This is a genomic window from Streptomyces mashuensis, from assembly GCF_014654785.1.
Lineage (GTDB): Bacteria > Actinomycetota > Actinomycetes > Streptomycetales > Streptomycetaceae > Streptomyces > Streptomyces mashuensis.
Window position 1 is genome coordinate 57345 of sequence record NZ_BNBD01000018.1, and the last position, 47302, is coordinate 104646.

The window sequence follows — 47302 nt, forward strand, 5'->3', positions numbered from 1 at the left end:
TAGAGGCGGCCGGGGCCGAAGGGGTTGGGCAGGAACCGCGTGGCCGTCAGGCCGGGCCGGCCCAGGTAGCCGCGGGTGACGCCGTCGCCGCCGATGAACACCTCGCCGGGCACGCCCGCCGGGGCGGGGCGCAGCCACCGGTCCAGCACGTACTCGGTGGAGTTCTCGATGGGCCGCCCCAGCGGGATCCACTCCGCCGGGCCGTCCGCGACCGTCTGGTGGGCGTTCCACACCGTGGTCTCGGTGGGCCCGTAGACCTGGACCAGGCGGGCGGGGGCGGACTTGGCGCGGACGAGCGCCACGGCGTCGGCGTTGGCCTGCTGGCCGCCGAAGAGCAGCACGCGCAGCCCGGCGGCGAAGTCGGGCACCTCCAGGGACAGCTGCTCCAGGAGGGCCGCGGTGACGTACATGAGGGTCACGCCGGCCCGGCGCAGGGTCCGGGCGAGTTCGCCGGCCGACAGCACGACGTCCTTGGGGATCACGGTGAGCCGGGCGCCGTGGGCGAAGGCGACCCAGCACTCGAAGGTGAGGGCGTCGAACGCGGGGCTGGAGGCGAGGGCCACCACGTCGTCGGGGCCGGGCGCGAGGTACGCGGTGTTGGCCACGAACCACGTGAGGGCGCGGTGCGGGACGACCACGCCCTTGGGGGCGCCGGTGGAGCCGGAGGTGTAGACGACGTACGCGGTGCTGTCGGGCAGCACGCGGGGGGCCGGGGCCTGCGGAACGTCGTCGCCCGCGGAGTCGTCGAGGGTGCCGTCGGGGCCGAGGACGAGCAGCTCCTGGTGCGGTTCCACGGGCACGCTGCCGGCGGTGCGGGCGTCGGCCAGCACGACGCGCGTGCCGGTGTCGGCCGTCATCAGCCGCAGCCGGGTGCCGGGGTAGCCGGGGTCCAGCGGCAGGTAGCCCGCCCCGGCGCGCAGCACCGCGAGCATGGCCACGACCAGGGCGGCCGACCGTTCGAAGCAGACGCCGACGGTGTGCTCGGTGGTGACGCCGCGCGCGGCCAGCTGCGCGGCGAGCCGTGCGGAGGCGCGGTCGAGCTCGGCGTACGTGAGGGTCAGCGGGCCGTCCTCGACGGCCACGGCGTCCGGCCGGTCCGCCACCCAGGTGGCGAAGCGGTCGAGGACGGTGGCGTCCGCGTCGTAGCCGGCCGCGGTGTCGTTGAACCGGTCGACGAGGCGTGCGCGGTCGGCGGGCGGGAGGACGTCGAGCGCGGCGAGCGGCCGCGCGTGCTGCTCCTCGTCGCCCAGGACGCCCAGGACGTGCAGGAACTGCCGGGCCAGCTGCCCGGCCGCCTCGTCGCTGACGCGTGCGGTGTCGTAGCGCAGTTCGCCGTGCAGGGCGGGGCCGTTGCGCAGGGCGAGGCCGAGGGTGTGGGTGCCGGGTGCGGAGGCGCGCAGCGGTGTCACGGTGACGGTGCCGTGCGTGCCGAGCGGCGGGTGCGGGTCGGCCCATTCGGTGACGGAGTCGAACAGGGGCTGCGGGGCGCCGGCGTGGTCCTCGATGAACGCGAGGGGGGCGGCCTGTTCGGTGGCGGCCTGCTCCACGAAGCCGCGCAGCCACCGGCCGAGGGGGACGGCCGGGTCGAGCTGCGCGCGGACGGGGACCGGGCCGGTGGGGCGGACGGCGCCGACGACGATGTCGGTGGTCTCCGCGTAGGCGCTCAGCACCAGCACCCACGCCGCCTCGACGAGGGCGGGCAGCGCCGGCGTGCCGTCGATCGTCACCCGTGCCAGACGCGCCGTCTGCTCCTCGGGGACGGTGAGGGGCACGGCGGCGGTGCCGCGGGCGTCCGGCCGGCCGCCGGCGATGCGGGGTTCGACGGGTGTACGGAAACCGGCGAGCCGCTGGGCCCAGTAGCGGCCGGCGGCCTCCGGGTCCTGTGGCTGCCCGTGGTCGCGTGCAGTGCGGGGGGCCGGTTCCGGGAGGGGCGTGCCGGCCAGCAGGTCCAGGGTGGCGTTCAGGAGCTCGTGGAGGGTCCACGGGTCGAGCCGCTGCCCGTCGTAGGTGCAGCAGAGCTCGTGGGTGTCGGGGCCGGTGCGGACGAGCTCCGCCGACGGCGGGGTGCCGGTGCCGTCGGCGTGGTGGGTGACGGCCTGCTGCCAGGCGGCGGTGAACGCCTCGGCGTCCAGGGGGCCGTGCAGCAGGTAGTGGTCCTGCCGTACGGACCGGGCGGGGTCGGTGGCGGGGGTCATGGGGGTGGTGTGTCCTTGCGGTCCGGTCATGCCTGCAGTGCCTTCTCGACCTGGGCCTGGAGCTCGTCGGCGGCCGTGGCCCAGCGCCGGCGGCGTTCGTCGACGGCCGTGCCGAGCCGGTCGAGGCCGGCGTCGAGGGCCTCGAGGGCGTGCCGGGTGGAGGCGGGGCCGGGGCCGCCGCCGAAGTCGGTGGCCGCCACGACGGCCGCGGGGGCGAGGGTGCCGGGCTCCAGGCGGCCGCCCGCCACCTGGTCCAGCGGCGTGCCGGCGGCCAGCCCGTCGAGGACCATCCGGCCGACCTCGTGGTGGGCGGAGCGGAACGGCACACCGTCGGCCACCAGGCGTTCGGCGAGGTGGGTGGCGGCGGTGTAGCCCTGCTCGGCGCGTTCGGTCATGCGGGCGGGCACCGGGCGGGTGCCGTCGGCGAACAGCCGCATGAGCACGACCGCCTCGGTGATGTTGCGCAGCGCCGGCCACAGGTGGGCGACGGCCTCGGTGCCGACGGCGATGGCGTTGGTGTAGCCGGCGGTCAGCATGGCGGAGGCGGCGCCGACGTAGCCGCCGAGGGGGGCCGCGGCCTTGCCGTGGATGTGCTCCAGCGGGAAGGGGTTGCGCTTCTGCGGCATCATCGAGCTGGAGCCGACCAGGTCGTCGGGGACGTGCAGCAGCCCGGCCTCCTCGGTGGTCCACACGGAGAAGTCCTGCGCGGCGCGCGCCACACCGACGCCGAGCACGCCGGTGGCGGACAGCAGGCGCAGCACGAAGTCGCGGGAGGCCACGGCGTGCAGCGAGTTGGGCGCCGGGGCGCGGAAGCCCAGCAGCCGGGTGGTGTGCTCGGGGTCGACGGCGACGGAGGTGCCGCCGACCGCTCCGGCGCCGAGCGGGTTGACGTCCATCTCCTCGCCGGCGTGCAGCAGCCCGTCCAGGCCCCACAGCACGGCGTTGGCCAGGCCGAGGAGGTAGTGCCCGTAGGTGATGGGCACGGCCGGCTGGCGGTGGGTGTAGGCGGGCATGACCACGTCGCGGTGTTCCTCGGCGCGGGCCCGCAGCACGGCCAGGAGCTGCCGGGTCTCCTCCAGCAGCGCGGCGTAGGGCTGCCGCAGCCGCAGCCGGACGGTGGTGGCGTTGAGGTCGTTGCGGGAGCGGCCGGTGTGCAGGACGCCGCCGGTGTCGGCGCCGAGCCGTTCGATGAGGTACGACTCGTAGCTGAGGTAGCGGCCGCGGGGCGCGGGCCGGTCGCGGACGCCGGCGAAGCCGGTGGCGCGCAGCGCCTCGATCTCGGCGAGGAGGGCGCGGACCTTGGCAGGGTCGGCGATGCCGCGCCGTTCCAGCATGAGCAGGTGGGCGCGGTCGACCTCGCTGATGGTGTGCAGTTCGGCGGCGGCCCCGGCGTCGTACGCGTAGGGGCTCTCGCCGAAGAGGATCTGCCGGGCGGTCTCCGCGAGGGGCGTCCTCAGCCGGCCGGTGTCGACTTCGGAGGCGCTCGCCGCGTGGGCATCCGTGGTGGGGGTGCTCGCCGCGTTCATTCCGTCTCTCCGGGGTTCTCGTGGTGCTGCAGGGCGGTGCGGAGCCGGGCGAGGCCGTCCTCGGCGGCCTGCCGGGCCCGGCCGGGGCCGTCGGCGGCGGCGATGACGTGGCCGAGCCGGTCGCGGAAGTCCGTGGCGCGGCGGGCCGGTTCGCCGGGGGTGCGGTAGAGGGCGGCGTCGGCGACGCCGGTCACGGCGCGGGCGCCGGCCAGTGCCTCGTCCGTGGCGCCGACGGTGCCCGGCCCGTCGGCGGTGAGGAAGCGGATGGCGGCGTGCCCGTGCCGTGCGGCGGCGGGCGGGGCCGGCTCGCCGAGGGCGGCGGCGACCTGGGCGCGGACGAGGTCGGTGCCGAGGGCGAGCCGGACCAGGTCGGGGATGCGGCCCCCGGCCAGGCGGGGGTTGACCTCCACCACATGGGCGCGGCCGTCCTCCAGCCGGATCTCGGTGTGCGCGGCGCCCCAGCCGAGGCCGAGGGCCCGTACGGCCCGCACGGCGACGTCGGCGAGCTCGTCGTGCAGGCCGTCGGGGACGGCGGCGGGCACGTCGTGGCCGGTCTCGACGAAGTCGGGCAGCGGGCCGACGTGTTTGGCCACGACGGTGACGACGTCGGTGCCGAAGGTCTCCACGGAGAACTCGCGGCCGGTGAGGTAGGACTCGACGAGCACCTCGCGGGGCAGGCTCATGCCGCGTTCGTTGGCGGTGCGGGAGAGCAGGTCCGCGGCGTGCTTGGCGGCGGTCCGCCCGTCGGGGCACAGCCGTACGCCGAGGCTGCCGGAGCCGAGGACGGGCTTGACGACCACGGGCGGGCCCAGCCGCAGCGCGGCCTCCTCCGCCTCCGCCTCGGTGGTGACGACGGCGAAGCCGGGCACGGGCACGCCGGCGGCGTGCAGCGTCCGGCGCTGCTCGCCCTTGTGCCGGCAGCTCGTGACGCGCTGCGGGTCGGGGCCGGGCAGGCCGAGTGCGCGGGCCACGGTGGCGGCGACGGGCACGTAGTACTCGGAGCTGGACGTCACGCCGCGGACCTCGCCCTCGTGCCGCAGCTCGGCCGCGACGTCCAGGACGGCCCGGGGGTCGGTGGTGTCCGCGACGGCGTGCCGCAGGCCGTCCTCGCGGACGTACGGGTAGCGGCCGGGGTCGGCGGCGACGAGCACCGGCACGGCGCCCAGGTCCGCGGCCTGCCGGGCGAACTCGCGCCCGGTTCCGGTGGTGTTGCTCTCGACCAGCAGGAGGAAGGCGGTCATACGGCGGCCCCCGAGCCGGCGAGGCCGTGGGCCGGGGCGGCGGCCAGGACCTCGTCGAGGGTGCGCCGGCCCCACGGCATCCACGACCAGTCGGGTCCGGCGGAGCGGGGGTGGTCCTCGCGGTGGGGCGCGTCGGGCACGCGGTCGGCGAGGACGCCGTTGGCGTGCAGCCACTCCTCGGAGTAGACGGTCTCCTGGTAGCGGTTGCCCTCGTCCGGCAGCATCACCACCACCTTCGCGCCGGGGTTCCGCGCCGCCCACCACTGGGCGACGAGGTGGGCGGCGCCGCTGGTCGCTCCCATGAACAGGGCCTTCCTCTCGTGCAGGTCCCGGGTGGCGCGGAAGGTCTCCGCGGCGTTGACCCAGTGGACCTCGTCGTACGCGTCGTGCCGGACGTTGGCCGGCAGCAGGCTGTTGCCGAGGCCGCGCACCAGGCGCGGCCGGTCCTCCATGCCGAAGATCACGCTGCCGTGGGTGTCCACGCCGACCAGGTGCAGGCCGGGGTTGGCGAGGCGCAGGAACGAGGCGAGGCCGCCGGTGGAGCCGCCGGAGCCGACCGGGCCGACGAGGCAGTCGACGTGGCCGAGGGCGTCGCCGACGAGCTCGGCGACGCGGCCGTATGCGGTGGGGTTGTCCTTGTTGTCGTACTGGCCGGGCACGAAGTGGTCCGGGATCTGCTCGCACAGCTCGGCCACGCGGTCCAGGCGGGCCTGCTGGTAGCCGCCCTGCGCCCCGGCGCGTTCGACGATCTCGACGTCGGCGCCCAGGCCGCGCAGCCGCATCCGCAGGTTCCGGTCGATCGCGGGGTCGCCGACGATCTTCAGCTGGTAGCCGCGCAGCCGGGCCACCATCGCGAGGCCCAGGGCGAAGGTGCCGGAGGAGGTCTCGATGATGGTGGTGCCGGTGCCCAGCGCGCCGCGGTCCTCGGCCCGGTCGATCATGAAGCGGGCGGGCAGCAGCTTCATCAGGCTGAACACCGCGCCGTAGAGGTTCGGCCCCAGCCGCACCAGGCGCGGCAGTTCGGTGGCATCGACGATGGATTGGTATGGCACAGCAGTCCCCCAGGACGCCCTGTCGCTCGTAGGTCAGGATCGCTTGTCGGTCCGGATCACTTGTCGGTCCGGAAGCGCCACTGGTCGGTGATCCCGTGGCGTTTCAGCAAGGCGCTGCCGGTCTCCAGCCGCCCCTGCGCATCGGGGGCGTCCGGGTGGAAGAGCAGCCCGGCCACGTCGCCGCTGTGGGCGACCTGGAGGCCGACCGCGCCCGCCTGCCGGGCCAGCGCCTCCAGCCGGTCGAAGTCGCGGACCGGCAGGTGCCGCTGGTTCAGGCGGGCGCTGGTGGTGGAGACCCGGCCCAGCAGCTCGGGGTCCTGGTCGCGCACGGCGCGGCGCAGCATGACCCGCAGCGTGCGGAACGCCTCGATCTCCCAGGCGGAGTAGCGCGCCGGGCGCAGCGCCAGCGTGTCCACGCCCCGCCCGTCGCCGCTGGTGCCGAACCCGATGACCTCCAGCGGCGGCGCCGGCACCCCGAAGTCCTCGATGACCTCGCCCTCCCGGTGGGCGAAGAGCACCACCTGGCTGCCGAACATCAGCGAGTCGGAGGCCGTCTCGGCGTGCACGGCGAGCCGGGAGACCACCGAGGTGGGCAGGGTGCCGCCGACGGCGTCCTGCACGGCCCCGATGGCGGCCAGCACGTCGCTGGTGGACGAGCCGAAGCCGCGGCTGGGCGGGATGTTCTCGCGGATCAGCAGCCGGCCGCCCTGGGCCGGCCGGCCCAGTTCGCCGAGCGCGAGCACCGAGGCCCGGTGCGCCTTGGCCTTCCAGGCCGGTTCCACGGTGACGACCGGCTCGTCGGAGGCGGTGAACGTGGCCTCCGAGCAGTACAGGCTGCACGGCACGGACACCAGTCCGCGTCTCAGCGACCGTCCGTCGGGGAACACCCCTTGCAGGAATTCGCCGTGGTGGCCCGCGACCCATGCACGGCCCACCGTCCTCCTCCCGTCCCCGCGGTCAGCGGCGACCAGAGCTTCCATGGCACCCCCAGTTGTCCCCGTCGTCCCCCGTCGTCCCCTTTGTCGCCGTGCGCCGGTCAGTCGCGCCCGTCCAGCCACTCCGCCACCGTCCGCCCGATCGCGCCGGCCGGTCCGGGACGCATCATGTCCTTGTGGGCACAGGGCACCTCGTGGTGGTGGACGGGGCCGGCGGTGAAGGGCCGCCACTCGTCCACGACGCCGAGGTCGTCGTCCGTCGCCGTGAAGAACACCATCTCGCCGTCGAAGCGGCGCGGGGCGTGTGCGTGGAGAAGGTTCACGTTGTTCGTCTGCACCTCGGCGATCGCGGTCACGTGGCGGGCGGTGAGGCCGGGGAACCCGGTGCCCTCCGCCTCCAGGACCTTGTTGACGTCTTCATGGGTCAGCGGGCCGTCGAACGCGGTGGCGTCGTGGCCGAAGAAGTCCACGATCGTGGCGAGGACCTCCTGTTCGCCGATCTCGACGGGCTCCGGCTCGCCGGCGGGATCGGCGGGGTAGGCGTCGAGCACGGCGAGCGTGCTCGTGTGCTCGCCCTCCTCCTGGAGCAGGACGGCCATCTCGTGGGCGACGACGCCGCCGAAGGACCAGCCGAGCAGGTGGTAGGGGCCGTGCGGCTGGACCTCGCGGATCTGCCGGACGTAGTCGCGTGCCATCTCGCCGACGGTGGCGGGGAGTTCTCCGGTGCCGTCGAGCCGCCGCGCCTGGAGGGCGTGGACGGGCCGGTCCGGGTCGAGGTGGCGCAGCAGCGCCGAGTAGGCCCAGCCGATGCCCGCGCCCGGGTGGACGCAGAACAGCGGGGCGCGTGTGCCCGTGGTGCGCAGCGGCAGCAGCGGCCGGAACGGGGCGGCGGTCCCGCCGTCGGCGAGCCGGGCGGCGAGCAGCTCCGGGGTCGGGGCCTCGAAGACGGTCTGGATGGAGACCTCGGTGCCGAACACACCGCGGATGCGGCTGATCATGCGCATGGCAAGCAGGGAGTGGCCGCCGAGGTCGAAGAAGTTCTCGTCGGGCTCGATGTCGTCGACGCCGAGGACCTCGGAGAAGATCTCGCAGAGCGCCGCGGTGTGCTGTGCGGCCCCTCCGGTCCCGGGGGTCTCCTCGCCGTCGGGGCCGGGCAGGGCGGCGTGGTCGACGTCGCCGCCGGCCGTGCGCGGCAGGGCGTCCAGCACCACGACGCCGGTGGGTACGAGGTACGGCGGCAGGGCGGCGGCGAGGTGGTCGCGCAGGGCGCCGGGGTCGGCGGTGCCGCCCGGCGCGGGCTCCGCCCAGGCCAGCAGGTGCTGCTGCCCGGCCCGGTCCTCGCGTACGGCCACGGCGGCGGCGCCGACGGCGGGGTGGCCGGCCAGCTCGGTCTCGATCTCGCCGGGGGCGATGCGCATCGCCCCGAGGGCGACGTCGCCGGCGGCGCGGCCGAGCGGCACCAGGCGGCCGTCGGCCGCCCACCGGGCCAGGTCGCCGGTGGGCACCATGGCTGCCGTCCCGTCGCCGAACGGGCAGGGCACGGCGTCCGGCGCGGCGGCGGCGCCCGGGTGGGTGACGTACACCGTGCCGGGGGCGCCGGGCGGTACGGGGCGCAGCTCCTCGTCCAGGACGTACAGGCGCTCCTGGCCGGTGCGTTCGGTGAGCGGCGTGCGGGCGTGCCGCTGCCAGGTGTCGAGAGCGGCGGGGTCGGCGGCCCACTCGCCGGTGATCCGCTGCCGCTCCTCCGGAGTGAGGAGGTCCGCCGCGCCGATGCGTACGCGGGGGTCGGCGGCGACGGCCCGGAGCAGGAGCACGAACCGGAGCGCCAGATCCTCGGCGGTGGCGGGGTCGAACAGGTCGAGGGCATACTCCAGGCCGCCGTCGAGGCCGGCCGGGGTGCCGTCGGCGGCGAAGCGCTCGTCGACGGTGAGGCACAGGTCGAACTTGGCCGTCGTGGACGGCACCTTCTCGGTGCCGACGTCGAGGCCGGGCAAGGACAGCGGGGCGTCCGTGCCGCTCTGGTGGGAGACCATGACCTGGAACAGCGGCTGGTGGGCCGCGGAGCGGACCGGGTTGAGGACCTCCACCAGGCGCTCGAACGGCAGGTCCTGGTGCTCGTAGGCGGACAGGTTCGTGTCGCGCACCCGGGTGAGCACGTCGGTGAACTCCGGGTCGCCGGAGGTGTCCGTGCGCAGCACGAGGGTGTTGACGAAGAAGCCCACGAGGTCGTCGAGCGCCTCGTCGGTGCGGCCGGCCACCGGCACGCCGACGGGGATGTCGTGGCCCGCGCCCATCCGGGTGAGCAGCGCGGCGAACGCCGCCTGGACCACCATGAAGACGCTGGCCCCGGACTGCCGCGCGACGGCGGCGAGCCGCTGGTGCAGGTCCGTGTCGACGCGGAAGGAGGCGGTGCCGCCGCGGTGCGTGGCCACGGCCGGGCGCGGGCGGTCGGCGGGCAGCGGCAGCCGGTCGGGCGCGCCGGACAGGTGCTCGCGCCAGTACGCGAGCTGGCGGGCGGCGACGCTGTCGGGGTCGTCCTCGTCGCCGAGCAGCTCGCGCTGCCACAGCGCGTAGTCGGCGTACTGGACGGGCAGTTCCTCCCAGTCGGGCGCGCGGCCCGCGTGCCGGGCCGTGTAGGCCAGCGAGAGGTCCCGGACCAGGGGGTCCACGGACCAGCCGTCGCAGGCGATGTGGTGGACCACCATGAGGAGCACGTGGTCGTGCTCGGAGAGGGCGAACAGCCGGACCCGGAGCGGCAGCCCGGCCGTGAGGTCGAAGACGTGGGCGGCCTCGGCGGCCACGGCGGCGGCCAGCCGGTCCTCGTCGGCGACCGGCACGACCTCGATGCCGGGCTCGGCCTCGGCCGGGCCGAGGATGCGCTGCCAGGGCTCCCCGTCGGTCTCGGCGACGAGCGTGCGCAGGCTCTCGTGCCGGGCGACGACGTCGCGCACGGCGGCCCGCAGCGCTTCTCTGTCGAGCGTGCCGCGCAGACGTAACGGCATCGCCATGTTGTACGTCGCGCTCCCTCCCTCGAGGCGCGACAGGAACCATAACCGCCGCTGTGCGTAGGACAACGGAACCATGACTTCCCCCTCGGTCATGCACGCGGAACCATGCCTCCGCCGGGTGCGGGGCGACGCGGGCACACTCCTGCCCCGGACGGGAGAAGGAGGGCGCCGCAGCAAAGATCACCCGGAGGCGGCGATCGGAACAGTACACGGACCGGGCCGCGGGGTGGCGTAGCAAATCTCACGCGGCGCCGCCGCCGTTCCCGTCAACTCCCGTACAACTTGGTGAAGTAAGGGGCGACGGGGAGCATCGTGCCGCAGGACGACCGTCGTTCAGTTGAACCAGCAGGTCGCAGCCGCTTTATTAGGTGTTCCCAAGGGCTGCTTGACCGGGATTTTCCCCGGCTTTGCGCATGGTTCCGGCGCGGGGCCGGCCGCCCTACGATGCAGGGGTGCTCGCCTATGTGCCCGCCGCGTTCTTCCTGGTCCTGTTGGTCGTCGGCGTCCTGCGGGACCGCAGGCGCTTCGGCAACGCCGTGTTGTTCGGGCTCTTCTGCGTGGGCCTGGCGTTCGGACTGTTGCACGCGGCCGTCGTGGGCGTGGGCGGCGGCCACCACGCGCTGGAGTGGGCCGTGGCCGGAATCCTGCTGCTGCCGCTCCTCGGTGCCCTGGTGCTGCCGGTGTTCCTGCTGTCCAACGGCGTGAAGATGATCCGCAAGGAGGGGCGGCGGCCGGCGAACCTGCTGTCCTTCCTCGCCGGTCTGGCCCTGGTGGGCCTGCTGGCCCTGGCCCTGGCGGCCGTCGCCACCCGCTCCCCCGAGCTGGTGATCGTCGCCGGCACCGCGCTGCTGCTCGCCGGGTACGTGTCGTTCCTCTTCTTCTGCTTCCTCGCCTACGCCCTCCTCTACGGCTGGCTGCGGCCGCGCCGCGACGTGGACTTCGTGGTGGTCCTGGGCTGCGGGCTCGTCGGGGGCTCCCGGGTGCCGCCGCTGCTGGCCGGGCGGCTGGAGCGCGCACGCCGGCTCTACGCGGCGCAGGCGGCGCGCGGCCGGCCGCCCGTGCTGGTCGTGTCGGGCGGCCAGGGTCCGGACGAGAAGGTTCCGGAGGCGCACGCGATGGCGGTGTGGCTCGTCGAGCACGGCGTGCCGGCGGAGCACGTGCTGCGCGAGGCCCGGTCGCGGACGACGACGGAGAACCTCCTGTTCAGCAGGGCCGTGATGGAGGCGGCCCGGCCCGGCTACCGCTGTCTGGTCGTCACCAGCAACTACCACGCCTTCCGGGCGGCGCTCACCGCGCGCAGGACCGGTGTGAACGGGCAGGTGGTGGGTGCCCGGACGGCCGCGTATTTCTGGCCGAGCGCGACGATCCGCGAGTTCGTGGCGGTCTTCTTCGAGCACAAGCTGGTCAACCTCACGGTGTGCGTCACCATCGTGTTCCTGGGCGCGGGGGCGTGGTGGCGGCGCTGAGCCCGGTCGTCCGTCAGCGGCGGTGCTGCTCCAGGTGCAGGTGGCGGGGGCCGCGCAGGACGGGGCTGCGGCGGTATTCGGGCGAGTCCTCGACGAGGCGGAGGTCGCCGAGGCGGCGCAGCAGCGTGGTGAGGGCGAGGTGGGTCTCGACGCGGGCGAGCGGGGCGCCGAAGCAGGCGTGGACGCCGCTGCCGAAGCCGAGGTGCTGGTTGTCGGGGCGGCGCGGGTCGAAGCGGTCGGGGTCGGGGAAGCGCAGGGGGTCGCGGTTGCCGGCGGCCAGGACGAGGATCAGTGGCGCGCCCCTGGGGACGGTGACGCCGGCGACCTCGATGTCGGCCAGCGGGCTGCGCTGGGGGAGGAGCTGGACGGGGGGTTCGTAGCGCAGGAGTTCCTCGACGGCGGCGGGCATCTCCTCGGGGTGGTCACGGAGGCGGTCGTATTCGTGGGGGTGGCGCAGCAGGGTGAGCATGCCGTTGGTGATGAGGTTGACGGTGGTCTCGTGGCCGGCGATGAGCAGCAGGACGGCGCTGACCATGAGTTCCTGCCGGGTCAGCGCCCCGTCGGGGCCGGGTTCGTGGACGAGGGCGGAGAGCATGTCGCCGGTGGGGGCGCGGCGGCGTTGCTCGGCGAGTTCGCCGAGGTAGAGGCCCATGGCCTGGCGGGCCTCGCGGGCGGCGCGCTGCCGTGGGGAGGGGTCCTCGCCGGGCGCGAAGTCGAGTCCGGCGACGACGGCGTCGGCCCAGGTGTGCATCTGCGGGACGTCGCCCTCCGGGACGCCGAGCAGCCGGCAGATGACGGTGACGGGCAGGGGGAAGGCGAAGTCGTCGACGAGGTCGAAGCGGTCCTTGGCCACGAGGGCGTCGGCGAGTTCGCCGGCGACGCGCTGGATCTCGCCGCGCAGCTCGTCGATGCGGTGCGGCGAGTGGGGCGGCCCGAAGGGCCGCATCACCATGCGGCGGAGCCGGTCGTGGCCGGGGTCGTCGAGGCCGATGAAGGACGGCGGCAGGCCGGTGGCGGCGGGGTCCTCGTGGGGTTCGGCGCGGCTGCGGGGGTCGGAGCTGACGCGCGGGTCGTGGAGCAGTGCGCTGATCTCGTGGTAGGTGCCGACGAGGTAGGAGCCGTCGGCCTGGCGTGCGACGCCGCTGTCGCGGAGCTCGGCGTACAGCGGGTAGGGGTCGGCGCGGGCGGCGAAGTCGGTGATCCTCTCGAAGAGGGTTTCCGGGGGCATGCGGGGCTCCTCGGTGGGCCGGGGCTCAGCCGCCGGGCCGCAGCAGGGTCAGGCGCCGGTCCGGCAGGTGGCCGGTGAGGGCGACGGTCGGGCCGTGCGAGAGGACGCGCGGGTCGGGGACGTCGGAGGGTACGGGTTCGTGGCCGGCGTGGAAGTCGGCGGCGCCGGGGGCGGGCGGGAAGGGTGCGCCGGTCTCGATGAGGTGCCGGTAGTGGTCGAGCCACTTGGCCCGGTCGACGGTCACGGCGGCGGTGATGCGGCCCCGGTAGCCGTAGACGGCGACGAGCCGCCGGTCCTCGGGCCGGCCCTGGGCGAGGATCACCTGGTCGGAGAAGGTGGGGACGCCCACGGACTTGATGTTGAGGCCGAACTGGCTGGACCAGAAGGCCGGCACCGTCAGGTGGGGGCGGCGCAGCGGGCCGGGGCTGACCATGTTGTGCGCGGCCACCTCGGCCTGGGCGACGGCGTTGCCCCAGTGTTCGAGGGCGATCATCTGGTACTCGAACAGCGGGTGCGGGAAGCGGGCGACGTCGCCGGCGACGAAGACGTCGTCGGTGACGATGCCGTACATGGTGAAGACGCGGCACCCGGCGTCGCAGGCCACGCCGCGGGGGCCGGCGGCGAGGCCGGAGCCGTCGAGCCATTCGGTGTTGCGGACGGCGCCGAGGGCGACGACGGCGATGTCCGCGTCGATGCTGCTGCCGTCGGAGAAGGCGGCGCCGGTGAGCCGGCCGCCGCTGCCGCGCAGCGAGGTGACCGTCACGCCGCAGCGCAGGTCCACGCCGTGGGCGCGCTGGAGCCGGGTGGCGAACGCGGCGGCGGTGCCGCCGAGCGCGCCGATGAGGGGTGCCCGGCCGCGTTCGGCGACGGTGACGGGCAGGCCGCGTTCCCGGCAGGCGGAGGCGATCTCGGAGCCGGTGAAGCCGGCGCCGATGACGAGCACGCGCCGTGGGCCGGCGTCGAGGCGGGCGGCGAGCCGGGCGGCGTCCTCGTCGGTGCGGAGGGTGAACACGCCGTCGAGGGCGGCCTCCTCGGGGTGGGGCCAGGGCCGGGCGCGGGTGCCGGTGGCGATCAGCACCCGGTCGTAGGGGAGTTCCTCGCCGTCGGCCAGGAGGACCCGCTTCCGGGTGGCGTCGAGGCCGGTGGCGCGGACGCCGAGTTTCCAGCGCGCGTCGACGGGCCGACGGGCCGGCAGCCCGCAGTCGCCGGCCGCCACCCGGCCCAGCAGCACCTGTTTGGACAGCGGCGGCCGGTCGTACGGCGGGACGGGCTCGTCGCCGACCAGGGTGAGCTCTCCGGTGAAGCCCTTCTCGCGGAGCGTCTCGGCCGCGCGCAGCCCGGCCAGCGACGCGCCGACGACGACGATCCGCCCGTCGCGCGCCGGGGTGGTCACGGCCCGGCCCGTTCGCCGGCGAGGATGGCCTGCACCGGGCAGGCCACCACCGCTTCCCGTACCCGTTCCTCCTGGTCGCGGGGGACGGCGGGGGTGTACGTGAGGGCCTCCTCGCCGTGCAGCGCGAACACCCGGGGGGCGAGGAAGACGCACTGGGCGTAGCCCTGGCACCGGTTGAGATCGACCACGACGTGCATCCCGTTCGCACCTCCGGCGGGCCGCTGGTCCCCCTCCGTCCTACCAGCCGCCGCCCGGTGCCGCCGGTGGCGTTGCTCCGGGCGGGCGGTCACGCACCGTCACGGCAGGCGTTCCAGGAGGGTGCGGGCCGCGTCCAGCATCAGCCGGCACACGTGGTCGGGATCGGCGCCGGCCAGGGGTTCCTGGCGGACGACGACGCGGGTCAGGCCGATGCCGAGCAGCCAGGCGAGGACGAGGGCGGCGCGCAGCTCGCCGTCCTCGGCATCGGTGAGCCGGGCCAGCACGGCCGTGTACTCCTCGGTGAGGTGCCGGTTGCTGTCGCCCGTGCCGTCCTCGCTGCCCACCGAGCGCAGGAACACCTCCAGCGAGCGGTCCCCGGACGGGGCGCCGGAGGGGGCGAGCAGGTCGCGCAGGGCGGTCTCCAGCAGCTGTTCGGCGGGGGTCGCGCGCAGCTTGCGGCGGCCGTCGGCGGCCACGACCTCGGCGAAGAGCGCGGTCTTCGAGCCGAAGTAGCGGAAGAGGAGGGCCTGGTTGACGCCGGCCCGGTCGGCGATGGCGCGCACCGTCGTGCGGTCGTAGCCGCGTTCGGCGAAGAGGTCCGCCGCGGCCTCGACCAGGCACTTGCGGGTGGCCTCCGCGTCGCGCCGGCGCGCCGGTTTCCGTTCCGTCATCCCGTTCCTCCTCCAACGGCGGGCGTTCCGGGCCCCGTTGACGCTGCCCGCGGCGCGCCCTACGGTCGATGTAAGCACGTGCTTACATCACGTTCCTGCACCGCCGCGAGACCTTACTGCCCCGCGAAACCGCCACGCGAAGGACCGAGGATCCGCATGACCACCTCTGCGAGCGAGCCCGCCACCTGCCCCTTCGATCCCTATCCCTACAACGAGGCCGCCGGCCTGGAACTGTCCGGGCGGTACGAGGAGGTGCGCCGCGCCGAGGGGCTGCGGCGCGTCCGGCTGCCGTACGGCGAACCGGCCTGGCTCGTCACCCGCTACGAGGACGCCCGCTTCGTCCTCGGCGACCGCCGGTTCAGCCGCGCCGCCTGCGTCGACCACGACGAGCCGCGCCAGTCGGCCGCGCAGATCAACAGCGGCATCCTCGCCATGGACCCGCCCGACCACACGCGGCTGCGGCGGCTGGTGACGAAGGCGTTCACGGTGCAGCGCGTGGAGCGGTTACGGCCGGACATCCGGGCGCTGACCGGCAGCCTGCTGGACGACATGGTGGCGGCGGGCCCGCCCGCCGACCTGGTCGACGCGTTCGCGCTGCCGCTGCCCGTGTCCGTCATCTGCCGCCTGCTGGGGGTGCCCGAGGAGGACCGGCCGCTGTTCCGCAAGTGGAGCGACGACGCCCTGTCCACCAGCTCGCTCACGGCGGAGGAGGCGGAGGCCAGCCGGGAGGAGCTGCGCGCCTACATGGCCGGGCTGGTCGCCGAGCGCCGGGCCCGGCCGGCGGACGACCTGATGACGGCGCTCATCGAGGCCCGCGACCAGGAGGACCGGCTGTCCGAGCCGGAGCTCATCGACCTGTGCGTCGCGGTGCTGGTCGCCGGGCACGAGACGACGGCCACGCAGATCCCCAACTTCGTCTGCACGCTGCTCGACCGGCCCGGCGAGCTGGCCCGGCTGCGCGAGGACCCGGGCCTGATCCCGTCGGCCGTGGAGGAGCTGCTGCGCTTCGTGCCGCTGGGCACGGCGGCGGCCTCGCCCCGGTACGCCACCGAGGACGTCGAGGTGGGCGGCACCTGGGTGCGCAAGGGCGAGCCGGTACTGGTGGCGGTGGGCGCGGCCAACCGTGACGAGCGGCGCTTCGCCGCGCCGGACACGCTCGACGTGGGCCGGGAGGGCAACCAGCACCTGGGGTTCGGCCACGGCGTGCACCACTGCCTCGGCGCGCCGCTGGCCCGGGTGGAGCTGCAGGAGGCGCTGCGGGGCCTGGTCCTGCGGCTGCCGGGGCTGCACGTGGCCGGTGACATCGTGTGGAAGACGGAGATGCTGGTGCGCGGTCCGCGGTCGATGCCGGTGGGGTGGTGACGCGCGATGGCCGAGTGGCGGGTGACGGTGGACCGCAGCCGGTGCATGGGCTCCGGCATCTGCACGGCGATGGCGGGGACGTACTTCCTGATGGACGGTGAGCGGTCGCGGCCGGCCGCGGAGGGGGTGCCGCCTGGTGAGGCGGTGCTCGACGCCGCCGACTCGTGCCCGGCGGGGGCGATCACGGTGACCGCCGCGGACGGCGAGGTGGTGGGGCCGCGGGACTGACGGGGGGACAGGACAGGAGGGGGTGAGGGGGCCGGCTGCATGCCGGCCTCCTTTTTCGTGACACCGTGGCGCCATGGCGGCATCACCACTTTCCCGCTTAATGCCTTGCAGTGGCACCGCAATGGTGCCACCATGGCGTCATGGATGCGACGACACGTCACGTGACCGGCTTACCCGTCCCCGAACTGCCCGTGGCCCGCGCGGCGGGCTGCCCCTTCGACCCGCCCGCAGAACTGGCCCGCCTGCGCAACGAACAGCCGCTGCGCCGGCTGCACTACCCCGACGGCCACGTGGGCTGGCTGGCCACCGGCCACGCCGTCGTGCGCGCCGTGCTGGCCGACCCGCGCTTCAGCTCCCGCTACGAGCTGATGCACCTCCCCCTCCCCGGCGCCCCCGACGGGCCCCTGCCGCCCGCCCCGCCGGGCGACATGAGCGGCATCGACGCACCGGGCCACACCCGCTACCGGCGGCTGCTCATGGGCAAGTTCACGGTCCGCCGGATGCGCGAGCTCACCACGCGCGCCGAGCAGATCACCGCCGCGTGTCTCGACGCCATGGAACGACAGGGCCCGCCCGCCGACCTGGTGGAAGCGTTCGCCCAGCCCGTCCCGGCCCTGATGATCTGTGAACTGCTGGGCGTGCCTTCCGAGGACCGCGACGTCTTCCAGCGCCACACTCACACGGTGACCGACATGAGCAGGACCATGGATGAGCGCGCGGCCGCCTACTCGGCCGTCCAGGACATCATCCGCGACCTCGTCACCGAGAAGCGCGCCACGCCCACCGACGACCTGCTCGGCGACCTGGCCCGGGAGGGCGACCTCACCGACGACGAACTCGCCGGCCTCGGCACGTTCCTGCTCGGCGCGGGCCTCGACACCACCGCCAACATGCTCGGCCTGGGCACCTTCGCCCTGCTGCGCCACCCGGACCAGCTCGCCGCCCTCCGCGACGACCCCGCCCTCGCCGACCAGGCCGTCGAGGAGCTGATGCGCTACCTCACCATCACCGACACCGGCATACGCGCCGCCCTGGAGGACGTGGAGCTGGACGGCCACCTCATACGGGCCGGCGAGACGGTCACCCTCTCGCTCCAGGCCGCCAACCGGGACCCGTTGCGCTTCCCCGACCCCGACACGCTCGACCTGCGGCGCAGGGCCACCGGCCACGTCGGCTTCGGTCACGGCCCGCACCAGTGCCTGGGCCAGCAACTGGCCCGCGTCGAGATGCGCGCCGCCTTCCCCGCCCTGCTCGCCCGCTTCCCCGGCCTGCGCCTGGCCGTGCCGCCCGAGGAGGTGCCGCTGCGCACGACGTCCAGCATCTACGGCGTGCACCGGCTCCCGGTCACCTGGTAGCCGCACGGGGCCGGGACGGGACCGGGACGTGGCCGGGCCCCGGCCGGCGGACGGGGGTCCGGCGGCCGGGGCCCGGTGGGGGTGCCCTCGGCGGAGGGGTCGGCTGGCGGTGTGTCAGGCAGCCATGGCTCAGGAGGTGGTGCGGGATGCCAGGGCGAGCGCGGGGGCGGGCGGCAGGTAGCCGGCGCGGACGAAGAAGTCGATGTACGTGGCGAAGAGCTCCCTCGTCATCTCCGGCACCACGATCCCCGTGCCGGCGAGCGCCGCCTCGGTCTCGCTCATGTCGATCGGCGGGTAGGCGCCCTCACCGTTCTCGGCGATCTTCTCGAACATGTCGAGCAGCGGCGTGAGCGCGTTCTCGCCGTCGCCCTGGACCCGCTCCAGCCAGGCGGCCCGGTCCATCTCCTCGATCTCGTACCCGAAGGCCCGCAGGTGCTCCAGGATGGTGGTGTAGCGGATGTCGGCGGGGTGGGAGAGGTGGAAGGTGCGGCTCGCGCAGTCCGCCTTCCGCGACAGCGCCACGATCGCCGCGCTGACGTAGTCGACCGGCACCATGTGGAACACGATGTCGGTGCCGCGCGGCACCGCGCGGGCCTGGATCAAGCCCTTGAGGCTGAGCCACACGAAGTCCCGGGTCTGGCAGGCGCCGGACTGCTGGTCGCCGCAGACGACGTCACCGCGGTAGACGGAGACGGGCAGGCCGCGGTCCCGGGCGAGATCGATGATCTGCTCGACCACCCACTTCGTGTGCCGGTAGCCGTTCATCACCTCGGTCGGGCCCAGCGGGTCCGTCACCTTCAGCGGCACGCCCTCGCGCACGGGCTTGTCGAAGACACCGGTCGAGGAGACGAAGTGCACCGGGACCGTGCGGTGCCGGGCCGCCATGCGCAGCACCTCCTCGGTGCCGCCGACGTTCGCCGCCTTCAGCGCGGTGTAGGGGTAGAGCCAGTTGACCAGCGCACCACCGTGGAAGATCACGTCGACCGTGCGGGCGAGTGTGTCGAAGGCGTCCTCGGTCAGCCCCAGCCGGGGCTCGCCGAGGTCGCCGGGCACGGCGACCACCCGGTGGGCCAGGTCGTCGTCCCAGACGCCGTACCAGCGGGCGTTGTCCCGCAGCCGCTCCAGCCCCTCGGCCTCGTCGGCGGCCCGCACCAGGCAGTGCACCCGGGCGGACGTGGTGCGCAGCAGCTCCCGCAGCACGAAGGCGCCCAGGAAGCCGGTGGCCCCGGTCAGGAACACCTCCTCGGGGTTCTCGGCCACGGTGACCACCTCCGCGGCGGGCACGATGTCCTCGGCGAGCCGGATCTCGGCGGCGAAGTCCACCGCCTCGACCGTGGCCGGGCCGCCGGTCAGCTCGGTCAGCAGGTGGGCGGCGAGGGCCTCCGGCGTCGGGTGCTCGTACACCAGCGAGGCGGACAGCCGCACGCCGGTGGCCGCGCCCAGCCGGTTGCGCAGGTCGACCGCGGTGAGCGAGTCGAAGCCCAGGTCGACGAAGCCGCGGCCCGGGTCGACGGCGTCCGCGTCGGCGTGGCCGAGCACCGCCGCGACCTCGCCCCGGACGACGTCCCGCAGCAGCGGCAGCCGTTCGGCGTCGGGCAGCTCGCGCACCCGGTCGCCCACGGACCCGGCGGCTCCGCCCGGCCCGTCGACGGCGGGCCGCGACGACGTGCGCGCCAGGGTGCGCAGCATCGGTGCCACGGGACCGGGCAGCGCCCGGACGGCCGCCAGGTCGAGGGGCGTGGCTACGGGGGTGGTGAGCCCCAGGGTCATGGCCGTGTCGAGCATGGCGGGGCCCTGTTCCATCGTCACGGGGCGGTAGCCCTCGCGGGCGATGCGGGCCAGGTCCGTGTCGTCCAGGTGGCCGGCGATGCCGCCGTCGTCCTGCTGCCACAGGCCCCACGCCACCGACGTCGCCGCCAGCCCGAGCGCCTGCCGGTACTGCGCCAGCGCGTCCAGGAACGTGTTGGCCGCCGCATAGTTGGCCTGACCCGCGCTGCCGAAGGTCGCGGCGATCGAGGAGAAGAGGACGAACTGCCGCAGGGGCATGTCCTGCGTGAGCAGGTGCAGGTTCCACGCGGCGTCGGCCTTCGGGCGCAGCACCCCCTCGACCCGCTCGGCGGTCAGGGCCGTCACCAGCCCGTCGTCCAGCACACCCGCGGTGTGCACGACGCCGGACAGGGGGTACTCGGCGGGCACGAGCTCAAGGGCCCGCGCCAGTTCGCCGGCGTCGGACACGTCGCAGGCGGCGACTTCCACGCGCGCCCCGAGCCGCTCCAGTTCCGCCCGCAGCTCCTGCGCACCCGGCGCCTCGAGGCCCCGGCGGCTGACGAGCAGCAGCGACCGCACCCCGTGCTCGACCACCACGTGCCGCGCGAAATGCGCACCCAGGCTGCCCGTACCACCGGTGATGAGCACCGTACCGCCGGCGTCCCATCCCGGGCCGGCAGCGGGCAGGGAGGCGGCGGCGACGCGGGCGAGCCGGGGCACCAGGGCGCCACGGCCCCGGATCGCCACCTGCGGTTCACCGCCGTCCGTGACGGCGGCCAGCAGGTCCTGAAGGCCGTCGTCCTCGGCGTCGACGTCCACGAGCACGATGCGGCCCGGGTTCTCGGCCTGCGCCGAGCGCAGCAGGCCCCAGGCCGCGGCGGTGGCCAGGTCGGGCGTCTCGCCGTCGCGGACAGCGACCGCACCCCGCGTGACGACCATCAGCCGGACGCCGTCGAGCCGCTCGTCGGCCAGCCACTCCTGCACCAGCGACAGTGCACCGCGCACCTGCTCGTACATCCCGGCCGGCACATCACCACCGGAGGGCATGCACGGCACCACCACGGCGTCCAGCGCCGTACCCGCAGCCACCGCGGCGCCCACCTCCGCCACGGACCCGAAGCGGTCCGCGCCCGGAAGCAGCCGGTGCGCGTCGTCGCCGAGGGTGCCCCAGGCGTACGCGGACGTGGGGCGCGCCAGCCGGATGGGGTGCCAGCCGACGGTGAACAGCGCGTCGAGGGACGCTTCTCGGGCCGCCGCGACACCGGGGTCGGCGGCGGGGGCGAGCGTCAGCGCCTCGACGGCGGCGACGGGCCGGCCCGAACCGTCGGCGATCTCCATCGCGAAGACGTCGGGCCCGGTGCGCCGGACACGCACCCGCAGCTCCCGCGCGCCCTCGGCGAACACCTGCACGCCCGACCAGGACCGCAGGGCACGCGGCGCACCGCCCGCCAGGCCGCCCGCGTACAGGGCGACCTGCACCGCGGCCTCCAGCAGCAGCGGGTGCAGCACGAAGCCGTCGGTGGCGAAGTCCTCTCCGGCCAGAGCCAGTTCGGCGCCGATCTCGTGGCCGTCCTCCCAGACGGCGGTCACGGCCGGGAAGCCCTGCCCGCGCCCGTAGCCCTGCCCGGCGAGCTGCTTGTACAGGGCGCCGGCGGTCTCCCGGGTCCCGTGCGGCGGCCACGGCCGGGGCGGCAGCACCGGCATGGCGCCGAGCGAGAGGTGCCCGCTCGCCCGGAGCGTCCAGGTGCCCTCGCCGCCGTCGGCACGCGTGTGCACGGTGACGGTCCGCCGCCCGTACGCGTCGGGGGCACCGACGGACGCCTGGAGCTGTACCGCCTGCCGGCCCTGCAGCACGAGCGGGGCGTGGACGGTCAGCTCGTCCAGGGTGTTGCAGCCGAACTGGTCGGCGAGGTGCAGCGCCAGCTCCGCGTAGACCGACGCGGGCACGGTGACGGAACCGTCGAGGACGTGTTCGGCCAGCCACGGGTGGGTACGGGTGGAGATCCGCCCGCTGAAGACCGCGCCCTGCCCCCCGGCGAGGGTGACGGACGTGCCGAGCAGCGGATGCTCCTGGCCGTCCAGGCCGAGCTGCGCGGCGTCGAGCCCGGTCCCGGCGGCCGCGCTGTACCAGTAGGTCTGGCGCTGGAAGGCGTACGTCGGCAGGGCGACGGTCCGCGCGCCGGTGCCGGCGTGGAACCGGGCCCAGTCGACGGCCACGCCCCGGTTGTGCAGCCGCGCGAGTGCGGTGACGGCGTCGGCGGCCTCGGGACGCCCACGCCGCAGCGTCGGCACGAACCGCGCCTCGGCATCGTCCAGCGAGCCCTGCGCCATCGCGCTGAGCACGGCATCGGGGCCGAGCTCGACGAAAGTCGTGCCCCCCTGACCGTGCAGGACCTGCACGGCGTCGGCGAACCGCACGGCCTCGCGGACGTGGCGGACCCAGTACGCGGGGTCGGTCAGCTCGGTGGTGACGGGGGCGCCGGTGAGGGTGGAGACGAAGGGCATCTGCGGCTCGTGGAAGGTCAGGCCCGCGACGATCTGCTCGAACTCGGCGAGCATGGGCTCCATCAACGGCGAGTGGAAGGCGTGGGAGACCTTCAGCTGCGTCGTCTTGCGGCCCAGCGACTGGAAGTGCGCCTGAACGGCCAGGACGTCGTCCGCCGCACCGGAGATCACCACGGCCTGCGGGCCATTGACCGCGGCCATGCCGACGCTGTCGGTCAGGTGCGGCAGCACCTCGTCCTCAGCCGCCTGGAGCGCCACCATCGCACCACCGGCGGGCAGCGCCTGCATCAGACGACCACGGGCGGACACCAGCTTGGCGGCATCGGCCAGCGACAGCACCCCTGCCACATGAGCAGCGGCAATCTCACCGATGGAGTGCCCGGCCACCACATCCGGCCGCACACCCCACGACTCCCACAGACGGAACAGCGCCACTTCGACGGCGAACAACGCCGGCTGCGTGGAGGCGGTGCGGTTCAGCGCCTCCGCGTCGTCGCCCCACATCACCTCCCGCAGCCCTGCCGGCAGCTCGGCCAGCACCGCATCGAACGCCTCGGCAAAGACCGGGAACGCCTCGTACAGCTCACGCCCCATGCCCAGCCGCTGACTGCCCTGCCCCGTGAACAGGAACGCTGCCTTGCCGCCCGACGCCTTGACCGTGTCCGTGCTCACGGCCTTCGACGCCTCGCCGGCGGCGAGGGCGCGCAGGCCGGCGACGAGCTCGTCGCGGTCGGCGGCGACCACGGCGGCCCGGTGTTCCAGGGCCGCGCGCGTCGTCGCCAGCGACAGTGCCACGTCGTGGATGCCGAGTTCGGGCCGCTCGCTCACGTGGGCGGCCAGCTTCCCGGCCTGCGCGGCCAGGGCCTCGGCGCTCTTGGCGGACACCAGCCACGGCACGGCGCCGCGACGGGAGGGCTCGGCGGTCTCCGGAGGCGTATCCTGCGGGGCTTCCTCGATGATGACGTGCGCGTTCGTCCCGCTGACACCGAACGACGAGACCGCTGCCCGGCGCACCCGCTCCTCCCCCGCCGGCCACTCACGCGCCTGCGTCAGCAACTCGACAGCGCCACTGTCCCAGTTGACGAACGGCGTCGGCTCCTCGGCGTGCAGCGTCTTGGGGAGCAGCTGGTTCTGGAGCGCCATCACCATCTTGATGACGCCACCGACACCGGCGGCGGCCTGCGCATGCCCGATGTTCGACTTGAACGAACCGAGGTACAGCGGCCGGTCGGCCGGGCGCCCCTGTCCGTACGTGGCGAGCAGCGCCTGCGCCTCGATCGGGTCACCGAGCCGCGTACCCGTCCCGTGCGCCTCCACCGCATCCACATCACCGGGCTTGAGCCCGGCGCCGGACAGCGCCTGCCGGATCACCCGCTGCTGCGCCGGACCGTTCGGCGCCGTCAGACCATTCGACGCACCGTCCTGATTCACCGCCGAACCCCGCACCACCGCCAGCACCCGATGACCGTTCCGCCGGGCATCCGACAGCCGCTCCAGCACCAGCAGACCCGCACCCTCGGCCCACCCCGTACCGTCCGCGTCCGCACCGAAGGCCCGGCACCGGCCGTCGGCCGACAGACCGCGCTGCTGCGCGAACTCGACGAAGCTGCCCGGCGTGGCCGCGACCGTGGAGCCGCCGACGAGGGCCAGCGTGGATTCGCCCTGGCGCAGCGACTGCACCGCCTGGTGCATCGCGACCAGCGACGAGGAGCAGGCCGTGTCGACCGACACGGACGGGCCCTCCAGGCCCAGGACGTAGGAGATGCGGCCGGAGATGATGCTGGAGAGGCTGCCCGTCATCAGGTAGCCGCCCAGTTCCTCGGGGCCGTCGAACAGGCCGATGTAGCTCTGCCCCGAGTAGCCCATGAACACGCCGGTCGGGCTGCCCTTCAGCGACAGCGGGTCGATGCCGGCGTACTCCAGCGCCTCCCACGCCGTCTCCAGCAGCAGCCGCTGCTGCGGGTCCATGGCGGTGGCCTCGCGCGGGGATATGCCGAAGAAGCCCGCGTCGAAGTCACCGAGGTCGTGCAGGAAACCGCCGCGTTTGGTGTAGGTGCGGCCCGGCTTGCCCGGTTCGGGATCGTAGAGCGCGTCGATGTCCCAGCCGCGGTTCTCGGGGAAGTCGCTGATCGCGTCGACCTCGTCCTCGACCAGCCGCCACAGGTCCTCGGGCGACGCCACGCCGCCGGGGTAGCGGCAGGCCATGCCGACGATCGCTATCGGCTCGGTGCGGCCGGCCTCCAGTTCGGCGACGCGGCGGCGCGACTTCTGGAGGTCGACGGTGACCCGCTTCAGGTACTCGGCGAGCTTCTGCTCGTTCTCACTGGCCATGACGGAGGCCCTCCTCGGCTGTGTGCTCTGCTGCGAAACGGTTCTTCTCGGTCTGCTCGGCGTACTCGTTCACTCCGTCACCGACCCGCTGACCTCCGCGTCGATGAAGCTGAAGATCTCGTCCAGGTCCGGCGCCTCCGCGCCGGCGCCGTCCGTGCCCCACTCGCCGCCCCAGCCGTCCAGCAGCGCTCGCAGCCGCGTGGCGACCTCCGCCCGCGTCTCGTCGTCGGGGGAGGCGGCGGCGAGGGCCGCCTCGAAGCGGTCCAGCTCGGTCAGGACGGAGACCGGGGCGGCCATCTGGGCGTGCACGTGTTCGATGAGGGCGGCGGTGGTGGGGTGGTCGTAGACCAGCGTCGCGGCGAGCTGGACGCCGGAGGACTCGAGCAGCCGGTCGCGGAGTTCGACGGCCGACAGCGACGTGAAGCCCAGCTGCTGGAACGTGCGGTCCAGGCCGATCTCATCCGTGTCGGTGAAGCCCAGGACGACCGCCACCTCGCCCCGGACCAGTTCGGCCACCATCTCCCGCTGCTCCGCCGCGGGACGCCCCGCCAGTCGCTCGGCGAACGGCACCTCGGCGCGCTGGTGCTCTGCCACCGGCTCGGCGAGCGCCACGGTGGAAGCGGCACCGGAGTCGGAGACGGCGAGCCAGTACGTCTGGCGCTGGAAGGCGTACGTGGGCAGGGCGACGGTCCGGGCGCCGGTGCCGGCGTGGAACCGGGCCCAGTCGACGGCGACACCCCGATTGTGGAGCCGCGCGAGTGCGGTGACGGCGTCGGCGGCCTCGGGACGCCCACGCCGCAGCGTCGGCACGAAACGCGCCTCGCCGTCGGCGAGCGAGCCCTGCGCCATCGCGGTGAGCACGGCATCCGGGCCGAGCTCGACAAAGGTCGTCACGCCCTGGCCGTGCAGGACCTGCACGGCGTCGGCGAACCGCACGGCGTCACGGACGTGCCGTACCCAGTACGCCGGCTCGGCGAGCTCGGTCGTGACGGAGGTGCCGGTGAGGGTCGACACGAACGGAATGACCTGCCGGCCGAAGCTCAGACCTGCGACGATCCGCTCGAACTCGGCGAGCATGGGCTCCATCAACGGCGAGTGGAAGGCGTGCGACACCTTCAGCTGCGTCGTCTTGCGGCCCAGCTCCTGGAAGTGGGCCTGGACGGCCAGGACATCGTCCAGTGCGCCGGAGATCACGACGGCCTGCGGGCCATTGACGGCAGCAATACCGACGGTGCTGGTCAGGTGCGGAAGCACCTCGTCCTCGGCCGCCTGAAGCGCCACCATCGCACCACCGGCAGGCAGCGCCTGCATCAGACGACCACGGGCCGACACCAGCTTCGCCGCATCGGCCAGCGACAACACACCAGCCACATGAGCAGCGGCAATCTCACCGATCGAATGCCCGGCCACCACATCCGGCCGCACACCCCACGACTCCCAGAGACGGAACAGCGCCACCTCAAGGGCGAACAACGCCGGCTGCGTCACCTCCGTACGATTCAGCGCCTCCGCATCCTCACCCCACATCACCTGCTTCAGACCGGGATCAAGCTCCGCCAGCACCGCATCGAACGCCTCGGCGAAGACCGGGAACGCCTCGTACAGCTCACGCCCCATCCCCAACCGCTGACTGCCCTGCCCCGTGAACAGGAACGCGGTGCGGTTGTCCGTACCGCCCACCGTGTCCGTGACGACAGCGGCGGAGGGCTCGCCGGCGGCGAGGGCGCGCAGGCCGGCGACCAGCTCGTCGCGGTCGGCGGCGACCACGGCGGCCCGGTGTTCCAGGGCCGCCCGCGTCGTCGCCAGCGACAGCGCCACATCGCGTACGCCGACGCCGGCACCGGCGCCCGGCCCCGCGAACTCGGCGAGCCGCTCGGCCTGCGCACGGAGCGCGGCCGCCGACTGGGCCGACACGAGCCACGGCACCATGCCGCCCGTGACCGGACGGCCCTCGTCGGACGGCTCGTCCTGCTTGGGTGCCTCCTCGATGATGACGTGCGCGTTCGTCCCGCTGACGCCGAAGGACGAGACGGCGGCCCGACGCACCCGCTCCTCCCCCGCCGGCCACTCACGCGCCTGCGTCAGCAACTCGACAGCACCGCTCTCCCAGTCGACGAACGGCGTCGGCTCCTCGGCATGCAGGGTCTTCGGCAGCAGCTCGTTGCGGAGCGCCATCACCATCTTGATGACGCCACCGACACCGGCGGCGGCCTGCGCATGCCCGATGTTCGACTTGAACGACCCCAGATACAGCGGCCGGTCGGCGGGACGGCCGTGCCCGTACGTAGCAAGCAGCGCCTGCGCCTCGATCGGGTCGCCCAGCCGCGTACCCGTCCCGTGCGCCTCCACCGCATCCACGTCGCCCGGCTTGAGCCCGGCGCCGGACAGCGCCTGCCGGATCACCCGCTGCTGCGCCGGACCGTTCGGCGCCGTCAGACCATTCGACGCACCGTCCTGGTTCACCGCCGAGCCCCGCACCACCGCCAGCACCCGATGACCGTTCCGCCGGGCGTCCGACAGCCGCTCCAGCACCAGCAGACCCGCACCCTCGGCCCACCCGGTGCCATCCGCCGCAGCACCGAACGCACGGCACCGGCCGTCGGCCGACAGGCCGCGCTGCTGCGCGAACTCGACGAACGTCCCTGGGGTGGGCATCACCATCACGCCACCGGCCAGGGCGAGCGTCGACTCGCCGAGGCGGAGCGACTGCACCGCCTGGTGGATCGCGACGAGCGACGACGAGCAGGCCGTGTCCACCGTCACCGAGGGGCCCTCCAGGCCCAGGACGTACGAGATGCGGCCGGACATGACGCTGGCGAGGCGTCCGGTGAGCAGATGGCCGTCGAGGCCCTGGACCGGGCGGTGCAGCTGCGGCCCGTAGTCCTGGGGGGCGCCGCCGGCGAATACGCCGGTCGGGCTGCCCTTGAGCGACAGCGGGTCGATGCCGGCGTACTCCAGCGCCTCCCACGCCGTCTCCAGCAGCAGCCGCTGCTGCGGATCCATCGCCAGCGCCTCACGCGGCGAAATGCCGAAGAACTGCGCGTCGAACTCCCCGGCGTTCTCCAGGAAGCCACCACGCCGCGTGTACGTACGGCCGGACGTGCCCGGCTCGGGGTCGTAGATCTCCTCGACGTCCCACCCGCGGTTGCCGGGGAAGTCACCGGTCGCGTCGGTCTCCTCGGCCACCAGCCGCCACAGGTCCTCCGGCGACGACACACCACCGGGGTAGCGGCACGCCATGCCCACGACGGCGATCGGTTCGACGGCGGCGTCCCGGACCTCCTGGAGCTCCCGCTTGGCCTCGCGCGTGTCGGCGATGGCCTGCTTCAGGTACTCGCGCAGCTTTGCCTCGTTCGACATGCTGGTGTTCAGTCCTTTCGGTTGGCGTCGACGAGGAGGAAGAGGTCGTCGTCGGTCGCGGAATCGAGGTCGAAGTCTTCGAAGTCGGCCGGCCCGCCGGTGTCGCCGGCCCCGGGCGCGGTCGCCTGTTGCGGTGCGCCGCCCCAGCGGGCGAGCAGGTCCTTCAGGTGGACGGCGGCGAGGGCCTTCTCCTCGTCGCCGGTCACGGCGGCCGCCAGGAACTCCTCGACGCGCGCGAGCTCGGTCAGGAGCGCGCTCTCGGAGAACTCGGGGGCGGGGACCAGTTCGGCCAGCAGGTGGGCGGTCAGGGCGGCCGGAGTCGGGTGGTCGTACACGAGGGTCGCGGGCAGCCGGACGCCCGTCGCCGCGGTCATGCGGTTGCGCAGTTCGACGGCGGTGAGCGAGTCGAAGCCCAGCTCCTTGAACGTGCGGTCGGTGCCGACGGCCTGGGCGTCCGCGTGGTTGAGGACGGCCGCCACAACGCCGCGCACCAGCTCGGAGAGCGTCCGCTGCCGCTCGTCCGGCTCCATCGCGGCGAGCCGCTGCTCCAGGGACTCCGCCGGCGCGGTCTCCGCGGGCCCCCCGGCCGTGCGGCGCCGTGCCTGCGGGACGGGGACGAGGCCGCGGAACAGGTGCGGTACGGCACCGGCCCGGCGGATCGCGCCCAGGTCGAGGGGCGTGGCGACGGGGCTCGCCAGCCCCAGCGCGAGGGCCGTGTCGAGCATGACGGGGCCCTGCTCCATGGTCACGGGCAGGTAGCCGTTCCGTGCCCACCTGGCCTGGTCGGCGTCGTCGAGCCGGTTCGCCATGCCGTCGTGGTCCTGCTGCCACAGGCCCCACGCCATCGACGTGGCCGCCAGCCCCAGCCGCTGCCGGTGCTGTGCCAGCGCGTCCAGGAACGTGTTGGCCGCCGCGTAGTTGGCCTGGCCGGCGGTGCCGAAGACGCCCGCGACCGAGGAGAAGAGGACGAACTGCCCGATCGGCATGCCCTCGGTCAGCTGGTGCAGGTTCCACGCCGCGTCGATCTTCGGGCGCAGTACGCCCTCGACCTGCTCGGCGGTCAGGGCCGTCACCAGCCCGTCGTCCAGCACGCCCGCGGTGTGCACGATCCCGGAGAGGGGGTACTCGGCGGGGACGAGCTCCAGGGCCCGGGCCAGCTCGTCGGCGTCGGCCACGTCGCACGCGGCAATCTCCACCCGTGCGCCCAGCCGTTCCAGCTCCGCCCGCAGGCCGGCCGCGCCCGGGGCCTCCGGGCCGCGCCGGCTGACGAGCAGCAGCGACCGCACCCCGTGCTCGGCCACCACGTGCCGCGCGAAGTGCGCGCCGAGGCTGCCCGTACCACCGGTGACGAGCACGGTCCCGCCGGTGTCCCAGCCGGAGCCGACGGCGGTGAGCTCGTCGGCCGGCATGGGGCGTTCTTTCACCAGGCGTGGTACGAGGGCCTGGCCGCCGCGCAGCGCGGCCTGCGGCTCGTCCGATCGCAGGAGGCGGGCGAGCGCCTGCTCGGGCAGGCCGTCGCCGCCGTCCGGTTCGCCGAGGTCGACGACGGTGATGCGGCCGGGGTTCTCCGTCTGCGCGGACCGCAGCAGGCCCCAGACGGCGGCCGTGGCGAGGTCGGGCGTCTCGCCGTCGCGGACGGCGACGGCACCGCGCGTGACGACCATCAGCCGCACGCCGTCGAGCCGCTCGTCCGCCAGCCACTCCTGCACCAGGGACAACGCACCCTGCACCTGTTCGTACGCCACGTCCAGCACATCGCCACCGGACGCCACGCACGGCACGACCACGGCGTCCAGCGCCGTACCCGCAGCCACCGCTGCGCCCACCTCGGCCACGGACCCGAACCGGTCCGTGCCGGCGGACACCTGCACGCCGCCGAGCCCGCCCCACCGCACGGGAGCGGTGTCCTCGGGCAGTGCGGCCGGGACCCAGCCGACGCGGTACAGGGGTGCCGGGCCGCTGGGCCGCAGCAGCTCGGGGGCGAACGAGGCGAAGGTGACGGAGTCGACAGAGGCCACCACGTCACCCGCGGCGTCCACCAGCTGCAGGCTCCACGCGTCGTCGCCCAGGCGCCGCGCCCGTACCCGGACCTCCTCGGCGCCCTCGGCGAACACCCGCACACCGGACCAGGACACCGCCGCGCGCGGCACGCCCTCGCCGTCCACGGCCGTGGCCGCGGCCACGGACCGCACGGCGGCGTCGAGGAGAACGGGGTGGAGCAGGAATCCGGCGGCGTCGTACGGCTCGTCCAGCGTCACTGCCTCCGCGGCGTCCTGCCACGGCTCGGCTGCGGCGGCGGGGCCCTGCCGGACGTGGCCCTCCGCGTGCAGCGTCCACGGCTCGTCACGGCCCTCCGGCCGGGCGTGGACGGTCACCGTATGGCGGCCGTCCGTGTCGGCCGGGCCCTCGACGTCGACCTGGATCTGGACGGCACCGTCCTCGTCCAGGACGAGCGGCGCCCGCACGGCGAGGTCCACGGTGTCGCAGCCCATCTCGTCGCCGGCGCGCATCGCCAGCTCCAGGAAGAGCGAGGTCGGCGCGTGGGCGTCACCGACGAGCCACGGGTGGTCCTGCGCCGAGAGCCGGGCGGTGAACAGCCGGCCCGCACCGCCCGCGAGGTCCACCGACGCGCCGAGCAGGGCGTGCTCCGGCGCCTCCAGGCCCAGGTGAGCGGCGTCGACCGACGTCGAAGGCCCGGGCGCGTTCAGCCAGTAGGTACGGCGCTGGAAGGCGTACGTGGGCAGGGGTACGACGCGGGCGCAGCTCCCCTCGAAGAACCGTTCCCACTCCACCTGGCCGCCCGCCGCGTGGAAGTGGGCGAGGGCCGTGACGACCGTCTCCTCTTCGGCACGGTTGCGGCGCATCGAGGCGACCGCCTCGACACCGTCGCCCTCCAGCACGCCCCGGGCCATCGCGGTGAGCACGGCATCGGGGCCGAGCTCGACGAACCGGGTCACGCCCTCGGCCTCCAACACCGCCACCGCGTCGGCGAACCGCACGGCCTCGCGGACGTGACGCACCCAGTAGGCGGGATCGGTGAGCTCGGTGGTGACGGGGGCGCCGGTGAGGGTGGAGACGAAGGGGATCTGCGGCTCGTGGAAGGTCAGGCCCGCGACGATCTGCTCGAACTCGGCGAGCATGGGCTCCATCAACGGCGAGTGGAAAGCATGGGAGACCTTCAGCTGCGTCGCCTTGCGACCCAGCGACTGGAAGTGCGCCTGGACAGCGAGGACGTCGTCCGCCGCACCGGAGATCACCACGGCCTGCGGGCCATTGACCGCGGCCATGCCGACGGTGTCGGACAGGTGCGGCAGCACCTCGTCCTCAGCCGCCTGAAGGGCGACCATCGCGCCTCCCGCGGGTAGCGCCTGCATCAGACGGCCACGGGCCGAGACCAGCTTCGCAGCGTCCGCGAGGGAGAGCACCCCGGAGACGTGGGCCGCGGCAATCTCACCGATGGAGTGCCCGGCGACGACGTCGGGACGCACACCCCACGACTCCCAGAGGCGGAACAACGCCACTTCGACGGCGAAGAGGGCAGGCTGCGTCGATTCGGTGCGGTTCAGCGCCTCGGCGTCGTCGCCCCACATCACCTCGCGCAGCCCTGCCGGCAACTCCGCCAGCACCGCATCGAACGCCTCGGCGAAGACCGGGAACGCCTCGTACAGCTCACGGCCCATGCCCAGCCGCTGACTGCCCTGACCGGTGAACAGGAACGCCGACCGGCCCCCGGCAGCCCGGCACCACCGGCCACACCGCAGGCCGGCAACCAGCTCCTCCCGGTCCGAACCGACCACCACGGCCCGGTACTCCAGCGCCGCACGCGACGTTGCGAGAGACCACGCCACGTCGTACACGTCGTACACGTCGTCGCCCGATTCCGAGACGAACGACGCCAGTCGCTCGGTCTGAGCCGCGAGTGCTTCCTCACTGCGCGCCGACACCAGCCACGGCACGACGCCGCGACGCGAGGGCCCGGCGGTCTCCCGAGGCGTCTCCCGAGGTGCCTCTTCGATGATGACGTGCGCGTTCGTCCCGCTGACGCCGAAGGACGAGACGGCGGCCCGACGCACCCGCTCCTCCCCCGCCGGCCACTCACGCGCCTGCGTCAGCAACTCGACCGCGCCGCTCTCCCAGTCGACGAACGGTGTCGGCTCCTCGGCGTGCAGCGTCTTGGGCAGCAGCTCGTTGCGGAGCGCCATCACCATCTTGATGACACCACCGACACCGGCGGCGGCCTGCGCATGCCCGATGTTCGACTTCAGCGAGCCGAGGTGGAGCGGGGACTGCCCTTCCGCACGTCCTTGCCCGTATGTGGCGAGCAGCGCCTGCGCCTCGATCGGGTCACCGAGCCGCGTACCCGTCCCGTGCGCCTCTACCGCGTCCACATCAGCAGCCCGCAGACCCGCACCGGCCAGAGCCTGCCGGATCACCCGCTGCTGCGCCGGGCCGTTGGGCGCCGTCAGACCATTCGACGCACCGTCCTGATTGACAGCCGAACCCCGCACCACCGCCAGCACCCGGTGACCGTTCCGCCGGGCATCGGACAGCCGCTCCAGCACCAGCAGGCCCGCACCCTCGGCCCACCCCGTACCGTCCGCGTCCGCACCGAACGCACGACACCGGCCGTCGGCCGACAGACCGTTCTGGCGGGAGAACTCCAGGAACATGCCGGGCGTCGGCATCACCATCACACCGCCCGCCAGGGCGAGCGACGACTCGCCGAGCCGCAGCGACTGCACCGCCTGGTGCACGGCGACCAGGGACGACGAACACGCCGTGTCCACGGTCACCGAGGGGCCCTCCAGGCCCAGGACGTACGAGATGCGGCCCGAGATGACGCTGGCGAAGGTGCCGGTCAGCAGGTACCCGTCCACGCCGTCCGCGGGTTCGTGCAGCCGGGGCCCGTAGTCCTGGGGCGCGCCGCCGGCGAAGACACCGGTCGGGCTGCCCTTGAGCGACAACGGGTCGATGCCGGCGTACTCCAGCGCCTCCCACGCCGTCTCCAGCAGCAGCCGCTGCTGCGGATCCATCGCCAGCGCCTCACGCGGCGAGATGCCGAAGAACTCGGCGTCGAAGTCACCGGCGTTGTTGAGGAAGCCGCCACGCCTCGTGTACGTACGGCCGGACTTGCCCGGCTCGGGGTCGTAGATGCCCTCCACGTCCCAGCCACGGTCGCCGGGGAAGTCGCCGGTCGCGTCGACCTCGCCCGCGACCAGCCGCCACAGGTCCTCCGGCGACGACACACCGCCCGGGTAGCGGCATGCCATGCCCACGACGGCGATGGGGTCGTCGCACGCGGCGAGGCCCGTCGGCGCCGTACCGGCTGCGTCGCCGTCCGTCGTCACGGAGCCGGTCAGCTGCTCGTGCAGGTACGCGGCCACGGCGCCCGGCGTCGGGTGGTCGAAGACGACCGACTCGGGGATGCGCAGGCCGGTCGCGGCCGCGAGGCGGTCGCGGAGCTCGACGCCGCCGAGCGAGTCGAGGCCGAGGTCCCGGAAGGCACGATCGGGCTCGATGGCGGCGGGGCGCGCGTGGCCGAGCACGGCCGCGGCGTCCGCGCGGACCAGGTCGAGGAGGAAACGCCGGCGGTCGTCCTCGGACAGTCCGGCGAGGCCGTCACGGAGGGGGTCGGCGGGCACGGCCGCGAGCCCGGCAGCCGTCCCGGCCACCGGTGCCGGTGCCTGTGCCGGTGCCGGCATCGCTGCGTCGTTGGCGGTGTCGAGCCAGAAGTCCCGGCGCTGGAAGGCGTACGTCGGCAGGGGTACGACGCGCGCACCGCTCCCCTCGAAGAACCGCCCCCACTCCACCTGGCCGCCCGCCGCGTGGAAGTGGGCGAGGGCCGTGACGACCGTCTCTTCCTCACCGCGCTTGCGGCGCATCGAGGCCACCGCCTCGACACCGTCGCCCTCCAGCGCGCCCTGCGCCATCGCCGTCAGCACCGCGTCGGGACCCAGCTCGACGAACCGGGTCACGCCCTCGGCCTCCAGCACCCGCACCGCGTCCGCGAAACGCACGGCCTCGCGGACGTGCCGCACCCAGTACGCGGGGTCGGTCAGCTCGGTGGTGACCGGCGAACCCGTGAGGGTGGAGACGAAGGGGATCCGCGGCTCGTGGAAGGTCAGGCCCGCGACGATCCGCCCGAACTCGGCGAGCATGGGCTCCATCAACGGCGAGTGGAAGGCGTGCGACACCTTCAGCTGCGTCGTCTTGCGGCCGAGCCCGTCGAAGTGCGCCCGGACGGCGAGGACGCCCTCCTGCTCGCCCGAGACGACAACCGCCCGCGGGCCGTTCACTGCCGCGATGCCCACGCCGTCGGACAGGTGCGGCAGCACCTCGTCCTCGGCTGCCTGCAGCGCCACCATCGCACCACCGGCAGGCAGCGCCTGCATCAGACGACCACGAGCCGACACCAGCTTCGCCGCATCGGCCAGCGACAACACACCCGCCACATGAGCAGCGGCAATCTCACCGATCGAATGCCCGGCCACCACATCCGGCCGCACACTCCACGACTCCCAGAGACGGAACAGCGCCACCTCAAGGGCGAACAACGCCGGCTGCGTCACCTCCGTACGATTCAGCGCTTCCGCGTCCTCGCCCCACATCACCTGCTGGAGACCGGGATCAAGCTCCGCCAGCACCGCATCAAAAGCCTCGGCGAAGACCGGGAACGCCTCGTACAGCTCACGCCCCATCCCCAACCGCTGACTGCCCTGCCCCGTGAACAGGAACGCCGACCGGCCCCCGGCAGCACGGCACCACCGGCCACCCGACCGCAGGCCGGCAACCAGCTCCTCCCGGTCCGAACCGACCACCACCGCCCGGTACTCCAGCGCCGCACGCGACGACGCCAACGACCACGCCACGTCGTACACGTCGTCGCCCGATTCCGACACGAACGACGCGAGCTTCTCCGCCTGCCCGGGCAGCGCCTCCTCCGTACGCGCTGACACGAGCCACGGCACGACGCCACGGCGAGCAGACCGGGACCTGGCCGGCTCCCGGGTCCCGCGAGGCGCCTCCTCCACGATGACGTGGGCGTTCGTCCCGCCCATGCCCCACGACGAGACACCGGCGAGGAGAGCCTCGTCGCCGTCCCACGGCCCGAGTTCCTGCTGCACGCGCAGCTTCAGCTCGTCCAGCGGGATGCGCGGGTTCGGGCGCTCGAAGTTGAGGCTCGGCGGCAGCTGCCGGTGGTGGAGGGCCAGGACGGTCTTGAGCAGGCCGACGATGCCGGCGGCACCCTCCAGGTGGCCGACGTTGGTCTTGGCCGAGCCCACGCGCAGCGGCCGGTCCGACTCCCGGTGCCGGCCGTAGACGGCGCCCAGGGCCGCGGCCTCGACGGGGTCGCCGACCTTGGTGCCCGTGCCGTGCAGTTCGACGTAGCCGACGTGGGCCGGGTCGACGCCGGCGCGCCGGCAGGCGGCCGTCATGACGGCTTCCTGGGCGCTGCGGTCGGGGGTGGTGAGGGTCTTGGCGTCGCCGGCGTTGTTGACGGCGCTGCCGCGGAGGACGGCGAGGACGGTGTTGCCGTCGGCGAGGGCGGCGGAGAGCGGTTTGAGGACGACGAGGGCGCCGCCTTCGCCGCGTACGTAGCCGTTGGCGCGCTCGTCGAAGGTGTGGCAGCGGCCGTCGGGGGACATGGCGCCGAACTTGCTGGTGCCGATGGTGCCTTCGGGCGTGAGGTTGAGGTTGACGCCGCCGGCGAGGGCGACGGTGGACTCGCCGCGGCGCAGGCTTTCGCAGGCCAGGTGGACGCCGACGAGGGACGACGACTGTCCGGAGTCGACGGTGAGGCTGGGGCCGCGCAGGCCGAGGGCGTACGACAGCCGGTTGGCGATCATGCTGCGCTGGGTGCCGGTGAGGGTGTGGCGGCCGATGGCGTCGCGGCCGGCGCGGTGCAGCAGGAGTTCGTAGTCGCCGTTGATGGCGCCGACGAAGACGCCGGTGGCGGTGGCGCGGAGGGTGCCGGGCACGATGCCGGCGTGTTCCAGCGCTTCCCAGCCGAGTTCGAGGAGGAGCCGCTGCTGCGGGTCCATCGCGGCGGCTTCCTTCGGGGAGATGCCGAAGAACTCGGGGTCGAAGCCGGCGACGCCGTCGATGAAGCCGCCCCAGCGGGTGCTCATGCGGCCGGGTGCGGAGGGGTCGGGGTCGTAGAGGGTGCCGGTCTGCCACCGGTCCTCCGGGGCCTCGGTGACGGCGCTGATTCCGTCGCGGAGGAGGCGCCAGAAGGCGTCGGGGTCGGGGGCTCCGGGAAGCCGGCAGGAGAGCCCGATCACAGCAATGGGGTCATCGGCGACCGGCCGGCCGGCGGCCGCGGCCCCGGCGGGGGTACTGCCGGCCCCGGGGGACTTCTCGGGCTTCTCGGGTTCCTTCATCTCCGGCATCTCCTCCGGCATCTCCGGCATCTCCGGGCTCCACTCGTACGGTTCGCACTGCGGGGGGTTGGGAAAGGTGCGGTCACGCTAACGGGGGCCGGTCAACGCGCTGCCCACGCCGCGGTAACCGGCCGTCCTCGGCGGGGCCCGGGCGGCGATTACCGGGGCGTGGACGGCTCGTTCCCGGATGTTTTCCGTCCGCGCCTAACCTTCGGAAACCGAAAACGTTCCGCCGCTCCGCCCCCACCCATGCGAAGGGATCGCGAGGAAATGACTGCCGTGCAGGACCGCTCAGATTTCGCCTCGGAAATGCAGGCGATCTACGAACAGGCCAGGAACGGGCCGGGGCCCGCCGCGACCGAGGCGCAGCACGCCAAGGGGAAGCTGACCGTCCGTGAGCGCATCGCGCTGCTCTTCGACGAGGGCACCTTCCACGAGGTGGAGACGTTGCGCCGGCACCGCGCCACCGGGTTCGGCCTGGAGAACAAGAAGCCGTACACGGACGGTGTCGTCATCGGCTGGGGCAAGGTGCACGGCCGCACCGTCTTCGCGTACGCGCACGACTTCCGCATCTTCGGTGGTGCGCTGGGCGAGGCGCACGCCGAGAAGATCCACAAGTTGATGGACCTGGCGGAGGCGGCCGGCGCCCCGGTGGTGGGCCTGTGCGACGGTGCGGGCGCACGCATCCAGGAGGGTGTGACCGCGCTGGCCGGCTACGGCGGCATCTTTCAGCGCAACGTCCGCAATTCCGGGGTGATTCCGCAGATCAGCGTGATGCTGGGGCCGTGTGCCGGCGGCGCCGCCTACAGCCCGGCGCTGACGGATTTCGTGTTCATGGTGCGGGGCGTCTCGCAGATGTTCATCACGGGCCCGGACGTGGTGCAGGCGGTCACGGGTGAGGAGATCTCGCACGAGGGGCTGGGTGGCGCGGACACGCATACGTCGCTCTCCGGGGTGGCCGGGTTCGCGTACGACGACGAGGAGAGCTGCCTGGAGGACGTGCGGCACCTGCTGTCGTTGCTGCCGTCGAACAACCGTGAGATGGCGCCCGTCGAGGAGTGCGACGACCCGGCGGACCGCCGGAACGACGTGCTGACCGAGCTGGTGCCGGTCGACGCGAACCGTTCGTACGACATGCGCAAGGTGATCGAGGAGGTCGTCGACCACGGCGAGTTCTTCGAGGTGCACGAGAGCTGGGCGCGCAACGTGGTGTGCGCGCTGGCGCGCCTGGACGGGCGGGTCGTGGGGATCGTCGCGAACCAGCCGGCTGCTCTGGCGGGGGTGCTGGACATCCCGGCGAGCGAGAAGGCGGCGCGGTTCGTGCAGTTCTGCGACTCCTTCAACATTCCGCTGGTGACGCTGGTGGACGTGCCGGGCTTCCTGCCGGGCGTCGACCAGGAGCACGGCGGCATCATCCGGCACGGGGCGAAGCTGCTGTACGCGTACTGCAACGCCACGGTGCCGCGCATCTCGCTGGTGCTGCGGAAGGCGTACGGCGGCGCGTACATCGTCATGGACTCGCGGTCGATCGGCGCCGACCTGGCGCTGGCCTGGCCCAGCAACGAGATCGCCGTGATGGGCGCCGAGGGCGCCGCCAACGTCATCTTCCGCCGCGAGATCGCCGCGTCCGACGACCCGGAGACGACGCGGACCGCCCGGATCAAGGAGTACAAGTCGGAACTGATGCACCCCTACTACGCGGCCGAGCGCGGCCTGGTGGACGACGTCATCCATCCGGCGGAGACGCGGATGCGGCTGATCGCGGCGCTGGATATGCTGCGGGCGAAGAGCGCGCCGCTGCCGTCGCGCAAGCACGGGAACCAGCCGCAGTGAACGGGCACGGCATCCGGATCGACAAGGGCAGCCCCGACGCGGAGCAGGTGGCGGCGGTCGTCGCCGTGCTGTGCGCGCGGGGTGCGGCGCTCGCCGCGGCGCGGGACGCCGGCCGGGCGGCGGAGCCGGAGGTGCCGCCCTGGCCACGGTCGGCGGCGGGCGGCAGGCCGGCGTCCGTGGGCTGGTCGCTGCGGGCGGGCACGGCATGGCGGCCCGTATGACGAGCTGGTTCCGTACGCTGACCCCGGACCGCGCCGCGGGCCTGCGGCTGTACTGCTTCCCGCACGCCGGTGGTTCGGCCGGCGCGTTCGCGCCGCTGGCCGCGACGCTGGCCGGCGGTTCCCCGGCCGGGCCGGCCGTGGCGGTGGCCGCGGCGCAGTACCCGGGGCGCCAGGACCGGTACCGGGAGCGCGCCTGGGAGGACATCGGTGCGATCGCGGACGTCCTGGCGGCCGAGATCCGCGCCCGCGACGAGGCGGTGCCGTACGCCCTGTTCGGCCACAGCATGGGCGCGCTCATCGCCTACGAGACGGCGCGCCGCCTGGAGCGGCTGCCGGGTGCCGGGCCGGCCCGGCTGTTCGTGTCCGGCCGTGACGCCCCCACGACCGGGCCGCTGGCCACCGACCGGGTGCGGGACGACGAGGCGCTGCTCGCGCACATCCGCCGGCTGGGCGGCACCGGAAGCCGGGTTCTGGACGAGCCGGAGCTGATGGCCATGGCTCTGCCGGCTCTGCGCGCGGACTATGCGGCCCTCAGCGCGTACGTGTGGTCGCCCGGTGAGCCCTTGTCGTGCCCGCTCACCGTGCTGGTGGGCGACGCGGACCCGCTGGTGACGGGCGCGGGGGCCGCGGCCTGGCGCCGGCTGTCGGCCGCGGCGACCGACATCCGGCTGCTGCGTGGCGGACACTTCTGCCTCGACGACTGCCGGGAGGAGGTGGCCTCGCTCGTGCGGGACGCCCTGCCGGCCCCGGTGTGAGCGGACCGGGAAGGCGGAGAACGGCGGTTCCGGAATTCTCCGGGACCGCCTTTTCTCGGCTTTCCCGTTCCATGAACCGGTAACTCCCCGACCATTTTCAGGATTTGGCGGTTGCCTGCCCGCTCGGCGCCCCCGTAGCGTGATGCCCATGAAATCCGAAAGGAAATCACCGGAGATTGTGACGTCGCCTCTGGATCTGAGACCGGACGACATTTTCGTGGATCTCACCCCGTCGTTCCGAAAGCGTTTCTTCCTCAAGTGCGAGGGTTTCAATTTCGCGGGCTCCGTGAAGGCCAAGGCGGCGCTGAGCATGATCTCAGCCGCCGAGGAGGAGGGGCTGCTGCGCCCCGGCTCCACGATCGTCGAATCGTCCTCGGGCAGCCTCGGCGTGGCGCTGGCCGCCCTCGCCGCGGAACGCGGCTACCGCTTCGTGTGCGTGACCGACACCCGCTGCACCGAGCGCCATCTGCGGATGATGCGCTCGTACGGCGCGGAGGTCGTCGTCATCTCGGAGCCCGACCCGGTCGAGGGCCTGCTCGGCGCCCGGATCCGGCACGTGCACGAGCTGTGCCGTCAGGACCCGGGGGCGCTCTGGCTCAACCAGTACGCCAACGACAACAACTGGCGCGCGCACTTCCACACCACCGGCCCGGCCATCGTCCGCGCCTTCCCCGACCTGGACTACCTGTTCATCGGTGCCGGCACCACCGGCACCCTCACCGGCACCGGCCGCTACCTCAAGCACATCGGCCACCCGGCCCGCATCGTGGCCGTGGACAGTGTCGGCTCGGTGACCTTCGGCGGCCCGCCCGGCACCCGGCACATCCCGGGCCTCGGCACCGGCCGGCGCCCGGAGATCGTCGACGAGAGCGTGGTCGACGAGGTCCTGATGGTCCCCGAGCAGGAGGCGGTACGGATGTGCCGCGCCCTGGCCCGCCGCGGCTACCTGCTGGGCGGCTCCACCGGGACCGTCCTGGCCGGCGCCTGGCAGCGGCTGGCGGACGCCGGCCCCACGGCGCTGTCCGTCGGCATCTCGCCGGACCTGGGCGAGCGGTACCTCGACTCGGTGTACGACGACGTCTGGGTCCGCGCCCGGTTCGGTGACATCACGGACGACGACCCGCTGGCGCCGGCCCCGGCCGGAACGCTCGTCGGCAGCTGACCGCCCACCCCCGTCCCCGTATCTCCCCTTCCGCCCTTCCCCTCCGACTCTCCCCGGGAGCACCCGTGTCCGACACCACCGCAGCCACCACCCCCGCCGTCCCCGAGTTCTCCGTCATCGGCGGCAAGGCCGTCCACGACATCCTCGCCGGCGACGAGACCGGCGTCCTCGACGTCGTCCGCGACGCCTACCTCACCCACGGCGAGGGCAAGAGCGTCAACCCGCCCAGCTACTTCCTGCGGTTCCCCGACCGCCCCGAGGCCCGCATCATCGCCCTGCCCGCGGCGCTGGGCGGCGAACGGCCCGTCGACGGCATCAAGTGGATCTCCAGCTTCCCCCACAACATCACCAGCGGCCTGCCCCGGGCCTCGGCCGTGCTCATCCTCAACGACCACGAGACGGGCTACCCGTTCGCGTGCCTGGAGAGCTCCATCATCAGCGCGACCCGCACCGCCTCCTCGGCCGCGCTCGCCGCCCGCGAACTGCACCGGGACCGGGAACGCCCGCGCAGCGTCACCTTCTTCGGCACCGGACTCATCGCCCGCTACCTCTTCACCCACCTCCAGGGCACGGGCTGGGAGTTCGACGAGATCAGCATCCACGACAGCAGCCGCGAGTACGCCCAGAGCTTCGCCCGCCACCTCGCCGAGCGCACCTCCGCGAAGATCACGGTGCAGGAGTCGCCCGAGGAGGCCGTGCGCGCCTCCGGCCTGATCGTGTTCGCCACGACCGCCCCCACCCCGCACATCCACGAGCCGGCCTGGTTCTCGCACAACCCGACCGTGCTGCACGTCTCCCTCCGCGACCTCGACCCGGAGATCCTCCGCGGCTCGTTCAACGTGCTCGACGACATCGAGCACTGCCTGAAGGCCGACACCTCGCCCCACCTGCTGGAGCAGGCCACCGGCAACCGCGACTTCGTCGACGGCACCCTCTACGACGTGCTGCGCGGCACCGTGACCGTGCCCACGGACCGGCCGGTCGTCTTCTCCCCGTTCGGGCTCGGCATCCTCGACCTGGCCGTGGGCACCCACGTCTACCGCGAGGCCCTCGCCCGGGGCCTCGCCCAGCCCGCCCCCGGCTTCTTCCACGACCTGAGCCGCCATGCCTGAGCCGCTGGGAATGCCGTTCGCGGAAGCCGACTTGGACGAAGAAACAGAAGCAGAGACAGAAACAGCAGCCGTAGCCGAAGCAGAAGGGAATGCCGCCGTGTCCCGGCCCTCGATCCTCATCTCCGACCCACTGCCCCCGCACCTCACCGCCGAGCTGCACACCGCGTTCGACGTCCGCGAGTGCCGGGGCAGCGACCGCGCCGCCCTGCTGGCCGCTGTACGCGACGCCGACGCCCTCGTCATCCGCAGCGCCACCAAGGTCGACCGCGAGGTGCTGGACCACGCGTCCCGCCTGCGCATCGTCGCCCGCGCCGGCGTCGGCCTGGACAACGTCGACGTCGAAGCGGCCACCCGCGCCGGCGTGATGGTGGTCAACGCCCCCGTCTCCAATGTCACCAGCGTCGCCGAGCTGACCGTCGGGCTCATCCTGTCGATGTTCCGCAACATCCCCGCGGCCTCCGCCTCCGTCCGGGCCGGCGAGTGGCGCCGCGCCGACTTCCAGGGCTCCGAGCTCAGCGGGAAGAGCGTCGGCATCGTCGGCTTCGGCCGCATCGGGCAGCTCGTCGCCGAGCGCCTCGCCCCCTTCGGCGTGGAGCTGCTCACCCACGACCCGTACGCGTCCCCCGACTTCACGCACGCCCGCGGGGTGAGCTGGCTGCCGCTGGACGACCTCGTCGCCACCGCCGACGTCCTCACCCTCCACGTCCCGCTCACGCCCGCCACCAGGAACCTCATCGGCGAGCGCGAACTCGCCCTGGCCAAGCCGACGCTGCGCCTGGTCAACACCTCCCGCGGCGGCATCGTCGACGAGGTGGCGCTGGCCCGCGCCCTGGCCGAGGACCGGATCGCCGGTGCGGCACTCGACGTCTTCGCGACCGAGCCGCCCACCGGCTCCCCGCTGCCCCACCTCGACTCGGTCGTGTGCACCCCGCACATCGGCGCCGGCACCGCCGAGGCGCAGGACCGGGCGGCGACCACCGTGCTCGACGCGGTCCGTGCCGCCCTGGCGGGGCTGCCGGTGGACGGCCTGGCGAACCCCGAGGTGCTGGCGGCCGGAACGGCGGTGACCGTGTGAGCGACCGTACGAGCGGGACCCCCGGCACCACCCGTACCGGTCTGGCCCTGGCCGTCGCCTCGGCCTTCGCGTTCGGCGGCTCGGGCGTCGCGGCCAAGCCGCTCATCGAGTCGGGCATCGACCCCCTGCACGTGGTGTGGCTGCGGGTCGCCGGCGCCGCGCTGGTCATGCTGCCGCTCGCCGTCCACCACCGGGCGGCGCTGCGGCAGCGGCCCGGCCTGCTGCTGGGCTTCGGGCTGCTGGCCGTGGCAGGCGTGCAGGCGTTCTACTTCGCGTCGCTGTCGTACGTTCCCGTCGGCGTCGCCCTGCTCGTCGAGTACCTGGCGCCCGCCCTGGTGCTGCTGTGGGTGCGTTTCGTGCAGCGCCGGCCCGTGACGCGGGCGGCCGCGGTCGGCGTGGTGCTGGCCGTGGCCGGCCTGGCCTGCGTCGTCCAGGTGTGGTCGGGTCTCGCCTTCGACGCGGTCGGGCTGGCACTGGCGCTCGGCGCCGCCGCCTGCCAGGTCGGCTACTTCCTCCTGTCCGACCAGGGGCAGGCCGAGGAGGGGCGTGCGGCCGTCTCCCCGGTGGCCGTCATCGCGTACGGCCTGCTCGTGGGTGCCGCCGTCCTGACCGCGGTGGCGCGCCCGTGGCGGCTCGACTGGTCCGCGCTGGGCGGCAGCGCCGGGCTCGGCGGCCTGGAGGTGCCGCGCGCCGCGCTGGTCGCGTGGATCGTGCTGGTGTCGACGGTCGCCGCGTTCCTCACCGGCGTGCTGGCGGTCCGCAGGCTCTCGCCCCAGGTCGCCGGGGTGGTGGCCTGCCTGGAGGCGGTCATCGCCACCGTCCTCGCCTGGGCCCTGCTCGGCGAACGCCTCGCCGGCGCGCAGCTGCTGGGCGGGCTGATGGTGCTGGTCGGCGCGTTCATCGCGCAGCGGTCGACGCCGGGGGCCGCCCCGGAACCGGCCTCGGCACCGGCACCGGCGCCCGAGCGGGAGGCGCGGCGCGAGGAGGTGACGGAACGGGAACTGCACGGTGCCCATCACCTCGCCTGACGCACGGCGCAGGACAGCACGGAGAGGGGCCCGGCCGGCACGCGGCAGGGCCCCTCTCCCGGGGTGCATCAGGCGAGCCCGCCCGCGACCCGGGTGGGGGTGACCCGCACGACGAGGAGCTGGTCGGCGGCGGGCACGTTGCCGGGGCTGAACTCGGCGTAGACCTTGCCGCTGTACTTCACGGACAGCTCGTCGAGGAGCTCGGCGCCGTTCTCGTCGGTGAACTCGGCGGTGCCGCTGACCGAGGCGAAGGTGTACGGCGTCTCGGGCGGGTTGACCATGATGGTCACCCGCGGGTCGCGCCGCAGGTTCTTCTCCTTGCGGGTGCCGTACGAGGTGACGAAGAGGATCTGGTCGCCGTCGGCCTTCATCCAGACGACGCTCAGCTGCGGGCTGCCGTCGGGCTGGAGGGTCGCGACCGTCACGAAGACGGGCGAGTCCAGGAGCTGCTTCAGCGAGGCGGACAGTGCTACGGGCACGGTCGGGGACTCCTTCGGAGATCGGAGAAGGGGCGTGGGGAGAGGTCAGGCGTCCTGGCCGGCGGCCACCGGCGCCGCCTGGGGACCGCGCAGCATCAGGGCGGAGGTGACCACGCCGACGGCGACGACCGCGGCGATGACGACGAGGCCCAGGTGCACACCGGACACGGTGGCCTCGCGCACCCCCGCCGAGCCCTCCAGGGAGGCGATACGGCCGGTGGCGACCGCGCCGATGACGGGCGTGCCAATGGTGAGCCCGACCAGCTGGGCCGTGGTGGCCAGACCACTGGCCGCGCCCTGGAGGGTGTCGGGCAGGCCGCTGGTCCCGGCGATGGTGTACGAGACGACGGCCATCATGTGGCCCCAGCCGGCGACGCCGGTGCCCACGAGCAGCATCGTGAGGCCGCCGTGGGTGCCGAGCAGGAGCAGCAGCAACGTACCGGCGGCCTGCACGGCCAGTCCGGTCGCGAGCGTCGCACCCGGGCCCCAGCGGCGCACCAGGCGGGGCACCAGCGGACCGGCGACGATCATCGCGCCGCCCAGGGCGGCGAAGCACAGGCCGATCTGGAGCGGGTTGTACGCCATCACCTGGTGCATGTGCATCGTCATCAGGAAGACCACCGAGGTGATCATCGAGAAGGTGACGAGGCCGGCGAAGTTGCCCCAGCCGACGGTACGGCGCGTCAGGACGCGCAGCGGGATCAGCGGCGAGGCGCTGCGCGACTCCACCGCCACGAACGCCACGAGCAGCAGCACGCCCGCGGCGAGGGAGCCGAGGACGACCGGGTCCCCCCAGCCGTCCCGGTCGGCGCTGGTCACCCCGTAGATGACGGCGAGCAGCCCGCCGGAGACGGTGACCGCGCCGGGTATGTCGAGGGAGCCCTTCTCCGCGTTGCGCGACTCGGCGACCAGCAGCAGCGTGAGGACGACGGAGAGGATGCCGACCGGCACGTTGATGAACATCGTCCAGCGCCAGTTGAGGGACTGCGTGATGACGCCGCCGAGGATGACGCCGACGGTGAAGCCCAGCGACAGCAGCGCACCGTTGATGCCCAGCGCCTTGTTGCGCAGGGGCCCCTCGGGGAACGACGTGGTGAGCAGCGCCATGCCCGTGGGCACGATCATGGCGGTGGCCAGGCCCTGCCCGACGCGCGCGACGAGCAGCAGCGTGGGCTCCTGCGCCAGGCCGCCGGCCAGCGAGGTCACGGTGAACAGCACCAGCCCCACGAGGAACCACTTGCGGCGCCCGTAGAGGTCGCCCGCCCGGGAGAACAACAGCAGGAACCCGCCCGACGGCAGGGCGAACGCAGTGATCACCCACTGCAACGAGGACAGTTCGAAGCCGAGGTCCTCACCGATGGTGGGGAGCGCGACGCTGACGATGGAGAAGTCGAGGGCGGCCATGAACTGGGCGGTGCACAGCACGGCGAGGATGCACCAGCGCCGGGCGCCCATCCGCTCCTCGACGGGGGCCGGTGGAGCCGTGGCGGTGGCCGCCGGAGCGGTCCGCACGGCGTCCGTGGATAACGACATGCTTGTACTCCTGTGAGTCGATGAGAAGAGGGGGGAAGGGGGGAAAGGGGATCCCGGGCGGTGCGGGGGTGCCGGAGAGGCCACCGCCCGGGAAGTCTGAAGGGGTGGGGGGATCTGATGGGGGGCCAGGTGGGCCGGGTGGGGGGCGGCCGAGGGCTCAGGCGACGCTGTGGCCGAGCAGGGCGAAGTCGGCGCGCGGGCCGGGCAGGGTCAGCGCCGGGTCCTGGTTGAGGATCGCCATCTCCAGGCGGCGCAGTTCGTGGCCGGGCTCCAGCCCGTGCTGCTCACGCAGCGCCACGCGGGTCCTGCGGAAGGCGGCGAGCGCGTCGGCCTGCCGCCCGCACCGGTACAGCGCCAGCATCAGCTGCCCGCACAGCCGCTCCCGATGGAGGTGGGAAGCGGCCGTCGACTCCAGCTCGCCGAGCACGGCGAAGTGCCGGCCGCAGGCGAGCCGCGCCTCGAAGTAGTCCTCCAGGGCCGCCAGTTCCCACTTCTGCGCGGCGACCAGCTCGGCGGTGTCGAGACCGGCCTCGACGAGATCGGCGAGGACGGGCCCCTGCCACAGGTTGAGGGCCCGGCGCAGCACCTGGCCCGCCTGTTCCGGGTCGCCGGCCGCCAGCGCGGCCCGGCCCTGCTCGACCAGCCGCTGGAAGCGGTGCAGGTCGACCAGGTCGGCGTCGACCCGCAGCATGTAGCCGGGTGGTTTGGTCAGCAGCGCCACCCTCGGCTCGCCGAAGCACTCCGGTGACGTGTCGGCGAGGAGCCGCCGCAACGACCAGACGGAGTTCTGGATGACCTTCCGTGCGGACGGCGGGGCCAGGTCCGGCCACATCGCCGTCATGAGCCTGCTCGTCGCCACGACCCGGTTGGGCTGCAGGAGCAGCAGGCCGAGCACGGAACGCTGTCTGATGCCGCCCAAGGACAGGGGATTGCCACCCGCGATGGCCTCGAGCGGTCCGAGTATGCGGAAGTACATGGTCTCTCGCTTCGTGGTGCGGACGGGTAACGGGGGCGGGGGCCGGCAGGGCCGGTCAGTCCTTGATTTCGCAGATGACGGCGCCGGAGGTGAGGGAGGCGCCGACCTCGGCGGTGATGCCCTTGATGGTGCCGGAGCGGTGGGCGTTGATGGGCTGTTCCATCTTCATCGCCTCCAGGACGACGACGAGGTCGCCCTCGTTGACCTGCTGGCCCTCCTCGACCGCGACCTTCACGATCGTGCCCTGCATGGGGGAGGCGAGGGCGTCGCCGGAGGCGGCGGGGCCGGACTTGCGGGCGGCGCGACGCTTGGGCTTGGCGCCGCCGGCGGCGGCGGTGCGGGCGATGGTCATGCCCAGCGACGCCGGGAGGGAGACCTCCAGGCGCTTGCCGCCGACCTCGACCACGACGGTCTCGCGGCCGGTCTCCTCCGCCTCCTCACCCGCGGCCGGGCTGGCGAACGGGGGAATGTCGTTGGTGAACTCGGTTTCGATCCAGCGGGTGTGGACGCGGAAGGGGTCGCTGGTGAAGGCGGGGTCGGTGACGACCTTCTGGTGGAAGGGGATCACCGTGGCCATGCCCTCGACCTTGAACTCCGCCAGCGCACGCGAAGCACGCTGCAGGGCCTGCTCGCGGGTGGCGCCGGTGACGATCAGCTTCGCCAGGAGCGAGTCCCAGGCGGGGCCGATCACGCTGCCGGACTCCACACCCGCATCCAGGCGGACGCCGGGGCCGGAGGGCGGGGTGAAGGTGGTCACCGTGCCGGGGGCGGGGAGGAAGCCTCGGCCGGCGTCCTCACCGTTGATACGGAACTCGAACGAGTGACCACGGATCTCCGGGTCGTCGTAACCGAGCGGCTCGCCGTCGGCGATACGGAACATCTCCCGCACCAAGTCGATACCCGTGACCTCTTCGGAGACGGGGTGT

Annotated in this window: 27 protein-coding genes and 1 pseudogene (1 of these 28 running past the window's edge); 11 read left to right on the top strand and 17 right to left on the bottom strand. The window is 73.7% G+C overall.

Annotated elements, in window-relative coordinates:
- The 6 genes from IE305_RS28975 to IE305_RS29000 all read right to left on the bottom strand — a co-directional run.
- Positions 1–2195, bottom strand: partial view of a non-ribosomal peptide synthetase gene (locus IE305_RS28975; protein ID WP_190132769.1) — the 5' portion only. It extends 433 nt beyond the left edge of the window; the window shows 2195 of its 2628 coding nt (coding positions 1–2195); it begins with the start codon at positions 2193–2195; its stop codon lies off the left edge, out of view.
- Positions 2196–2221: 26 nt separating this feature from the next.
- Positions 2222–3721 (bottom strand): argininosuccinate lyase, encoded by a 1500-nt coding sequence (locus IE305_RS28980; protein WP_190132770.1) that lies wholly within the window; start codon positions 3719–3721, stop codon positions 2222–2224.
- The gene (locus IE305_RS28985; RefSeq protein ID WP_190132771.1) at positions 3718–4962 is read right to left on the bottom strand and encodes an ATP-grasp domain-containing protein; all 1245 of its coding nucleotides are present in this window, start codon (positions 4960–4962) and stop codon (positions 3718–3720) included. The genes IE305_RS28980 and IE305_RS28985 overlap by 4 nt, the downstream gene beginning before the upstream one ends.
- Positions 4959–6014 carry a PLP-dependent cysteine synthase family protein gene (locus IE305_RS28990; protein WP_229891666.1) on the bottom strand — a complete coding sequence of 352 codons (1056 nt, stop codon included), beginning with the start codon at positions 6012–6014 and terminating at the stop codon, positions 4959–4961. Before IE305_RS28990 ends, IE305_RS28985 begins: the two co-directional genes overlap by 4 nt.
- A 56-nt stretch (positions 6015–6070) precedes the next feature.
- Entirely contained in the window at positions 6071–6949 is an 879-nt protein-coding gene (locus tag IE305_RS28995; RefSeq protein WP_190132772.1) for a GHMP family kinase ATP-binding protein, read from the bottom strand.
- Between the two features lie 101 nt (positions 6950–7050).
- Entirely contained in the window at positions 7051–10023 is a 2973-nt protein-coding gene (locus IE305_RS29000) for a condensation domain-containing protein (protein ID WP_444546177.1), read from the bottom strand.
- 386 nt (positions 10024–10409) lie between these two features.
- Between IE305_RS29000 and IE305_RS29005 the strand changes: the two genes are divergently transcribed.
- Positions 10410–11423 (top strand): YdcF family protein, encoded by a 1014-nt coding sequence (locus IE305_RS29005; RefSeq protein ID WP_190132774.1) that lies wholly within the window; start codon positions 10410–10412, stop codon positions 11421–11423.
- Positions 11424–11436: 13 nt separating this feature from the next.
- On the opposite strand, the gene IE305_RS29010 is transcribed toward IE305_RS29005, so the two are convergent.
- The 4 genes from IE305_RS29010 to IE305_RS29025 form a co-directional block, all read right to left on the bottom strand.
- Complete coding sequence (locus tag IE305_RS29010; protein WP_190132775.1) at positions 11437–12651, bottom strand: cytochrome P450; 1215 nt, start codon at positions 12649–12651, stop codon at positions 11437–11439.
- Positions 12652–12676: 25 nt separating this feature from the next.
- On the bottom strand, positions 12677–14044 hold the full coding sequence (locus IE305_RS29015; RefSeq protein ID WP_190132776.1) for an NAD(P)/FAD-dependent oxidoreductase: 1368 nt from the start codon (positions 14042–14044) through the stop codon (positions 12677–12679).
- Positions 14041–14241 (bottom strand): ferredoxin, encoded by a 201-nt coding sequence (locus IE305_RS29020; protein ID WP_190132777.1) that lies wholly within the window; start codon positions 14239–14241, stop codon positions 14041–14043. The genes IE305_RS29015 and IE305_RS29020 overlap by 4 nt, the downstream gene beginning before the upstream one ends.
- Before the next feature lie 99 nt (positions 14242–14340).
- Positions 14341–14913 (bottom strand): TetR/AcrR family transcriptional regulator, encoded by a 573-nt coding sequence (locus IE305_RS29025; RefSeq protein WP_190132778.1) that lies wholly within the window; start codon positions 14911–14913, stop codon positions 14341–14343.
- Positions 14914–15069: 156 nt separating this feature from the next.
- Here IE305_RS29025 and IE305_RS29030 point away from each other — a divergent pair, with 156 nt between their 5' ends.
- The 3 genes from IE305_RS29030 to IE305_RS29040 all read left to right on the top strand — a co-directional run bounded on the left by IE305_RS29030 (position 15070) and on the right by IE305_RS29040 (position 17858).
- On the top strand, positions 15070–16275 hold the full coding sequence (locus tag IE305_RS29030) for a cytochrome P450 (RefSeq protein ID WP_190132779.1): 1206 nt from the start codon (positions 15070–15072) through the stop codon (positions 16273–16275).
- 6 nt (positions 16276–16281) lie between these two features.
- A complete protein-coding gene (locus IE305_RS29035; RefSeq protein ID WP_190132780.1) occupies positions 16282–16503 on the top strand; it encodes a ferredoxin in 222 nt (73 codons plus the stop codon).
- A 140-nt stretch (positions 16504–16643) separates the two neighbouring features.
- Entirely contained in the window at positions 16644–17858 is a 1215-nt protein-coding gene (locus IE305_RS29040; protein WP_190132781.1) for a cytochrome P450, read from the top strand.
- Positions 17859–17987: 129 nt separating this feature from the next.
- Here IE305_RS29040 and IE305_RS33930 read toward each other — a convergent pair whose 3' ends face one another.
- The 3 genes and pseudogenes from IE305_RS33930 to IE305_RS29055 all read right to left on the bottom strand — a co-directional run bounded on the left by IE305_RS33930 (position 17988) and on the right by IE305_RS29055 (position 36232).
- The gene (locus tag IE305_RS33930) at positions 17988–20915 is read right to left on the bottom strand and encodes a thioester reductase domain-containing protein (protein WP_506005209.1); all 2928 of its coding nucleotides are present in this window, start codon (positions 20913–20915) and stop codon (positions 17988–17990) included.
- A pseudogene (locus IE305_RS33935) lies at positions 20904–27833 on the bottom strand (type I polyketide synthase); the annotation flags it as partial. The pseudogene IE305_RS33935 and the gene IE305_RS33930, both read right to left, overlap by 12 nt.
- Positions 27830–36232, bottom strand: coding sequence for a type I polyketide synthase (locus IE305_RS29055; RefSeq protein ID WP_190132784.1), 8403 nt, complete (start codon positions 36230–36232; stop codon positions 27830–27832). The gene IE305_RS29055 and the pseudogene IE305_RS33935, both read right to left, overlap by 4 nt.
- Before the next feature lie 279 nt (positions 36233–36511).
- On the opposite strand from IE305_RS29055, the gene IE305_RS29060 reads away from it, so the two are divergent.
- From IE305_RS29060 to IE305_RS29090, 7 genes are all read left to right on the top strand, one after another.
- Positions 36512–38035, top strand: a complete 1524-nt coding sequence (locus tag IE305_RS29060; RefSeq protein ID WP_229891667.1) for an acyl-CoA carboxylase subunit beta — start codon at positions 36512–36514, stop codon at positions 38033–38035.
- Positions 38032–38256, top strand: coding sequence for an acyl-CoA carboxylase epsilon subunit (locus IE305_RS29065; RefSeq protein ID WP_190132786.1), 225 nt, complete (start codon positions 38032–38034; stop codon positions 38254–38256). Before IE305_RS29060 ends, IE305_RS29065 begins: the two co-directional genes overlap by 4 nt.
- On the top strand, positions 38253–39011 hold the full coding sequence (locus IE305_RS29070; RefSeq protein ID WP_190132787.1) for a thioesterase II family protein: 759 nt from the start codon (positions 38253–38255) through the stop codon (positions 39009–39011). The genes IE305_RS29065 and IE305_RS29070 overlap by 4 nt, the downstream gene beginning before the upstream one ends.
- A gap of 148 nt (positions 39012–39159) precedes the next feature.
- On the top strand, positions 39160–40173 hold the full coding sequence (gene sbnA / locus IE305_RS29075) for a 2,3-diaminopropionate biosynthesis protein SbnA (RefSeq protein ID WP_190132788.1): 1014 nt from the start codon (positions 39160–39162) through the stop codon (positions 40171–40173).
- Between the two features lie 65 nt (positions 40174–40238).
- Complete coding sequence (gene sbnB, locus IE305_RS29080; protein WP_190132789.1) at positions 40239–41285, top strand: 2,3-diaminopropionate biosynthesis protein SbnB; 1047 nt, start codon at positions 40239–40241, stop codon at positions 41283–41285.
- Between the two features lie 97 nt (positions 41286–41382).
- Positions 41383–42360 (top strand): hydroxyacid dehydrogenase, encoded by a 978-nt coding sequence (locus IE305_RS29085; protein WP_190132790.1) that lies wholly within the window; start codon positions 41383–41385, stop codon positions 42358–42360.
- Positions 42357–43388: an EamA family transporter gene (locus tag IE305_RS29090; RefSeq protein WP_190132791.1), complete on the top strand. Its 1032-nt coding sequence runs from the start codon at positions 42357–42359 to the stop codon at positions 43386–43388. Before IE305_RS29085 ends, IE305_RS29090 begins: the two co-directional genes overlap by 4 nt.
- 68 nt (positions 43389–43456) lie before the next feature.
- On the opposite strand, the gene IE305_RS29095 is transcribed toward IE305_RS29090, so the two are convergent.
- From IE305_RS29095 to IE305_RS29110, 4 genes are all read right to left on the bottom strand, one after another.
- Positions 43457–43867, bottom strand: a complete 411-nt coding sequence (locus IE305_RS29095) for a PPOX class F420-dependent oxidoreductase (RefSeq protein ID WP_190132792.1) — start codon at positions 43865–43867, stop codon at positions 43457–43459.
- Positions 43868–43912: 45 nt separating this feature from the next.
- A complete protein-coding gene (locus IE305_RS29100) occupies positions 43913–45400 on the bottom strand; it encodes an MFS transporter (RefSeq protein WP_190132793.1) in 1488 nt (495 codons plus the stop codon).
- A gap of 157 nt (positions 45401–45557) precedes the next feature.
- Positions 45558–46376, bottom strand: coding sequence for an AfsR/SARP family transcriptional regulator (locus IE305_RS29105; protein WP_190132794.1), 819 nt, complete (start codon positions 46374–46376; stop codon positions 45558–45560).
- 55 nt (positions 46377–46431) lie between these two features.
- Positions 46432–47302: biotin/lipoyl-containing protein (locus IE305_RS29110; RefSeq protein ID WP_190132795.1), on the bottom strand; the 871-nt coding region annotated here is incomplete at its 5' end.

Coding starts and splice junctions, on each gene's coding strand:
- IE305_RS28980 (WP_190132770.1), bottom strand. CDS start 3,721: ATGAACGCGGCGAGCACCCCCACCACGGATGCCCACGCGGCGAGCGCC.
- IE305_RS28985 (WP_190132771.1), bottom strand. CDS start 4,962: ATGACCGCCTTCCTCCTGCTGGTCGAGAGCAACACCACCGGAACCGGG.
- IE305_RS29010 (WP_190132775.1), bottom strand. CDS start 12,651: ATGCCCCCGGAAACCCTCTTCGAGAGGATCACCGACTTCGCCGCCCGC.
- IE305_RS29020 (WP_190132777.1), bottom strand. CDS start 14,241: ATGCACGTCGTGGTCGATCTCAACCGGTGCCAGGGCTACGCCCAGTGC.
- IE305_RS29025 (WP_190132778.1), bottom strand. CDS start 14,913: ATGACGGAACGGAAACCGGCGCGCCGGCGCGACGCGGAGGCCACCCGC.
- IE305_RS29030 (WP_190132779.1), top strand. CDS start 15,070: ATGACCACCTCTGCGAGCGAGCCCGCCACCTGCCCCTTCGATCCCTAT.
- IE305_RS29035 (WP_190132780.1), top strand. CDS start 16,282: ATGGCCGAGTGGCGGGTGACGGTGGACCGCAGCCGGTGCATGGGCTCC.
- IE305_RS29040 (WP_190132781.1), top strand. CDS start 16,644: ATGGATGCGACGACACGTCACGTGACCGGCTTACCCGTCCCCGAACTG.
- IE305_RS29055 (WP_190132784.1), bottom strand. CDS start 36,232: ATGCCGGAGATGCCGGAGGAGATGCCGGAGATGAAGGAACCCGAGAAG.
- IE305_RS29060 (WP_229891667.1), top strand. CDS start 36,512: ATGCAGGCGATCTACGAACAGGCCAGGAACGGGCCGGGGCCCGCCGCG.
- IE305_RS29070 (WP_190132787.1), top strand. CDS start 38,253: ATGACGAGCTGGTTCCGTACGCTGACCCCGGACCGCGCCGCGGGCCTG.
- sbnA (WP_190132788.1), top strand. CDS start 39,160: ATGAAATCCGAAAGGAAATCACCGGAGATTGTGACGTCGCCTCTGGAT.
- IE305_RS29100 (WP_190132793.1), bottom strand. CDS start 45,400: ATGTCGTTATCCACGGACGCCGTGCGGACCGCTCCGGCGGCCACCGCC.
- IE305_RS29105 (WP_190132794.1), bottom strand. CDS start 46,376: ATGTACTTCCGCATACTCGGACCGCTCGAGGCCATCGCGGGTGGCAAT.